The organism is Ligilactobacillus sp. ESL1201 (genome assembly GCF_058503265.1).
This window is the reverse complement of record NZ_CP196362.1, coordinates 460,150-517,820: the sequence shown is the minus strand read 5'-3', so window position 1 is coordinate 517,820 and position 57,671 is coordinate 460,150. Positions and strand designations below refer to the sequence as shown.

54 protein-coding genes, 3 tRNA genes, 3 rRNA genes, 3 pseudogenes, 1 riboswitch and 1 other annotated feature (1 of these 65 running past the window's edge) are annotated in these 57,671 nt (G+C 45.7%); of the genes and pseudogenes, 11 read left to right on the top strand and 52 right to left on the bottom strand.

From position 1 onward, the window contains the following. The first annotated feature begins 4 nt into the window (after window positions 1-4). The 3 genes and pseudogenes from ACSYSK_RS02545 to ACSYSK_RS02535 form a co-directional block, all read left to right on the top strand. Entirely contained in the window at window positions 5-271 is a 267-nt protein-coding gene (locus ACSYSK_RS02545; RefSeq protein WP_491715389.1) for a type II toxin-antitoxin system HicB family antitoxin, read from the top strand. A 353-nt stretch (window positions 272-624) separates the two neighbouring features. Then, window positions 625-981 (top strand): annotated as a pseudogene (locus ACSYSK_RS02540) (flagellin N-terminal helical domain-containing protein); the annotation flags it as partial. A gap of 1,353 nt (window positions 982-2,334) precedes the next feature. Further along, window positions 2,335-2,589 (top strand): annotated as a pseudogene (locus ACSYSK_RS02535) (flagellin); the annotation flags it as partial. Window positions 2,590-2,846: 257 nt separating this feature from the next. On the opposite strand, the gene ACSYSK_RS02530 reads toward ACSYSK_RS02535, so the two are convergent. After that, entirely contained in the window at window positions 2,847-2,915 is a 69-nt protein-coding gene (locus tag ACSYSK_RS02530; RefSeq protein ID WP_491715844.1) for a putative holin-like toxin, read from the bottom strand. 470 nt (window positions 2,916-3,385) lie between these two features. Between ACSYSK_RS02530 and ACSYSK_RS02525 the strand changes: the two are divergent. From ACSYSK_RS02525 to ACSYSK_RS02510, 4 genes and pseudogenes are all read left to right on the top strand, one after another. Further along, window positions 3,386-3,823: pseudogene (locus ACSYSK_RS02525) on the top strand (flagellin N-terminal helical domain-containing protein); the annotation flags it as partial. Continuing rightward, entirely contained in the window at window positions 3,819-5,147 is a 1,329-nt protein-coding gene (locus ACSYSK_RS02520) for a flagellin (RefSeq protein ID WP_491715388.1), read from the top strand. The pseudogene ACSYSK_RS02525 and the gene ACSYSK_RS02520, both read left to right, overlap by 5 nt. 149 nt (window positions 5,148-5,296) lie before the next feature. Then, window positions 5,297-5,536, top strand: coding sequence for a hypothetical protein (locus ACSYSK_RS02515; RefSeq protein WP_491715387.1), 240 nt, complete (start codon window positions 5,297-5,299; stop codon window positions 5,534-5,536). Window positions 5,537-5,557: 21 nt separating this feature from the next. After that, entirely contained in the window at window positions 5,558-5,803 is a 246-nt protein-coding gene (locus tag ACSYSK_RS02510) for a hypothetical protein (RefSeq protein ID WP_491715386.1), read from the top strand. 384 nt (window positions 5,804-6,187) lie between these two features. Here ACSYSK_RS02510 and ACSYSK_RS02505 read toward each other — a convergent pair whose 3' ends face one another. Then, window positions 6,188-6,454: a type II toxin-antitoxin system RelB/DinJ family antitoxin gene (locus tag ACSYSK_RS02505; protein ID WP_491715385.1), complete on the bottom strand. Its 267-nt coding sequence runs from the start codon at window positions 6,452-6,454 to the stop codon at window positions 6,188-6,190. A gap of 55 nt (window positions 6,455-6,509) precedes the next feature. Further along, window positions 6,510-6,983: an HNH endonuclease gene (locus tag ACSYSK_RS02500; protein WP_491715384.1), complete on the bottom strand. Its 474-nt coding sequence runs from the start codon at window positions 6,981-6,983 to the stop codon at window positions 6,510-6,512. Window positions 6,984-7,134: 151 nt separating this feature from the next. Here ACSYSK_RS02500 and ACSYSK_RS02495 point away from each other — a divergent pair, with 151 nt between their 5' ends. Further along, entirely contained in the window at window positions 7,135-7,869 is a 735-nt protein-coding gene (locus tag ACSYSK_RS02495; protein ID WP_491715383.1) for an XRE family transcriptional regulator, read from the top strand. 78 nt (window positions 7,870-7,947) lie between these two features. On the opposite strand, the gene ACSYSK_RS02490 is transcribed toward ACSYSK_RS02495, so the two are convergent. From ACSYSK_RS02490 to ACSYSK_RS02375, 24 genes are all read right to left on the bottom strand, one after another. Then, a tRNA-Thr gene (locus ACSYSK_RS02490) sits at window positions 7,948-8,020 on the bottom strand. Between the two features lie 35 nt (window positions 8,021-8,055). Next, window positions 8,056-8,128 (bottom strand) — tRNA-Asn (locus tag ACSYSK_RS02485). Window positions 8,129-8,134: 6 nt separating this feature from the next. Beyond that, a 5S ribosomal RNA gene (gene rrf / locus ACSYSK_RS02480) occupies window positions 8,135-8,251 on the bottom strand. Window positions 8,252-8,323: 72 nt separating this feature from the next. Further along, window positions 8,324-11,232: ribosomal RNA gene (locus ACSYSK_RS02475) — 23S ribosomal RNA — on the bottom strand. 139 nt (window positions 11,233-11,371) lie between these two features. Further along, a tRNA-Ala gene (locus ACSYSK_RS02470) sits at window positions 11,372-11,444 on the bottom strand. Between the two features lie 61 nt (window positions 11,445-11,505). Continuing rightward, window positions 11,506-13,069, bottom strand: a 16S ribosomal RNA gene (locus tag ACSYSK_RS02465). The 16S, 23S and 5S rRNA genes sit together here with 3 tRNA genes alongside, the layout of an rRNA operon. Before the next feature lie 276 nt (window positions 13,070-13,345). Further along, window positions 13,346-13,915, bottom strand: coding sequence for a metal-dependent hydrolase (locus ACSYSK_RS02460; protein WP_491715382.1), 570 nt, complete (start codon window positions 13,913-13,915; stop codon window positions 13,346-13,348). Between the two features lie 101 nt (window positions 13,916-14,016). Then, the gene (locus ACSYSK_RS02455; RefSeq protein WP_491715381.1) at window positions 14,017-14,205 is read right to left on the bottom strand and encodes a hypothetical protein; all 189 of its coding nucleotides are present in this window, start codon (window positions 14,203-14,205) and stop codon (window positions 14,017-14,019) included. A 408-nt stretch (window positions 14,206-14,613) separates the two neighbouring features. Further along, complete coding sequence (gene apf / locus ACSYSK_RS02450) at window positions 14,614-15,165, bottom strand: aggregation-promoting factor (protein WP_491715380.1); 552 nt, start codon at window positions 15,163-15,165, stop codon at window positions 14,614-14,616. A 527-nt stretch (window positions 15,166-15,692) separates the two neighbouring features. Further along, the gene (rplL, locus tag ACSYSK_RS02445; RefSeq protein WP_491715379.1) at window positions 15,693-16,061 is read right to left on the bottom strand and encodes a 50S ribosomal protein L7/L12; all 369 of its coding nucleotides are present in this window, start codon (window positions 16,059-16,061) and stop codon (window positions 15,693-15,695) included. Window positions 16,062-16,098: 37 nt separating this feature from the next. Continuing rightward, complete coding sequence (gene rplJ / locus ACSYSK_RS02440) at window positions 16,099-16,602, bottom strand: 50S ribosomal protein L10 (protein WP_491715378.1); 504 nt, start codon at window positions 16,600-16,602, stop codon at window positions 16,099-16,101. Window positions 16,603-16,631: 29 nt separating this feature from the next. Continuing rightward, window positions 16,632-16,750 (bottom strand) — a sequence feature (ribosomal protein L10 leader region). 53 nt (window positions 16,751-16,803) lie between these two features. After that, entirely contained in the window at window positions 16,804-17,496 is a 693-nt protein-coding gene (gene rplA, locus ACSYSK_RS02435; RefSeq protein WP_491715377.1) for a 50S ribosomal protein L1, read from the bottom strand. Between the two features lie 91 nt (window positions 17,497-17,587). Continuing rightward, window positions 17,588-18,013: a 50S ribosomal protein L11 gene (gene rplK, locus ACSYSK_RS02430; RefSeq protein ID WP_491715376.1), complete on the bottom strand. Its 426-nt coding sequence runs from the start codon at window positions 18,011-18,013 to the stop codon at window positions 17,588-17,590. A 144-nt stretch (window positions 18,014-18,157) separates the two neighbouring features. After that, complete coding sequence (gene nusG, locus ACSYSK_RS02425) at window positions 18,158-18,706, bottom strand: transcription termination/antitermination protein NusG (protein ID WP_491715375.1); 549 nt, start codon at window positions 18,704-18,706, stop codon at window positions 18,158-18,160. 103 nt (window positions 18,707-18,809) lie between these two features. Next, window positions 18,810-18,977 (bottom strand): preprotein translocase subunit SecE, encoded by a 168-nt coding sequence (secE, locus tag ACSYSK_RS02420; RefSeq protein WP_491715374.1) that lies wholly within the window; start codon window positions 18,975-18,977, stop codon window positions 18,810-18,812. An 8-nt stretch (window positions 18,978-18,985) separates the two neighbouring features. Continuing rightward, complete coding sequence (gene rpmG / locus ACSYSK_RS02415; RefSeq protein ID WP_491715373.1) at window positions 18,986-19,135, bottom strand: 50S ribosomal protein L33; 150 nt, start codon at window positions 19,133-19,135, stop codon at window positions 18,986-18,988. A gap of 50 nt (window positions 19,136-19,185) precedes the next feature. Further along, window positions 19,186-19,698 carry an NYN domain-containing protein gene (locus ACSYSK_RS02410; protein ID WP_491715372.1) on the bottom strand — a complete coding sequence of 171 codons (513 nt, stop codon included), beginning with the start codon at window positions 19,696-19,698 and terminating at the stop codon, window positions 19,186-19,188. A 1-nt stretch (window position 19,699) separates the two neighbouring features. Further along, window positions 19,700-20,452: a 23S rRNA (guanosine(2251)-2'-O)-methyltransferase RlmB gene (rlmB, locus tag ACSYSK_RS02405; RefSeq protein WP_491715371.1), complete on the bottom strand. Its 753-nt coding sequence runs from the start codon at window positions 20,450-20,452 to the stop codon at window positions 19,700-19,702. Continuing rightward, window positions 20,436-20,852 (bottom strand): Mini-ribonuclease 3, encoded by a 417-nt coding sequence (locus ACSYSK_RS02400; protein ID WP_491715370.1) that lies wholly within the window; start codon window positions 20,850-20,852, stop codon window positions 20,436-20,438. Before ACSYSK_RS02400 ends, rlmB begins: the two co-directional genes overlap by 17 nt. 1 nt (window position 20,853) lies before the next feature. Further along, window positions 20,854-22,263, bottom strand: coding sequence for a cysteine--tRNA ligase (cysS, locus tag ACSYSK_RS02395; RefSeq protein ID WP_491715369.1), 1,410 nt, complete (start codon window positions 22,261-22,263; stop codon window positions 20,854-20,856). A 157-nt stretch (window positions 22,264-22,420) separates the two neighbouring features. Beyond that, on the bottom strand, window positions 22,421-23,908 hold the full coding sequence (gene gltX / locus ACSYSK_RS02390) for a glutamate--tRNA ligase (RefSeq protein ID WP_491715368.1): 1,488 nt from the start codon (window positions 23,906-23,908) through the stop codon (window positions 22,421-22,423). Window positions 23,909-24,050: 142 nt separating this feature from the next. After that, complete coding sequence (locus ACSYSK_RS02385; protein ID WP_491715367.1) at window positions 24,051-25,181, bottom strand: PIN/TRAM domain-containing protein; 1,131 nt, start codon at window positions 25,179-25,181, stop codon at window positions 24,051-24,053. Window positions 25,182-25,199: 18 nt separating this feature from the next. Continuing rightward, complete coding sequence (radA, locus tag ACSYSK_RS02380; protein ID WP_491715366.1) at window positions 25,200-26,555, bottom strand: DNA repair protein RadA; 1,356 nt, start codon at window positions 26,553-26,555, stop codon at window positions 25,200-25,202. A 14-nt stretch (window positions 26,556-26,569) separates the two neighbouring features. Continuing rightward, window positions 26,570-27,109 (bottom strand): dCTP deaminase/dUTPase family protein, encoded by a 540-nt coding sequence (locus tag ACSYSK_RS02375; protein WP_491715365.1) that lies wholly within the window; start codon window positions 27,107-27,109, stop codon window positions 26,570-26,572. 630 nt (window positions 27,110-27,739) lie between these two features. Here ACSYSK_RS02375 and rpiA point away from each other — a divergent pair. Continuing rightward, the gene (gene rpiA / locus ACSYSK_RS02370; protein WP_491715364.1) at window positions 27,740-28,429 is read left to right on the top strand and encodes a ribose-5-phosphate isomerase RpiA; all 690 of its coding nucleotides are present in this window, start codon (window positions 27,740-27,742) and stop codon (window positions 28,427-28,429) included. Between the two features lie 658 nt (window positions 28,430-29,087). Here rpiA and ACSYSK_RS02365 read toward each other — a convergent pair. The 7 genes from ACSYSK_RS02365 to ACSYSK_RS02335 form a co-directional block, all read right to left on the bottom strand. Next, window positions 29,088-30,410: a C1 family peptidase gene (locus ACSYSK_RS02365; RefSeq protein ID WP_491715843.1), complete on the bottom strand. Its 1,323-nt coding sequence runs from the start codon at window positions 30,408-30,410 to the stop codon at window positions 29,088-29,090. A gap of 68 nt (window positions 30,411-30,478) precedes the next feature. Next, the gene (gene serS / locus ACSYSK_RS02360; RefSeq protein WP_491715363.1) at window positions 30,479-31,750 is read right to left on the bottom strand and encodes a serine--tRNA ligase; all 1,272 of its coding nucleotides are present in this window, start codon (window positions 31,748-31,750) and stop codon (window positions 30,479-30,481) included. A 274-nt stretch (window positions 31,751-32,024) separates the two neighbouring features. Then, complete coding sequence (locus ACSYSK_RS02355; RefSeq protein WP_491715362.1) at window positions 32,025-33,482, bottom strand: amino acid permease; 1,458 nt, start codon at window positions 33,480-33,482, stop codon at window positions 32,025-32,027. Window positions 33,483-33,623: 141 nt separating this feature from the next. Further along, a riboswitch (Lysine riboswitch) is annotated at window positions 33,624-33,802 on the bottom strand. A 56-nt stretch (window positions 33,803-33,858) separates the two neighbouring features. Beyond that, complete coding sequence (gene budA / locus ACSYSK_RS02350; protein WP_491715361.1) at window positions 33,859-34,584, bottom strand: acetolactate decarboxylase; 726 nt, start codon at window positions 34,582-34,584, stop codon at window positions 33,859-33,861. Window positions 34,585-34,600: 16 nt separating this feature from the next. Beyond that, window positions 34,601-36,280, bottom strand: a complete 1,680-nt coding sequence (gene alsS, locus ACSYSK_RS02345) for an acetolactate synthase AlsS (RefSeq protein ID WP_491715360.1) — start codon at window positions 36,278-36,280, stop codon at window positions 34,601-34,603. 38 nt (window positions 36,281-36,318) lie between these two features. Beyond that, a complete protein-coding gene (locus tag ACSYSK_RS02340; protein WP_491715359.1) occupies window positions 36,319-36,795 on the bottom strand; it encodes an Rrf2 family transcriptional regulator in 477 nt (158 codons plus the stop codon). 34 nt (window positions 36,796-36,829) lie between these two features. After that, on the bottom strand, window positions 36,830-37,576 hold the full coding sequence (locus tag ACSYSK_RS02335) for a DUF805 domain-containing protein (protein WP_491715358.1): 747 nt from the start codon (window positions 37,574-37,576) through the stop codon (window positions 36,830-36,832). Window positions 37,577-37,732: 156 nt separating this feature from the next. Here ACSYSK_RS02335 and ACSYSK_RS02330 point away from each other — a divergent pair, with 156 nt between their 5' ends. Further along, the gene (locus ACSYSK_RS02330; RefSeq protein WP_491715357.1) at window positions 37,733-38,749 is read left to right on the top strand and encodes an LCP family protein; all 1,017 of its coding nucleotides are present in this window, start codon (window positions 37,733-37,735) and stop codon (window positions 38,747-38,749) included. 145 nt (window positions 38,750-38,894) lie between these two features. On the opposite strand, the gene ACSYSK_RS02325 is transcribed toward ACSYSK_RS02330, so the two are convergent. The 15 genes from ACSYSK_RS02325 to ACSYSK_RS02255 form a co-directional block, all read right to left on the bottom strand. Continuing rightward, the gene (locus ACSYSK_RS02325; protein ID WP_491715356.1) at window positions 38,895-39,095 is read right to left on the bottom strand and encodes a cold-shock protein; all 201 of its coding nucleotides are present in this window, start codon (window positions 39,093-39,095) and stop codon (window positions 38,895-38,897) included. Between the two features lie 378 nt (window positions 39,096-39,473). Then, entirely contained in the window at window positions 39,474-40,118 is a 645-nt protein-coding gene (locus tag ACSYSK_RS02320) for a metal-dependent transcriptional regulator (protein WP_491715355.1), read from the bottom strand. Between the two features lie 53 nt (window positions 40,119-40,171). Then, window positions 40,172-41,068 (bottom strand): RluA family pseudouridine synthase, encoded by an 897-nt coding sequence (locus ACSYSK_RS02315; RefSeq protein WP_491715354.1) that lies wholly within the window; start codon window positions 41,066-41,068, stop codon window positions 40,172-40,174. Between the two features lie 24 nt (window positions 41,069-41,092). Next, complete coding sequence (locus tag ACSYSK_RS02310) at window positions 41,093-41,674, bottom strand: hypothetical protein (RefSeq protein ID WP_491715353.1); 582 nt, start codon at window positions 41,672-41,674, stop codon at window positions 41,093-41,095. A gap of 124 nt (window positions 41,675-41,798) precedes the next feature. Continuing rightward, a complete protein-coding gene (gene rihA / locus ACSYSK_RS02305) occupies window positions 41,799-42,731 on the bottom strand; it encodes a pyrimidine-specific ribonucleoside hydrolase RihA (RefSeq protein WP_491715352.1) in 933 nt (310 codons plus the stop codon). 100 nt (window positions 42,732-42,831) lie between these two features. Then, window positions 42,832-43,176: an AzlD domain-containing protein gene (locus tag ACSYSK_RS02300; protein ID WP_491715351.1), complete on the bottom strand. Its 345-nt coding sequence runs from the start codon at window positions 43,174-43,176 to the stop codon at window positions 42,832-42,834. 2 nt (window positions 43,177-43,178) lie between these two features. After that, window positions 43,179-43,943 carry an AzlC family ABC transporter permease gene (locus ACSYSK_RS02295; RefSeq protein WP_491715350.1) on the bottom strand — a complete coding sequence of 255 codons (765 nt, stop codon included), beginning with the start codon at window positions 43,941-43,943 and terminating at the stop codon, window positions 43,179-43,181. A 182-nt stretch (window positions 43,944-44,125) separates the two neighbouring features. Further along, window positions 44,126-45,415: a D-alanyl-D-alanine carboxypeptidase family protein gene (locus tag ACSYSK_RS02290; RefSeq protein WP_491715349.1), complete on the bottom strand. Its 1,290-nt coding sequence runs from the start codon at window positions 45,413-45,415 to the stop codon at window positions 44,126-44,128. A 27-nt stretch (window positions 45,416-45,442) separates the two neighbouring features. Next, window positions 45,443-46,603, bottom strand: coding sequence for a sensor histidine kinase (locus tag ACSYSK_RS02285; RefSeq protein WP_491715842.1), 1,161 nt, complete (start codon window positions 46,601-46,603; stop codon window positions 45,443-45,445). 20 nt (window positions 46,604-46,623) lie between these two features. Next, window positions 46,624-47,313 carry a response regulator transcription factor CroR gene (gene croR / locus ACSYSK_RS02280; RefSeq protein ID WP_491715348.1) on the bottom strand — a complete coding sequence of 230 codons (690 nt, stop codon included), beginning with the start codon at window positions 47,311-47,313 and terminating at the stop codon, window positions 46,624-46,626. Window positions 47,314-47,342: 29 nt separating this feature from the next. Continuing rightward, window positions 47,343-48,056 (bottom strand): SAM-dependent methyltransferase, encoded by a 714-nt coding sequence (locus ACSYSK_RS02275; protein ID WP_491715347.1) that lies wholly within the window; start codon window positions 48,054-48,056, stop codon window positions 47,343-47,345. Window positions 48,057-48,061: 5 nt separating this feature from the next. Then, on the bottom strand, window positions 48,062-48,886 hold the full coding sequence (locus ACSYSK_RS02270) for a glycosyltransferase family 8 protein (protein WP_491715346.1): 825 nt from the start codon (window positions 48,884-48,886) through the stop codon (window positions 48,062-48,064). Between the two features lie 261 nt (window positions 48,887-49,147). Next, the gene (locus ACSYSK_RS02265) at window positions 49,148-50,329 is read right to left on the bottom strand and encodes an aminotransferase-like domain-containing protein (protein ID WP_491715345.1); all 1,182 of its coding nucleotides are present in this window, start codon (window positions 50,327-50,329) and stop codon (window positions 49,148-49,150) included. A 272-nt stretch (window positions 50,330-50,601) separates the two neighbouring features. After that, window positions 50,602-51,813 (bottom strand): NAD(P)/FAD-dependent oxidoreductase, encoded by a 1,212-nt coding sequence (locus tag ACSYSK_RS02260; protein ID WP_491715344.1) that lies wholly within the window; start codon window positions 51,811-51,813, stop codon window positions 50,602-50,604. Window positions 51,814-51,825: 12 nt separating this feature from the next. Continuing rightward, window positions 51,826-52,734: a prenyltransferase gene (locus ACSYSK_RS02255; RefSeq protein ID WP_491715343.1), complete on the bottom strand. Its 909-nt coding sequence runs from the start codon at window positions 52,732-52,734 to the stop codon at window positions 51,826-51,828. A gap of 97 nt (window positions 52,735-52,831) precedes the next feature. Between ACSYSK_RS02255 and ACSYSK_RS02250 the strand changes: the two genes are divergently transcribed. Further along, window positions 52,832-53,812: a polyprenyl synthetase family protein gene (locus ACSYSK_RS02250; protein WP_491715342.1), complete on the top strand. Its 981-nt coding sequence runs from the start codon at window positions 52,832-52,834 to the stop codon at window positions 53,810-53,812. 152 nt (window positions 53,813-53,964) lie between these two features. On the opposite strand, the gene cydC is transcribed toward ACSYSK_RS02250, so the two are convergent. From cydC to ACSYSK_RS02235, 3 genes are all read right to left on the bottom strand, one after another. Then, window positions 53,965-55,719, bottom strand: a complete 1,755-nt coding sequence (gene cydC, locus ACSYSK_RS02245) for a thiol reductant ABC exporter subunit CydC (protein ID WP_491715341.1) — start codon at window positions 55,717-55,719, stop codon at window positions 53,965-53,967. Window position 55,720: 1 nt separating this feature from the next. Then, complete coding sequence (gene cydD / locus ACSYSK_RS02240; protein ID WP_491715340.1) at window positions 55,721-57,433, bottom strand: thiol reductant ABC exporter subunit CydD; 1,713 nt, start codon at window positions 57,431-57,433, stop codon at window positions 55,721-55,723. 127 nt (window positions 57,434-57,560) lie between these two features. Beyond that, window positions 57,561-57,671, bottom strand: the 3' end of a protein-coding gene (locus ACSYSK_RS02235; RefSeq protein WP_491715339.1) for a DUF1440 domain-containing protein. Its footprint extends 381 nt past the window's final position; 111 of the gene's 492 nt are visible here — the last part of the coding sequence; its start codon lies off the right edge, out of view; it ends in the stop codon at window positions 57,561-57,563.

Sequence of the window (57,671 nt, the reverse complement as noted above, 5' to 3'; positions counted from 1 at the left end):
TGAGATGGAAAAATTAATTTATCCGGTAATTATTGAAGAACGTAACGACGATGGTCATTATTATTTGGTCACTTCCCCTGATATCCCAGGAATGGTAACTCAAGGCGATTCTTTTTCGGACGCGGCTTATTGGGTCGAAGATGCAATCGCAACTATGTTAGAAGGCGACGTTGTTTACCCGCAGGCACAGGATCCAAGCAAGTGGCACTTAAAGGATAACGAAAAGGTTGTCTATATTGCTGTAGATATGAAAAAATCGGATGTTAGCTAATAATTAACTATTAATTTATAAAATAAAAAGTCATCTTATAGCTCAACAATAGTTGAAATGGGATGACTTTTTGTGTGCTTTAGTTCGGCTGAATTTTAATTTTTTAATGTCATATTTAATCTAAAATCGATACATAAATGATGGATAAAAACATTTTTTCTCATAATATTTTGGTGCCTGAATTCCATTTTTGCTTCCATTCTGTTATTTTTCAATTTATATAAATTCTAAAACACCCTTAGAAAAATTGATTAATTAACATTTCGTTCAAAATATATTCCTCAAAAATGCCAACGCGTGTTCCAAGTTTTCCCGCGTTCAGTACTTAAAAAATATATTTGGAGGTTATCACAATGAGAATTAATACTAATATTCCCGCAATGAACACGTTGTCGAGTTTAAATTCGGCCAACGACGCCAAGTCTGATTCACTTGCAAAATTATCATCTGGTTCCCGAATCAATAAAGCCGGCGACGATGCCGCAGGTTTAGCAATTTCCGAAAAGATGAAGGCTCAGATCGGTGGTTTGACTCAAGCCAAGACGAACGCCCAAGACGGGATTTCCTTGATTCAAACCGCTGAAGGTGCGCTGAATGAAACTCACAGTATCCTTGGCCGGATGCGTGACTTATCAGTGCAATCAGCTAACGATACGTTGACTTCAGAAGATCGTTCTGAAATCAGCAAGGAATACACGGCTCTTTCATCCGAAATTACCCGAATCGCCACGACAACTCAGTTCAACACTAAAAACTTGTTGAGTAAAGATGATACTCAGTTTACTTTCCAGATTGGTGCTAACTCAGGCCAGACCATGAGCGTTAATGTCAACGCTATGGACGCCTCATCATTAAAAGTTTTAGTCGGTGATGATACAGCTAACGGGCAAATCACTGTTAATGCTACTGCTGAACAACAAGTTAAGGCTTATAATACACTTAGAAATTCTTTAGGAATTGGATCTGTTGCTCAAACTTCTGCGACTAGCGCTGCTCTCCCTAAAACTACTCCTTTAGCTACAGCTGACAAAGCAGCCCTTATAGGTGCTATTACCGGTTTAGCAAACACTGGCACTGATTATGGCGATTTAGCTGACGACGATGCAGATACGTATAAAACTGCTTATGATGCTTTAAATACAGCACCATCAGGTGGTGGTACTAGCTATTTTGCTGGTGCTGGCGCATCTGTTGAAACAGCCATTGATGCAGTATTTACTGATGATGGTGGTACATTAAATAATACTCCAACTGCAGCTATTGTTAAAACAGCTAAGGATACTCTTGATACAGCCGTTGCTTCAGCTACTGGCGATGACAAAACTAACCTGCAAAAACTGCAAACGATCATGAATAAGGTCAACGACGCTTATCAAAGTGGTAAGTATACTGACTTATCTTCTACATTTAATACTAAATTAGACGCAGTTTTTGCTAAGGTTGACAACAGCGGTAACACTCCTACTCTTACTGGTACACATGGTACCGATATTACCGACATGTTAAACGTTGATACTACTAATGGTGGCTTAACCGATACTGGTAAAACTGCCATGAAAACTTTACAAGATTCCATTAAGTCTGCTTTGACAGACAATGCTAATCAGGGTAGTGATATTCAATCCAGGTTGAAAGCACTGCAAAGTGCCGTTAATGGTATCGCTACTACTTATGGCGCTGGTGATGGCTCTGGCTCTGGTAATAATGAAAGTGGTAATACTGGTGCTTTAGGTAATTTAGTCACAGAATTAAGTAACAACGATCAAAGTTTACAAACACTTTATGATAAAGTTAAAGGAGCTCCTAATTTAACTGCTGGAAGTGGGACTGGACTGAATGAAACAACATTAACCAATGATAATATCAATGATTTAGTATCATTTGCTAACCAGTTACAAGGTGACATTGGTAGTTACGGTTCTAAAGTTGCTCAATCTATTTTAGATGCTTATAGTGGAAACGATACGAACGCTGGTGGAAAAGTCAACAGCGCTATTGCAACTTATAATAGTGACCTTGACAAAGACGCTCGTTCCAACGCTTCATCGGCTTTAGTTGCTGTTGACAATGCCATCAACAAGGTTTCTGGTCAGCGTGCCGATCTTGGTGCTGCTCAAAACCGTTTGACACACACCATCAATAACCTGGGCACAACAACTACCAACTTGTCGGATGCTAATTCGCGGATTCGTGACGTTGACATGGCCCAAGAAATGATGAACTTCACGAAGTCTAACATCTTGTCACAAGCTGCTACATCAATGCTGGCACAAGCAAACGCAATGCCTAACAGCGTCTTGACTTTGCTACAAGGTTAATTAATTTGATTTAAATTTAACTTTTCATCAACTTGAATACTCAAACAGGAACACGTCTGGGGGATCGGCGCGTTCCTGTTTTTTGCGTTACTAATCCTAGTCAATAATTTATTCCAGTGTTATAATGAAGGTACAAAAAGAGAGCCAGCAAAAAGCGCTGACCCTCCGCAAGCCGCTTTAAAGGCGGTGACGTTACTACAATAGCAATTTAGCCATCCCAGAAACTCGCCAAAGTATAGAGGGACGGCTTTTTTGTGTTACTTCCGCTCGTTGTGATCTAGGATAGCGATAATCAGCATCCCGAACGCGATCAGCAACGACAGCACTTGAAATGTATCCAAGTGGACTGAAAATCCTTTCGTCAGATTTTTCACGTATTCTCATACGCAATCACCTCCTAGAGAATAAAACAGCCACCGCCCATAAAACTTCCTGCACATTCAGTATATCATATACCTTAATTTAAAAAAGTAATTTTATGACATTTTAAACGCAAAAATCCATCCATTTTTATTCACATCTAATTCATTTTTATTTTAATTTTTCGATAGCTAATTTAATCTAAAATAGATATCTAATTGATGGATAAAAACATTTTTTCTCATAATATTTCTTCGCAATAGGTTCAACTTTTAGTTCAATTCATCCTTTTTTTAATTTATATCGATTCTAAAAGAAGTGAATCAGCGATGCTTAATTAGCATTTATCTCCAACAACATTCCTCCAAAATGCCAACGCGTGTTCCAAGTTTTCCCGCGTTCAGTACTTAAAAAAATATATTTGGAGGTTATTACAATGAGAATTAATACTAATATTCCCGCAATGAACACGTTGTCCAGCTTAAATTCGGCCAACGACGCCAAGTCTGATTCACTTGCTAAATTGTCATCCGGCTCCCGGATCAACAAAGCCGGCGATGACGCCGCAGGTTTTGGCTTAACTCAAGCCAAGACGAATGCTCAAGACGGGATTTCTTTGATTCAAACCGCTGAAGGTGCTTTAAACGAAACTCACAGTATCCTTGGACGGATGCGTGACTTGTCAGTGCAATCAGCTAACGATACTTTGACTTCAGAAGATCGTTCCGAAATCCAAAAAGAGTACACAGCTCTTTCATCTGAAATCACTCGGATTGCGACAACAACTCAGTTCAACACTAAGAACTTGTTGAGTAAAGACAACACTCAATTTACGTTCCAAATCGGTGCTAACTCTGGTCAGACGATGAGTGTGTAGCCTTAAGACTTTATATGGAAATCTAGGAAAGGACGTTACTAAAATTGGTACACTTAGTGGTAGTGAGTTAACAATTAAAGATGACGCTAAAAGTGAAGATATTACAAAATTTACTAACGATTTAGTTTCATTTGCCAATCAATTACAAGGTGATATCGGCAGTTATGGTAATCAGTCTAATGTTAAAAAAGTTGTAGAGGCTTATCAAGGAACAACAACTGATGCTACTGATGGTACTGATAATACTGGTGAAATTACTAATACAGGTACACCAGCAAGTGTTAATCCAACCGCTCAAACTAATGCAGACGATGTAAAAAATGCAATGGATGCTGCAGGTATGTCAGATTATTTAGATTCAAATAGTGATTTAAGTGATAAACTTAATGCTGTATTTGACTCTGATGGTAACGTAAAAGGTGATGTTACTGCTGAACAATTTGAAGCACTGGAGTCGTCAATCTCTGATGCGGTTGATGCCACTTCTTCAGATCCTACCAATGGTCCATTGGTATCCTCTTTGCAAGATGCATTTAATACTACTAAAGGTGAAGTTTATACTGCTGCAGTAGCTCCCTCAAATTTATCAAGTATTACAAGAACTGCAGCTAGTGTTGATTCAACCGCTCAAACCAATGCAGACGATGTAAAAAATGCAATGGATGCTGCAGGTATGTCAGATTATTTAGATTCAAATAGTGATTTAAATGATAAACTTAATGCTGTATTTGACTCTGATGGTAACGTAAAAGATGATGTTACTGCTGAACAATTTGAAGCACTAGAGTCGTCAATCTCTGATGCGGTTGATGCCACTTCTTCAGATCCTACCAACGGTCCATTGGTATCCTCTTTGCAAGATGCATTTAATACTACTAAAGGTGAAGTTTATACTGCTGCAACCGAAACACCAGATGAAACAAACGGAACAAATGGGACAAACGGAACAAACGAAACATCATCCAAAACTACTGCTTCACAGAAAGTTAATACTGCTATCGCAGATTACAACTCTACCTTGGATAAAGATGCTCGTGCTAATGCTTCTGCTGCTTTAGTTTCCGTTGATGCTGCTATCAACAAGGTTTCCGGTCAACGTGCTGATTTAGGTGCCGCTCAAAACCGTTTGACCCACACGATCAACAACTTAGGTACGACAACTACTAATTTGTCGGATGCTAATTCGCGGATCCGTGACGTTGATATGGCTCAAGAGATGATGAACTTCACCAAGTCCAACATCTTGTCACAAGCTGCAACGTCAATGTTGGCACAAGCTAACGCAATGCCTAACAGTGTCTTGACTTTGCTACAAGGTTAATTTTGTTCTTAACCCAGATCTTAAACACAACTTGAATACTCGAACAGGAACACGTCTGGGGGATCGGCACGTTCCTGTTTTTTGTGCACAAATTATTGATTGCTAACCTAAATTTAGGTTATATAATTAGATCAAGGGAGGTATTTACCATGGCTAACTCACCGTTTAACGACAAAAATCAAAATATCGGCGTTCGTCCTTCTAAAATGTTAACAGTTCCTGCCCTTTCCCTTATTCATGAGGAAAATCAATTAACTAATGATGGTCAGTTTATTGATAACTCGGTACACCAAAACCCTTTCACAAGAGCAGAGTGGGTAAAAGAGCAGCAAGTGCATCTTGGAGAATTTGGTGATGATTTGGTAGAAGTACTAGACAGTGAATTTTAAATATTTATGGAGGTGTACTTAATGAATTTAGCTGTCGATACACAAAATTTAACTATCATGGGAGTCAAATTTGATAATAAAAAGGAGTTTAATGCAGTTTGGTATGCTCTAAGTTCGAATATAATCGCGGGTTGGAGCCCTACAGTTCACGATATTCAAAATTTGAAGACTGAAAGTGAACTAGCAGCTGGCTACGCGGATGTTTTAGCTAATAGAATTCGTCCGGCTGAAGATGTATTCTCCGATATTTTACAAGACGAACAGTAATAATTTTGTCATACGCAATGCTCTGTATTCCCTTTTAACGGAAACGTACTATAAAAGCCCCGTTTTTTTATTTTGATATTTAAGAAAGCGTTTTTATAGACAAGTTACCTGCTAAGTGTTACGATAAAAGTGTCCTATAACTTGCCAAAGTTATGTAGAGGATCTGGTAATTACACGAGAAGGTCTAATCAAGTCGGTTGATCATTAGATTTCTCTGCATGCCTCCTCCTACATTTGTTTCAAATTCGCAGTCAAGGTTTATTCCTTGGCTGTTTTTTGGTATAAAAATACTCCCTAATTAGCTTTGTACTAACTATTAGGAGTATCTTTTGCTTTATTTAATTATAGCAATAACTGCTAAAAATTTTTTTAAATCATTCCTCGCTAGTCCGCAAAAAATTCTTCCCATTCTGCGGACGTTTGCACCTTTTGGATAGGAGTTTTATGACTAGCAGCAATGATTTTATTCTTTAATAGCTCTTCTTCACTGATTGGCAGGGATCCCGTATCAGCAATTTGTGTCAGTAACATTGCTACTACATCGTTAGTCTTTAATCCTAGTTTATCAAGCACTAGCTCGGCCGCTTCTAGCTTGTTTTTATTAATATTAACGGAAATTCTTTTATTGATCGTATCATTTGCACTAGTCATCTTATTCACCATCCCTTGACAGTTATTATAGCACTAAAGTGAATCTCCATTAAACTCACAGCGCACCGATCTCACGCAGAAATTCCGTGGCAGTCCTGGTTCCCTTGCGCGTATCACACTGCGGGCAAGAAACAACGATATTGCTCTCATCGTTACTGCCGCCCCTGCTGATCGGGATCTTATGTTCCAGCCGAAAGCCGCCGACTGGCAGTGTTTTGCCGCAGTAATAACAGCGGTGCTGGTCGCGTTCATAGATCATCTGGCGCTTAGCCTGAGAAATTGGCTTACGCTTTGTTTTGATCCCATTTAAGTTAACGCTATCAAAAAAGCCCGACTTCTTTAAGTAGACCATCTCGTTATATGCGGTCACGTCGAGCGACATGCTCACCTTTTTGGTCTGCTGTAATAACGAGATCAGCCGGTCGATTTCGGCAACCGACAGTAAATAATTTTCTTCATCGTGCACGATCCCCTTTTGATAATCAAGCGTCAGCAAATAAAACGTGCGCCTTTTCTTCTTCGTAGTCAATCTGAACCCTCCTTAATCATTCACAATATTTAATTTATTTTCCACATAAGGAACAAAATAATCGTAACGCTATCATTTTACTTTGTCAACACCGTATTTATTTTTAAAAATCCATGTTATGATAAAACTAATCTTAGTTAGGAGGCACCTTATGTTTTCTACTCAATTAAAACAACTGCGCATCAGCAACCATTTGTCGCAAGAAAAGCTGGCAGCTGCACTAAACGAAAAATATCAGTTGCGGATCAGCAAGAGCATGCTTTCGCGCTGGGAAAACGGAACGGCTGAACCACAGATACGCTATATTCAAGCAATTGCAGCCTATTTTGCACTCGACATCAATGATTTGCTAGCACAAGACGCATTGCCTACTGAACCGCTGATTACCAAAACTATCGCACAGATGAAACAATTGGATCCTCAACGGCAAAATATTGTTTATGACTGTGCCAAAGAACAACTTGCGGAACAAACGCACGAGAAACTCCAAGAGAAAAATGCTAGTTATCAAGTAGAAAATAAGACAAAAAAGATAATCATTAAAGGAGAGATAACCGCAGCCACTAGCATTTTTTCCTTAACTAAAAGGCATTATAGTGTAGAAATCAACGTTCCTATCCCCCACGATTACCATTTAGTAGTTGTAGTTAAGGGAGATGAACTAGCGCCATTATTTGCGAATCAGCAGCTACTTTTTGTCAGCTATGATGTAGAAGAACTTTACAGTAATCAAATCGTGATCGTTAACTACCATAATAACTTCTATATCAAAAAGATATTCTTAACTGATAAGGACGTCCAGCTTGTTTCATTAAACTCATCAGACACGAAAAACGTCACTATTTCGTATAATGATTTAACGGTGATCGGCAAAATAATTTTATAACAAAAGGGTGCTAAAGAAGCATTTATATATACATACAAAAAAAGCCGAGACATAATTGTCTCGACTTCATATCAGATATGCCGGCTAGACGATTCGAACGCCCGACCCTCGGTTTACGATACCGATGCTCTACCAACTGAGCTAAGCCGGCAAAGCTTAAGTTAATAATTTAATATCAACTACTAACTCCGGCAGGCGGACTCGAACCGTCGACACCCTGATTAACAGTCAGATGCTCTACCAACTGAGCTATGCCGGAATAAATGCGTGGCGACGACCTACCCTCGCAGGGGGCGATCCCCCAACTACTCTCGGCGTGACGAAGCTTAACTGCTGTGTTCGGCATGGGAACAGGTGTAGCCTTCGTGCCATCATCACCACACGTGAGCTTTGCTCACTCAAAACTAAATCATCTTTATTTCTTCTGTCTTCCGACTTCCACTGCGCTTGCTACTTGGTTAAGTCCTCGACCGATTAGTAATGGTCCGCTCCATGCCTCACGGCACTTCCACTTCCATCCTATCTACCTGTTATTCTCTCAGGGGTCTTACTTCATTTCTGAATGGGAAATCTCATCTGGAGGCGAGTTTCGCACTTAGATGCTTTCAGCGTTTATCTCATCCATACTTAGCTACCCAGCGCTGCCTTGGGCAAGACAACTGGTACACCAGCGGTATGTCCATCCCGGTCCTCTCGTACTAAGGACAGATCCTCGCAAATTTCCTACGCCCGCGACGGATAGGGACCGAACTGTCTCACGACGTTCTGAACCCAGCTCGCGTACCGCTTTAATGGGCGAACAGCCCAACCCTTGGGACCGACTACAGCCCCAGGATGCGATGAGCCGACATCGAGGTGCCAAACCTCCCCGTCGATGTGAACTCTTGGGGGAGATAAGCCTGTTATCCCCAGGGTAGCTTTTATCCGTTGAGCGATGGCCCTTCCATACGGAACCACCGGATCACTAAGCCCGACTTTCGTCCCTGCTCGACTTGTAGGTCTCGCAGTCAAGCTCCCTTGTGCCTTTACACTCTGCAAATGATTTCCAACCATTTTGAGGGAACCTTTGGGCGCCTCCGTTACCTTTTAGGAGGCGACCGCCCCAGTCAAACTGCCTACCAGACACTGTCTCCCACCGGGTTAACCGGTGTGGGTTAGAGTGTTCATACAACGAGGGTAGTATCCCACCAACGCCTCGGGCGAAACTGACGTTCCGCCTTCTATGGCTCCTACCTATCCTGTACAAGTTATACGAACACCCAATATCAAGCTACAGTAAAGCTCCATGGGGTCTTTCCGTCCTGTCGCGGGTAACCCGCATCTTCACGGGTATTATAATTTCACCGAGTCTCTCGTTGAGACAGTGCCCAGATCGTTACGCCTTTCGTGCGGGTCGGAACTTACCCGACAAGGAATTTCGCTACCTTAGGACCGTTATAGTTACGGCCGCCGTTTACTGGGGCTTCACTTTTGAGCTTCGCTTGCGCTAACTCATCCGCTTAACCTTCCAGCACCGGGCAGGCGTCAGCCCCTATACTTCATCTTACGATTTTGCAGAAACCTGTGTTTTTGATAAACAGTCGCCTGGGCCTATTCACTGCGGCTGATTGTTAGATCAGCACCCCTTCTCCCGAAGTTACGGGGTCATTTTGCCGAGTTCCTTAACGAGAGTTCTCTCGCTCACCTGAGGATACTCTCCTCGACTACCTGTGTCGGTTTGCGGTACGGGTGACCAGATCCTTACTAGAAGCTTTTCTCGGCAGTGTGACTCGCTTCCCTTCGCTACTTAGATTTCGCTCCCCATCACAGCTCGTGTTGCTTGAATGCAAACATTTAACTCACACTCGCACTCGCTGCTTGGACGTGCATTTCCATTCGCACGCTTCGCTTGCCTCCTGCGTCCCTCCATTGTTCAATCAGATCTGATCAGTACAGGAATCTCCACCTGTTATCCATCGCCTACGCCTTGCGGCCTCAGCTTAGGTCCCGACTTACCCTGGGCGGACGAGCCTTCCCCAGGAAACCTTAGTCTTTCGGTGGGTCAGATTCTCACTGACCTTGCGCTACTCATACCGGCATTCTCACTTCTAAGCGCTCCACTAGTCCTTACGGTCTAGCTTCGCCGCCCTTAGAACGCTCTCCTACCATCCAACCTGCGGTTGGATCCACGATTTCGGTAATGTGTTTAGCCCCGTTACATTTTCGGCGCAGAACCACTCGACTAGTGAGCTATTACGCACTCTTTAAATGGTGGCTGCTTCTGAGCCAACATCCTAGTTGTCTGTGCAATTCCACATCCTTTTCCACTTAACACATATTTTGGGACCTTAATCGGTGATCTGGGCTGTTTCCCTTTCGACTACGGATCTTATCACTCGCAGTCTGACTCCCGGTCATTGATCTGTGGCATTCGGAGTTTATCTGAATTCAGTAACCCAAGACGGACCCCTAGTTCAAACAGTGCTCTACCTCCACGATCATTCATACCGAGGCTAGCCCTAAAGCTATTTCGGAGAGAACCAGCTATCTCCAAGTTCGTTTGGAATTTCACCGCTACCCACACCTCATCCCAGCATTTTTCAACATACACGGGTGCGGTCCTCCGGTGCGTTTTACCGCACTTTCAACCTGGACATGGGTAGGTCACTTGGTTTCGGGTCTACGTCAAACTACTTTGTCGCCCTCTTCAGACTTGCTTTCGCTACGGCTCCAGTCTTTCCACTTTAACCTTGCAGCTTAACGTAACTCGCCGGTTCATTCTACAAAAGGCACGCCATTACCCTTAAATGGGCTTTGACTACTTGTAGGCACATGGTTTCAGGAACTATTTCACTCCCCTTCCGGGGTGCTTTTCACCTTTCCCTCACGGTACTGGTTCACTATCGGTCACTAGGTAGTATTTAGCCTTGGGAGATGGTCCTCCCAGCTTCCGACGGGATTTCACGTGTCCCGCCGTACTCAGGATCCCGATTCTCGGTTCGTCGTGTTTCACTTACAGGGCTCTCACCTTCTATGGCTGACCTTCCCAGATCATTCAGCTACATTCCTCACCGTCTATGTTCGGTCCTACAACCCCGAAAGACAAGTCTTTCGGTTTGGGCTGTTCCCCGTTCGCTCGCCGCTACTCAGGGAATCACTGTTGTTTTCTTTTCCTGCAGGTACTGAGATGTTTCAGTTCCCCACGTCTGTCTTCAACTGACCTTAACGGTCAGCGATAATAACCTCACGGTTATTGGGTTTTCCCATTCGGAGATCTGCGGGTCATTGCTTACTTACAGCTGACCGCAGCATTTCGCTGTTAGTTGCGTCCTTCTTCGACTCCTAGTGCCAAGGCATCCACCATGCGCCCTTCCTAACTTAACCTTTAATTTATCTGACGATAAATTGGTTATGAGTTGACGTTGTTCTCGTCAATTTTTACGCAGTGTTTTTCTCGGTTGATTATTAAGAAATAAAAATGATTCAGTTTTCAATGAACAATGCTTTGACAGTTGCCTGTCAATGGAGCTTAACGGGATCGAACCGTTGACCTCCTGCTTGCAAAGCAGGTGCTCTCCCAGCTGAGCTAAAGCCCCCAAGTAGAGCTTTCAAAACCAAACAAAGTTTCGTTGTGTGAGTTTCCGTTATTTTCCTTAGAAAGGAGGTGATCCAGCCGCAGGTTCTCCTACGGCTACCTTGTTACGACTTCACCCCAATCATCTGTCCCACCTTAGACGGCTGGTTCCTTGCGGTTACCCCACCGGCTTTGGGTGTTACAAACTCTCATGGTGTGACGGGCGGTGTGTACAAGGCCCGGGAACGTATTCACCGCGGCATGCTGATCCGCGATTACTAGCGATTCCGACTTCATGCAGGCGGGTTGCAGCCTGCAATCCGAACTGAGAACGGCTTTTAGAGATTAGCTTGACCTCGCGGTCTCGCAACTCGTTGTACCGTCCATTGTAGCACGTGTGTAGCCCAGGTCATAAGGGGCATGATGACTTGACGTCATCCCCACCTTCCTCCGGTTTGTCACCGGCAGTCTCGCCAGAGTGCCCAACTGAATGCTGGCAACTGGCAACAAGGGTTGCGCTCGTTGCGGGACTTAACCCAACATCTCACGACACGAGCTGACGACAGCCATGCACCACCTGTCTTAGTGTTCCCGAAGGAAACACCTAATCTCTTAGGTTAGCACTAGATGTCAAGACCTGGTAAGGTTCTTCGCGTTGCTTCGAATTAAACCACATGCTCCACCGCTTGTGCGGGCCCCCGTCAATTCCTTTGAGTTTCAACCTTGCGGTCGTACTCCCCAGGCGGAATGCTTAATGCGTTTGCTGCGGCACTGAAGGGCGGAAACCCTCCAACACCTAGCATTCATCGTTTACAGCGTGGACTACCAGGGTATCTAATCCTGTTCGCTCCCCACGCTTTCGAACCTCAGCGTCAGTTACAGACCAGAGAGCCGCTTTCGCCACTGGTGTTCTTCCATATATCTACGCATTTCACCGCTACACATGGAGTTCCACTCTCCTCTTCTGCACTCAAGTTCTCCAGTTTCCAATGCACGACTCCGGTTAAGCCGAAGGCTTTCACATCAGACTTAAAAAACCGCCTGCGTTCCCTTTACGCCCAATAAATCCGGACAACGCTTGCCACCTACGTATTACCGCGGCTGCTGGCACGTAGTTAGCCGTGACTTCCTCGTCAGATACCGTCATGGCTCTAGCAGTTACTCTAGAACTCGTTCTTCTCTGACAACAGTGTTTTACGATCCGAAGACCTTCTTCACACACGCGGCGTTGCTCCATCAGACTTGCGTCCATTGTGGAAGATTCCCTACTGCTGCCTCCCGTAGGAGTTTGGGCCGTGTCTCAGTCCCAATGTGGCCGATCAACCTCTCAGTTCGGCTACGTATCATCACCTTGGTAGGCCGTTACCCTACCAACTAGTTAATACGCCGCGGGCCCATCCTCAAGCAATAGCTGACGCCATCTTTTCCCCATAAAGCATGTGCTTTATGGGCTCATTCGGTATTAGCACCTGTTTCCAAGTGTTATCCCCAACTTAAGGGCAGGTTGCCCACGTGTTACTCACCCGTTCGCCACTTTCCTGTCTTGTTCGTGATACAAGTACCACTCCCAACACATTCTCGTTCGACTTGCATGTATTAGGCACGCCGCCAGCGTTCGTCCTGAGCCAGGATCAAACTCTCAGTTTGTTTAGCTCATTTTTGATTACTAGCGAAATTGACTTCGCAAATGTTTGCACCCGGATTGCTCCGAGCGACCTCACACATTTTTACGAAACTTTGTTCAGTTTTCAAAGTTCTACTCTGTTGCTTATCAAGCAACAACTTTATTACTATAACATCTCATCGCTAACAAGTCAACTGTTAATTTCAATTAACTTTTTGTACCGCAGCACCTCGTAGCGGTGAGCATTTAATAATATACACGCTTCTGTCCTTGCCGTCAATACCTTTGACTAAAAAATTTTAACCGCCGAATAAACGCCGTACACTCAGCACTTTTTGTTGCAGAGTTAATACTTCAGCTGGCACTCCTGCTCCTAGTTTTCCCAGCCACAACAAGTACAATTCAAATGCCAACACACACAACACTACGGCTAAAATCAAATATTCCGTGATCCCACCCGTTTGGTAATAAAAAAATTTATGCCGCCGTTTGGGGGGGAAAGGCCACAGCCAGTTAACTCCTTCTTTAGAAAAGCTATCTTCTAACAAATGACACAAGTAGCCAAACGTCAACCAAAATGCGACGTACGTTCCATTTGTCAAGTACTTATTTTGTAGCCATGATAATCCAATAAAGACAATCACCGCGGCTAACAAGGAATGTGTGCCCTTGCGGTGTCCTAGTGCTTTATTAGTCACGCTGCTTAATACCCGGCTGCGCTGTCCTAAAAAAGAACGCGGGTGATCGATGTCCGGTAAAAGTGCACCGAAGCCCACGCACGTTAAATTAAACAAGTTGAGCTGCTGGCCCGCAGACATCAGCGGCAGTGCCAGTGTTACGGTTGTTGCTAAATGACTTTGATATCTCATAATGATTTCCCTAACTGATTAGATTCAAAATAGCCGGTCGCAATCGCAATGGCCGGCATTAATTTGTATATTATAGCATGGTGCCAATTTTTCTAGCAACGTTACCTGATCTGCCCGGGAATGTAGTGTCCCAACACATAAATGGCAACGACCACGCACATGGCTCCGAGCAGTAATAAAATGAGCCGCGTTACCAGTGCGTCTTTTTCCTTCATCCCAATCGCGCTAATTACCATCACAACCCCGATCAAGCACAGTAACAAAATAATTAAAATGATCGATAAGCGCATAATTTCACCCGCCAGTCCAGTTTATATGTACAATAATATACCCCATTTTTATTATATTTAAAAAGCAAAACTTTTTTAACGGTTGCGAAATAATTTAAGAATTTATTAAACAAGCTGCGAGGCAAGCCGGTTAGCAGTCGTGGACTAAGGGCACGGCGGAATAAATACTGTACTCGGATTTGTTTTGTCGTGTGCTTAGGGCCCTAGACTGCTGGCTTGCCGAGCGCAATTAAAACAAGCTGCGCAAGCTGACGGTTAGCCGTTGAAGACCAGCTTGGCTAAACGTGCTAACATAACTTACGCCCCCAATTTTGATATATGCAAAAAGAACCGAGACAAATTTTTCCTTGCCCCGGTTCCTTTTTTGCTATTCACATCTAATCAATTAACTTCTATTAGCTGACTAAATTAGTACCAACCGTGTTGGCGCCAGAAATTAGCCGCGTTGCTCCACGAACCGTAGCGACTGGCAACATACTGATCAGCTACACGCTCCTGGTTAGCCGGTGAGTAATCACCGTTCAGATAAGAAGCATCTAACTGGTAGCGACCAACGTAACGGCCATTTTGTGCGCTATAAGAGCCTGTTGACTCCCGTGCAGCAATGTATTCCTTCGCAGCATTTTCACCGCTTTGAGGTGCTACAGCAGTTGTTTTCGTCACGACCGGTGAGGCCGGTGCGACTGGTGTACTGACATTAGCGGGAGCACTAACGCTGGCAATGTTAGCAGTTGTCTTAGCCGCATTTACGGTTAACTTTTGTCCCGGAAAGATCAAGTTGACGTCGGGTAACATGTTATCCTGTTGAATTTTGTCGACAGTCGTCTGTTTTTGCAACGCAATTTGGGAGAGAGTATCGCCCGCTTTAACGGTCACAGTATCTGCGTGAGCAGCTAGCGTAGTAATGCCTAACACGCCGGCAGCAGTTGCAACGGTTAAAAGTGTTTGCTTGATATTCACTAAAAAATTCACTCCTATATGATTGACTCGCTTGCATCCATCACGTCATATCAAATGACAAAACGTAGTATACAAGTCCTATGTGTCATTTAAGTTGCAAAATTATTAACGATCACGCACTTTTCGTAAATTAATTACCAGCCCGTAATTTTTTGTCACAAAATAGGTTGTGCAAAACATAATTACCCGGCCTCAGCCCACTAGTGACTAGCACAGAAGCGTTTAGACTTAATATGACAAAAACACATGCTAGTTGGCTTCTTTTTCTAAATAAAATTCAATTTTCAGGCACTGACCAGCAATTGAGAAGCAATAAAGCGGCTTCTTTAAGCCGAAACAAAAGTTTGTAAAATAAATGAATTAATGTAAAACAAGCTGTGAGCCACTCCGGTTTCGGTAGCTTTAGGGACTCTGCTGACTTGACGACTACAATTAAGATCATTATCTTACGGCAATAGAAAAAGACCTGAGACAAAATATTTTTTCGTCTCAGGTCTTTCTTAGCAAGCACACTAACAGTTAAATGATTATTTAACGTTAACGCCTGCGCCAACTTCTTCAAGTTTAGCCTTGATGTCTTCTGCTTCGTCTTTAGAAACGCCTTCCTTGATTACTGAAGGAACGCCGTCAACTAAGCCCTTAGCATCTTTCAAGCCTAGGCCAGTGATGTCTTTAACAACTTTGATCGTCTTCACCTTAGCTGCACCAGCGTCGGTCAATTCAACGTCAAATTCTGTTTGTTCTGCAGCGGCACCGCCGGCTGCACCTGCTGCTGCGGCTACAGGAGCTGCGGCAGAAACACCAAATTCGTCTTCGATTGCTTTTACCAAGTCATTTAATTCTAAGATGCTGGCTTCTTTTAAGTCAGCAATGATTTTTTCTGTATCTAAAGCCATTTTAAGTCCTCCATTTTAATTGATTAACGCTAAACACTTAGGCTGCGTCGTCTTCTTTGCTATCAGCAACTGCTTTAAGCGCATAAGCCACATTGCGCACTGGTGCTTGCAAGACGGAAAGAAGCATCGATAGCATTCCTTCGCGGTCTGGCAGTTTGGAAAGTTCGGTGATCTGTTCGATCGAAACGACTTCGCCTTCGATCATGCCACCTTTGATCTGCAATGCTTCGTGTTTCTCGGCAAAAGCTGCGAGTACCCGTGCTGGGGCAGTCACATCTTCGCTACCAAAAGCAATAGCAGTCGGGCCGGTAAAGACTTCGTCCAAACCTTCGTAACCACTCTTATCAGCGGCTCGACGTAAATACGAGTTTTTAACCACGCGCAATTCAACACCAGCTTCACGTAATTGTTTACGTAAGTCAGTAGCTTCTGCAACGGTCAAGCCCCGGTAGTTCACTACGACCAAAGAAGAAGCAGCAGCGAATTTTTCAACTAAACCATCAACTACTGCAGCTTTTTGGGCAATAATTTCCTTACTCATGATTTCACCTCCTGAATTAGTTTACGGATTTTTGCAATAAAAAATCCTGTATCCACCAAGACACAGGAAAAAAGAGTATTCTCTGATCTCCTCGGCAGGATATTAAGGCTCACGCCACCTGAGTCTACGGCAGTATAATAAAATTGACCTTCACTAACTTAACATAATCGTCAGTGAAAGTCAATTGATCAACTAATTATCTTAAAGAGCTGCGGTGTCTAAAGTAACACTGGGGCCAAAGGTTGAAGATAATGAAGCGTGCTGTAAGTAAATTCCTTTAACAGCGGAAGGACGTGCCTTAGCGATCACGTCGTAAATCGTTTGGAAGTTGCCTACCAAAGCGTCTTCACTAAATGAAACCTTACCGAGCGGCACGTGCACGTTGCCGTCACGGTCTGTCCGGTAAGTGACCTTGCCGGCTTTAGATTCGGAAACGGCTTTAGTAACGTCCATCGTCACCGTGCCAGTCTTCGGGTTAGGCATTAAGCCCTTCGGTCCTAAGATCCGACCTAAACGACCAACTTGAGCCATCATGTCAGGGGTAGCAATGGCGACGTCAAAGTCCAACCAGCCATCTTGGATCTTAGCAACTAAGTCTTCAGCACCGACTACATCAGCACCGGCATCCTTAGCTTCTTGTTCCTTAGCGCCCTTAGCAAAGACGACCACTTTTTGATCTTTACCAGTTCCGTTCGGTAGCACCACGGCACCACGTAACTGTTGGTCTGCTTGCTTAGTATCCAAGTTCAACTTGAATGCTACTTCTACACTAGCATCAAAGCTTGCGAAATCAATTTTTTTCACCAAAGCGACTGCTTCGTTAATGGTGTAGTTTTTGTTTGCTTCCACCTGTTTAGCAGCTGCTAAATATTTTTTGCCTTTTTTCTTAGCCATTCGTTAATATCCTCCTTGCAATCTGTGGTCTAACGGATAAACCTCCCACTTGATAGCTTCATTTTCATAAAGTATCCGCCTGCCGGTCAACTTAGTCCTTAACGGTAAAGCCCATACTCCGAGCAGTTCCTTCAATCATGCGCATCGCAGCTTCAACGTCTGCGGCGTTTAGATCTTGCATTTTGGTTTCAGCAATTTCTTTCACTTGGGCACTAGTTACACTAGCTACCTTATTAGTGTTCGGTTCGCCGGAACCCTTATCAACACCTGCAGCTTTTTTCAATAATACAGCTGCCGGTGGGGTTTTAGTAACGAAATCAAATGAACGGTCATCGTACACGTTGATCACAACTGGGATGATCATGCCAGCTTGATCTGCCGTCCGGGCATTGAATTCCTTAGTAAAGCCCATGATATTGATCCCAGCCTGGCCTAAAGCCGGTCCAACTGGGGGAGCAGGAGTTGCTTTGCCAGCAGGAATCTGTAATTTAACAACGTTTGTAATCTCTTTTGCCACGGTGTATTCCTCCTTAAAGATCCGTGTGTGGTTCGGATGGTCAGTGATTTGACCTCCCACGTGTATGCCTAGACATACTTCATTAACATACCATCTGTACTATTAAATTGCAAGCTTGACTTACTCACAGCGGTATTTTTTAAATTAGTTCTTATCGACTTGTTCGAAATTCAGTTCGGCTTCCGTTTCCCGGTCAAACATCGTGATGGCTACCCGCAACTTCATCTTTTCGTTATCGATCGCGGTGATCTTACCACTCATTCCAGCAAAAGCCCCGTCGATGATCGTCACGCTGTCGCCCACTTCTGCCTCGAATTTCTCCTGGCGCGCCGACATCCCCAAGTGGTGCAAAATGTTGCTGATCTCTTCGTCCAATAGCGGAGCAGGCTTACTGCCGGCACCGTGGGAACCAACAAAGCCGGTCACGCCTGGCGTGTTACGCACGACGTACCATGATTGGTCGGACATCACCATCTCGACTAACACGTAGCCGGGAAAAGTCTTGGTTTTTTCGATCTTATCCTTGCCCGTCTTAGTACGTTCGTGTTTTTCTTCTTCGGGGACGACCACACGGAAAATATTATTTTCCATGCCCATCGACTGCGCCCTAGAAGTCAGGTTTTCTTTAACTTTATTTTCGTAGCCGGAATAAGTATGCAACACATACCATTTTTTCGCCAAATTCTCTGCCATCAAACTGCGCTCCTTTATGATTTTTGCCAAATAAAAAAACCTCGACTGCGCGAAGTTTTCTTCACCAAATTATAACAAAATTTTACCTTGATTACTAGCGTCCCTAGGAAAAAAAGCTCAAACCCAACTGGACCGCGTAATCGACAATCGCAAAAAACGCCGCAAAGGCTAGTGACATCACGACCACGATCCCCGTATCATGTCGGTTTTCCTTAGCGGTCGGCCACGTCGTGTCTCTCATCGCCTGAAATACGTTTTTAATAAACCTCATAGCTACGTTTACCTCGTTTCTTGGTGCAGTGTATGTTTGCCGCAGTACTTACAATATTTTTTGATCTCTAAGCGTTTAGTGCGCGCCGGATTTTCCGTTAAAGTGTAATTACGCGAACCACACTGACTGCACGCCAACGCAATTTTTCTGTTTGCCATTTTTTCTCCTCATCGCTTTAACCTTAGCACATGCTCCAGCCGAACTCAACTCACCGCGATAATTCATCGCGCAAGTGCGCCAGTTTTTCCAACTGATCCGGTTTCCACGGATTCAAGCGTTGCTGGTCTTGGTAAGCACGTGCCGTTTTAGTAACTTCTTTTTGCGCCCGTTTTAAATCCTGGTACAATTCCCACGCCGGTTTGCGCAGCGCTCCTTGCGAAAAGACCGTCCACTGCTCGGCCTGATCGCTAGTCGCCACGGTCACTTGAGTCAATGGGTCCATCAACTGCCCCGCTAAACTTTCGATGTAGCTGTCGGCAGTTTGCCCCTCGTCGGTCCACACCACATCTAAAGTGTACTGGCGATAGCTTTGGGAGATACCGGGCACGTACATCGCGTCAAAAACCACGATGATCTGATAATTACTCTGTTTGTGGTAATTTGAAAGCAACTGTAACAGCAAGTCACGGGCATCTTCCAAGCGTTCTTTTTTTAACTTAGCTAAGACTGGCCAGTTGCCGATCATATTATAAGCATCCACAATCAGAATATTTTTCTTCATTTTAATTGCCCCGGCTGGTAAAAACGTGATACAACAACAGACTGGTAGCGACGCTGGCGTTTAAACTCTGGACGTGTCCGCTCATCGGGATCGTTAAAATCTCGTCGCAATTTTTTTTGAGCAGCGGTGAAATTCCCCGCCCTTCGTTACCGATCACTAAGGCTAATGGCACTTGAGCGTCCCATTTCCTGAAATCGCCACCGGCCATGTCCGTACCAAAGACCCAGACTCCGCGTTTCTTGAGCTCTTGAACGACCGTCACCAAATTAGTAGCCCGCATCACCGGCACGAATTCTAACGCACCCGTGGCCGCCTTAGCCACCGTGGACGTCAGCTGGACCGCGTGCCGTTTAGGAATGATCACCCCGTGCACGCCCAGCGCGTCTGCCGTCCGGATGATCGAACCCAAGTTATGCGGGTCTTCGATCTTATCTAAGATCAAAAAGAAGGGCTCTTGCTTGCTGGCAGCGGCGTTAGCGAATAAATCATCTAACGTAGTGTAGTGATAAGCAGCCAGCGTGAGCACCACACCCTGATGATTTTGCCCGTCACTTAGTAAGTCCAGTTTTGCCTTAGGGACCCGCGAGACGACGACCTTCTTTTTGCGCGCCAAGGTCGCTAACTGTGCTAGGGCGTCTGCTTTAGCTCCCTCTTGCAAATACACCTTATTGATCTCATGTTCACTTTTAAGTGCTGCTAAGGCGGCGTGCCTGCCGATCACTAATGACTGTTGCTGCTTAGTTTTCTTTTCCATTTTGCCCACTTTCCTCAACCCGTGCGATGCACCACTTTGCGATCTCTTGGAGCCGTTCTTTTTGCTTGCTCAAATACAAGTAGCCAAACAACGCCTCAAAGCCCGTCGAGATCCGGTAGGTCACGACCGAGGTATTCTTAGCCGTCGTGTGACTCTTAGCGTTGCGCCCGCGTTTGTAATATTCCGCCTCCGCGGCAGTCATAAACTCGCTAGCTTCCAACTGGTCTATTAAAAACGCCTGCGCTTTAGCCGAAACGTAGTGAGTCGCTTGGTGGTGTAATTTATTAGGGCGAGTGAGCCCCAGCGCCAACAAATGTTCGCGCACAAAAACTTCCCAGACGGCATCGCCGATATAAGCTAGCGCAATGCCGTTTAACTGGTGATAATCTACTTGTGTCATGTTATTTCCTTTTCCATTTTGTTCCCTGCGGGGTATCTTCTAAAATAATACCCTGCTGTTTTAATTGGTCCCTGATCTGGTCGCTACGAGTAAAGTCCCGGTTTTTCCTAGCCGTGTCTCTTTGCACGATCAGGTCTGCAACTTGTTGTTCCAACGGCGCGCCGCTGTGAAATTCGATGCCAAATAACGCTAAGAGCTGTGTCAACTGCTCTTGCAAATAAGTCAGCGTGCCCGTGACCACCTGTGGGCGTTGGGCGTACACGTTGAGTAACTTAGCTATTTCATAGCACACGGCGATCCCGTTTTGGACGTTAAAATCGTCGTCCATCGCCGCGATAAATTTCGCTTGCAGCTGTGCGAACTGCTCTTTCACGTCCTGTTCGATTTCGCCTGACTGCGCGTCGTCCGTTCGGTTAGCAACGTTATCCAGCGCACTTTTTAGTTTAGTTAGGTTAGCCTGCGCGTCTTTGATACTAGCCGTAGTGTAATGCAACGGCCGCCGGTACTGGGTCGTCGCCATCCAAAAACGTAACACCTGCGGGTCGACTGTCTTCATCAGCTCCCTGACCGTGACGAAATTGCCCAGCGACTTACTCATCTTTTCGCCAGCACTGCCGACCGTGACAAAACCGTTATGCATCCAGTAATTAGCAAATTTTTGCCCCGTTTGTGCCTCGCTTTGCGCGATCTCGTTTTCGTGATGGGGAAATTCTAGGTCCTGACCGCCACCGTGAATGTCGAGCGTTTTGCCCAAATACTTGGTCGCCATTACCGAACATTCGATATGCCAGCCCGGGCGCCCCCAACCAAACGGAGAATCCCACCCGAGCTCAGCCGGCGCCGCTTGTTTCCACAACGCAAAATCGAGCGGGTCTTCTTTTTTCGCCTGGTCGCTGGCCACCACCCGCTGACTAGCCCCTAACTCTAATTCATCTAGGGACTGCCCGGAAAGTTGACCGTAAGCGGCAAACTTACGCGTACGGTAATAAACGTCACCCGCGCTTTGATAAGCAAATCCTTGGTCTATTAAGTCTTGGATAAACGAAATGATCTCCGGGATATTTTCCGTCACCCGCGGGTTGAGCGTCGCTTTTTTGACGTTTAACGCCGCGATATCCTCGTAAAAGGCCGCGATAAATTTGGCGGTCAACCGTGAAGTCGGCAATTGTTGTTCTTGACTGGCCCGGATGATCTTATCGTCCACGTCGGTAAAATTAGAAACGTAATTGACCCGGTAGCCGCGAAATTCCAAGTAACGCCGGATCGTGTCAAACGCCACTACACTGCGGGCATTACCAATATGAATATAATTATAAACCGTCGGCCCACAAACATAAAACAATACCTGTCCCGGCGTTTGCGGGACGAATTTTTCTTTGCGCTTAGTCAAAGTGTTATAGAGCTGGATCATCGCCGTCCCTCCTTTAAGGGTTTATGGTTGTCATTTTACTGGCCACGTGTATTAAATTCAACTAATCTGGTCAGTTCGACTTAGTTAGTTCACGCCGTCCAAAACAAAAGGACCGAGACAAAATATGTTAGTCCCAGTCCCTTATTATACTCGACTATTACGCCATTTCTGCTAAAGTCTGTTCCAAGTGTGCTAGCACTTTTTTCCTCCCGATCAGTTCGATCGAAGGTGCCAAGTCGGGACCGTGCATCTCGCGAGTCGTTGCGATCCGGATCGGCATGTACAACTTGCGTCCCCGTACCCCGGTCTCTTGTTGAATACTCATGATCACTTGTTGGATATCGTGGGCGGTAAAGAGCCGTAATTCCTTGATCTTAGCCGCAAAGGAACGTAAAACGACCGGTGCACTCTCGTCTGCCAGTTCCTTTTTAGCGGCATCGTCTAAAGCCGGTGGCTCTTCGAAAAAGATCTCCGCTAGGTCTAATAACTGCGCTGCGTAAGAGATCTGTTGTTTGTACAAATTAGTTAACTGCCGTGCCCATTCGATCGTTTTGGTATCCGGATCTGCCGGCAACCGTTTGGCTTTGATCAACTGTCTTAAGGCTAACGCTGCGATCTGGTCGGTGTTGCCCGCCTTCACGTACTGGTTATTGACCCACTCTAATTTCTTACCGTCAAAAGCAGCCGGTGATTTGCTCAAACGCTTAGGGTCAAACATCTTAATGAACTGCTTTTTGGTGAAGATCTCGGATTCTCCGACCGGTGACCAGCCCAATAACGTGATGAAGTTAAACATCGCGTTGGGCAAGTAACCTAGGTCGCGGTACTGTTCGATAAATTGCAAAACGCTTTCGTCACGCTTGCTGAGCTTTTTACCAGTGGCCGTGTTGATGATCAGTGACATGTGACCAAATTTGGGCGGTTGCCAACCAAAGGCTTCGTAAACTGCAAGTTGTTTAGGTGTATTAGCGACATGGTCATCGCCACGCAAAACGTGGGTGATCTTCATCAAATGATCGTCTACGACCACCGCAAAATTATAAGTCGGCATCCCGTCACGTTTAGCGATCACAAAGTCCCCGCCGATCGTGTCGGATTTAAAATCGATCTTGCCCTTAACGATATCATTCCATTCGTAAGTGTGGTGCGTTGGGATCCGTAAGCGAATCACCGGCTTTAATCCCTGCGCTTTAGCCTCTTGTTTTTTAGCGGCGATCTGTTCCGGCGTCATCCCCGCATATTCATCGACGTAACGCGGAGCTTCGCCGTTAGCCCGCTGCAAATCGCGTTGGGCCGAGAGCTCTTCTTCTGTCATGTAAGACTCGTAAGCCAAGTCTTTGTCCAGTAATTCTTGGATCAGCGGCCGGTAAATATCGCGCCGTTCCGACTGCCGGTAAGGACCGTATTCACCCGGTTTGTCCGGGCCTTCATCCCAGTCGATGCCCAGCCAGTGTAAGTTTTCCATCTGGCTTTTTTCGCCGTCTTTGACGTTTCTTTTAGTATCAGTGTCTTCGATGCGCAACACAAACGTTCCGTTATTATGCCGTGCAAATAAATAATTAAATAAAGCAGTGCGTGCGTTACCAATATGCAAGTGTCCGGTTGGACTAGGAGCGTAACGTACCCGAATCTTATCATCTGCCACTATAATTGCCTCTCTTCTATTGACTGTAATAATTTTATTTTACTATGAGTATGCCTAAAAGTGAATAGGCGCTACTAAGCGTTTTTCATTTAGGCAAGCAACACTTGAAGCTAAACACGCTAAAATCCGTGCCGGTATCAGCCTACTTTTCCTTTAACTCCCGCTTGGAGTGCAGCGGTTTCGCGAAGATCATTCTCCCCGCATCGGTTTGCAGCGCGCTGGTCACTTCTACTTCCAGTTGCTTGTTAATGTAATAACGCCCATCTTCAACCACGATCATCGTGCCGTCGTCCAGGTAAGCCACGCCTTGTTGGCGTTCCGTTCCCTTTTTAATAATCGTGACCCGTAACTTCTCACCGGGAATCACCCGCGGCCTGAGTGCCTTCGCTAGGGCGTTGATGTTTAAGACCCGTACGTTTTGAAATTCCGCGACCTTATTTAAATTGTAGTCATTGGTCACCACGATCGCATCTAACAGCTTCGCTAGTTTCAATAGCTTGCTATCGACTTCTTGGATATCGGGAAAATCGCCTTCGTACATTTCGACGGGCATGATCTTTTCTTCGCGCAGTTTATTTAAAATATCTAACCCGCGCCGGCCCCGAACTCGTTTGACGCTGTCGGCCGAATCCGCGATGTATTGCAATTCATACAGTACAAAATTAGGAACGATCAGCGTCCCCTCCAAAAAACCGGCCTTGACTAGGTCGTAAATACGTCCGTCGATCAAGATATTGGTATCTAACAACTTGTATTTATGAAAATTATCGCCGACCTTGCGCTCCAAGATTGGATTTTGTTCGGTGATCTGTTCTTGAAGCTCGGCGTTTAACGCCGCTTTTTTGCGCCGCGAAAAAATCCCCTTGATCTCACTAAAACGCGCACGCCCGACGTTAAATCCTAAATAAGCAAATAAAATCAACAAAATGATCGGCAAGATCGTATTGAAAAAGAATAATTGCGAATTCGAGAATAGTAATGAAAGTAACACCGCGATCAGTAAGCCGCAAATCGTCGACACCACTTCACTGACGATCACTTCAGGTTTAGCTTTGACCAAAAAACGTTCGACGCGTTTGATCATTTTGTCTAACGGGCCGACCAAAAAGAACGACAGGATCACAAAAACGACCAGTCCAATTAACATGTCGGTAAAAATGTTATTTAACCAGCGATTACGCACACCGCAGGCCAACCATACTACCGGCATGATCGAATAGCCTAAGCCGATCCCCAATAAACCAAAAATCACTTCAATCATTTTTTTGCGCATTCAACCACTCCTTATCACTTATTCAAATGCAAAATGCAGTGCTTGTTTTAACGTTTTGACACCAATAACTTGAATTTTCTCGGGTTGATAATCTCGTAAATTATTTTGCGGCACGATAATTCGTTTAAAACCTAACTTCTGGGCTTCGCGGATCCGCGTCGCTAAATTGTTGACCCTTCTCACCTCGCCCGTCAACCCCAGTTCGCCGATAAAACAATCGGTCGGTGCCGTTTGCTGGTCGCGGTAACTAGAAGCGATGCTGACCGCCACGGCTAAATCAACGGCGGGTTCGTCTAATTTAACTCCCCCGGCGGCTTTCAAATAGGCGTCTTGATTTTGTAATAGCAAGCCCGCCCTTTTTTCCAAGACCGCCATGATCAGGGCCACGTGATTTTGATTGAGCCCCGAAGTCGTGCGTTTCGCGTTGCCAAAAGCCGTCGGCGTCACCAATGCCTGCACCTCCACCAAAATCGGCCGGGTGCCTTCCAGTGAAACGACTACTGCCGAGCCGGTCGCTCCTTGCAACCGTTCTTCCAAAAAGATCTCCGAAGGATTAGCAACTTCGGCCAACCCGCGGTCGACCATTTCAAAAACGCCGATCTCATTAGTCGAACCAAAGCGATTCTTAACGGCCCGCAAGATGCGGTAGGAATGATGTAAATCGCCTTCAAAATACAGCACGGTATCGACCATGTGTTCCAAAATCTTCGGGCCCGCGATCGCGCCACCCTTGGTAACGTGACCGACGATAAAGATCGTGATCCCTTGGCGCTTGGCGATCCGCATTAACTCAGCGGTCACTTCACGCACCTGCGCCACGCTCCCGACCGCCGAAGTGACGTCAGGAGCTTGCATCGTTTGGATCGAATCGATGATCACGTATTCTGGTTTGAGCTCCGCGATATTTTCCTTAATGGCTTCCATGTCGGTTTCGGGATAAAGATAAAAATCGCTGCTGGAAACGTGCAGGCGCGAGGCCCGTAATTTGATCTGCTGGGCACTTTCTTCTCCCGAAACGTACAAAACGTTGCCGCCTAACTGGGCTAATTGGCCCGAAACTTGCAGCAACAGCGTCGACTTACCGATCCCTGGGTCCCCGCCGATCAACACCAGCGAACCGGGTACGATCCCACCGCCTAACACCCGGTTTAACTCGGCAATTTTAGTCTTGACTCGCGGCGTTTGGGTCAGCGAGATCTCTTTTAGCCGCTGCGGCCGGTTAGTAGTCGCCTGCGCCCGCGTCTTAGCGGAAGTTTTAGTTACGACTTGTTCACTGATGGTGTTCCATTCACCACAGTTAGGACAACGCCCTAGGTAATTGGCGGACATGTAGCCGCAATTTTGGCACACGTATTTCACACTTGATTTAGCCATCTTGACCTCCGTTGCTAGTAGATTCCCGACGAACCAAAGCCGCCAGTCCGTTGTTTTTGTGGTGCCTTTTCGTTGTCGGCTCGCAGATAAGGCATAAAGATTCCCTGTCCGATACGCTCGCCTTTTTTGATACGGTAATCGCGCACCCCTAAATTGATCAACTGAAAGAATATTTCTCCTTCGTTCTTATCGTTGTTATAGTAATCAGCGTCGACGATCCCGACACCATTAGGGAGGATCAAGCTCCGTTTTAACGACCCACTTGACCGGTTAGCTAGCAGTAAAAATTCCGTCTCCGGCAAGCGCACTTTGATGCCAGTCGGGACCAAATAAGGACGTAAAGCTTGTTTAGCAGTCGCTAATTGCTTGTCAGTAAGCGACTTTTTCCGGCGCAAAAACGCTATGATGCGCACAAAATCATGTTTCCAAATGCTGGGTAACACAAAATCACAGGCCGCACAAAAATCGTAGCCCGCCGCCAACCGGGTTTCCCGTTGGGGTAAATGCAACTCCTGATCAGCGTACTTGCTGACAATTTCAAATCCTCTTTTCACGTTACTCTCCTTGTTGTTAACAAATTTTCACTGGCGTTCTAAGTACGCTTGTCAAACTAGCAGTTGCTTACGTTTAACTACGCAATTCAACCAAGTTCAGTTCAACTTGGTCGTCTTGCTAAGCAGCTGACCTCACAGCTTGGTTCTGTTATCAGTTTAGCACTTAGATTCTTTGCTCTCTATCATATTTAATTGATTTTAAACTTTCTGAAATATTTGCAACACAATGTTATAATAATAAAGTTAGGAAGTTGGGACAAAAAGCGGTAGCAGTCAAGCACTAGCCTAGCTTCAAAGTAAAACCCACACTTTAGTTTTATTTTGAAACGTAGCTAGGCGCAAACTGTTGCTTTTGGAGCACGATTAGACAAGCTGTGAGTCAAGCCGGTCAGCGATCGCGGACTAAGTGGCACCGAAATCCTGTACTTGGATTTGTTTGTTGGTGTCCTTAGGACCTAGACTACTGGCTTGAAAAACGCGATTAAGTCTATTACTTACGAAAACCAAAAAGGCAACTGGAATAAAACAAAATTTTGTCCCAACATCATCCAACAGCTTTAATTTAATAACTACGCCCAACGTGAAACAAACAATGATTTTAAAACGACAATTTATCAGGGAGGTTTAGCAATGAAACAAGATGAATTAAAAAAAATCGTCGGTGCTAAAGCCAGCGAATACGTAGAAGACGGCATGATCGTCGGTCTGGGTACCGGTTCGACCGCTAAATACATGGTGTCAGCTTTGGGGCAACGGGTCCGTAACGAAGACTTACATATCACGGGAGTTACCACTTCGAGAAAAACTGCTAACCAAGCTAGTAATTTAGGGATCCCACTTAAATCGGTCGACGCCGTTGATCATATCGACCTCACGATCGACGGGGCCGACGAGATCAGCGCCGACTTGCAGGGAACTAAGGGCGGCGGCGCTTCGTTACTGTACGAAAAGATCGTAGCCACCAATTCGCATAAGAATATCTGGATCGTCGATCAAAGTAAAATGGTCAAGCATCTCGGTGCTTTCCCGTTACCGATCGAAGTCATTCCTTATGGCAGTCAAAAAGTCTTCGAACGCTTAGACCAAGAGGGCTTTGCACCGACTTTTCGTAAGACCGACGACAAAAACAGCTTGTTGTTAACTGATTCGGATAATTACATTATCGATTTACACATTCACGAGATCACCGACCCGTACAAATTGGCTTTTTCGCTGATCAACCGGGTAGGAGTGGTAGAACACGGCCTATTTTTAGACATCGTCGACACGGTGATCGTCGGCCACCCGGACGGAATAGAAACGATCAATAGACAAAATTAAATCAAACTGTGAGTCAAGCCGCTTAGCAGTCGTGAACTAAGTGGCACTGAACGGCAAATCCTGTACTTGGATTTGTCGTGAGGTGTCCTTAGGGCCCTAGACTGCTGGCTTGACGAGCGCAATTAAATCAAACTGTGAGTCAAGCCGCTTAGCAGTCGTGAACTAAGTGGCACTGAACGGCAAATCCTGTACTTGGATTTGTCGTGAGGTGTCCTTAGGGCCCTAGACTGCTGGCTTGACGAGCGCAATTAAATCAAGCTGTGAGTCAAGCCGCTTAGCAGTCGTGGACTAAGTGGCACTGAAGTACAAGCAATCAGTTATCACAACATAAAGTGGGACCGAGACAAAAAATTTGCCTCGGCCCCACTTTTATTTTACGTAACTTAATCGCGTTTTTTAAGCCAGCAGTCTAACTTACAACTTGATTAATCGTGCTCCGTAAGGCAGCTATTCTAATCTAACTACGTCCGGCAAAAGTCTTAAAACGACTTATTGCTGGCCTAGGCTAGCTAAACGCCTTACTTCACAACTTATTTGATCGTGCTCCAAAAAGCAGCAGTTTGCGCCTAGCTACGTTTCAAAATAAAACCAAAGTACACGTTTTACTTTGAAACTAGGCTAGTGCTCGACTGCTAAGCGCTTTTTGTCCCAACTCCTTTTATGCCAACGAACCCATCGGATCCCACGGTGCTAGCACTTTTGGTTCCTGTTTTAAAACGTCGCGTAATTTAGCGGGCAGGAATTTTTTATTGACCACGATTTGGTAGCAATATTCGTTCATCCACGCATCGCTCATGACGAAAAAGCCCTTAGTTCCGACCTTGTCGCCCCACGAGTTTTCGACCTTCCATTTGGTAGGAACGCCGTTAACCACGTCAACACCCGTTAGGACCATCGCGTGCGTCATCATGCTTTCGCCGTAATCCAAACGTTCTGCTTTCGACATGGAAAGGTCAACGTCAAATAACTCCGAACGGTGATACAAATTCGTATCCATGATCCCCGCTTTACGGTCGGAAGACTGACCAACATCGCAACCAAACCAAACGCTCGTCTTATTTTGTAATTGTTTCAAAGCAACTTGTTTAAAGGTATCCATGTCGACGTTTAAGTGCCGGATCTGGCGGCCCCCAACAACGTTACCCAACATTTCGACCGTGTACATTTGGTTGTACGGCTTGTCTGCCGTCGGTCCGTTGATCACCGAAACGTAGTCGTCTAAATCCCAGCCCACGTATTTTTCAAAGAATTTTTGCGGGGTCAGGTCTTTATCCAAATGATAGTGATCGTCTTGGTCGCGGTATGCAAAATCGAATTTAGCCGGTGGCTCACCAAAACTATACGCACAAATACGGTAAACTTCGTTCAACATCTCTTCTTTGCGCGCGTCGATCTTTTCTTGTGGCGTGTTATTAGCTACCAATTCACGTAATTCGACCGCGTCTTTACGTAACTTCAGGTTCAACGTACTGTCAAACTGAGCAGAAGCAGAAGAGTTTTTGGTCTCAGGCATCACGCTTTGTGGCACTACGCCGTATTTTTGGATCAAAGCCACGATCATATCCCACTGACCACCGTCTCCTTGCGGTTCTTTGAGCAGCCACGCCACTTTGCGGTCGCTGGTCGGCAACTCGGCGGTATTTAATACATTTTGGTAAAAATAGTTGGCTTTTTCCAATTTATCCCAAAAGAAAGTATAGCTTTGTGATAACTCAAAGTCTGCTTCCACCTTATATTTACTGTAAATATCGTGGCGCATCGTGTTTAACGCGGCAAACATCCAGCAGCGGCCGGATTGCTTTTGGTTAGCCACTTTACCGGTGTCCAAATCGATCGAAAAGACCGGTGTCATGTCGACGTTTGCTTGGTAGTCGGCACTGGTGGCTAAAATGCCCTGGTGGCTGACAGCCCGCGTAACAACAGCCGCACCCGGATGCTTAGCCAAACTGGCGTGAAAATTTTGTAATTGTTCTGTAGTAATTTCTTGTTGCACTCAGATCACTCCTTTTCGTATACGCCTATTTTACGTCACAACTTACTAGCAGTAAATTATTTCTTGATCTGCGTTACTCCGTGCATGTACGGACGCAAAACTGCGGGAATCGTGACCGAGCCGTCTTCGTTTTGGTAATTTTCCAAAATAGCGGCGACTGTCCGACCGACTGCTAATCCCGAACCGTTCAGTGTGTGCACGTAATCTAGTTGTCCGTTTTCTTTGCGGTACTGAATGTGCGCTCTTCTGGCCTGGAAATCCTCGCAGTTCGAGCAACTGGAAATTTCGCGGTAGGTATTTTGTGCGGGCATCCAAACTTCCAAGTCATGGGTCATCGCGGAACTAAATCCGGTATCGCCGGTCGACAAGGTGATCACGTGATAAGGTAGCCCCAATTTTTCCAAAATGTTACCGGCGTTAGTGGTCATTTTTTCTAATTCGGCGTAAGAATCTTCCGGCTTAGTATATTTGACCATCTCGACTTTATTAAACTGGTGCATCCGGATCAAGCCGCGGGTATCACGGCCCGCACTACCGGCCTCCGAACGAAACGACGGACTCAGCGCGGTCACATAAACCGGTAATTGATCAGCAGGGATCACTTCGTCGCGGTAATAGTTCGTCAGTGGCACTTCGGCCGTCGGGATCAGCGTCATTTTCTGACCCTTCAGTTGATAAACGTCTTCCGTGAATTTAGGAAATTGACCCGTGCCAAACATCGAATCGTCGTTGACGATATATGGCGGGATCATTTCGGTATAGCCTTCCTTTTCGTGCTCGTCTAACATAAAGTTATACAAGGCACGTTCCAGTTTAGCCCCTAATCCACGGTAGTAAACAAAACGTGCGCCGGAAACCTTGGCTGCCCGTTTAAAATCCAAAATACCGAGGTTTTCGCCAATGTCCCAGTGTGCCTGTGGCGTGAAGTCAAACTGCCGCGGAACACCCACTTTGCGCAATTCTACGTTAGCACTCTCGTCTTTACCGATCGGGATCGTCGGGTTAGGCATGTTAGGTAGCCGCGAAGCCATGTCGTGGACCCGCGCTTTTACCTGCTCTACTTTTTCGTCTAATTCTTTGATCTCTTCTCCGACCGCGCGCATCTGTGCAATCTGTTGGCTGACATCTTGTTTTTGCTTTTTGACCTGGGCGATCTGAGCGGAAACGTCATTACGCTTGCGTTTTAACTGCTCGGCTTGTTGCAATAACTCCCGGCGCTTTTTATCTTCAGCTAACAAGTCATCGATCTGCTGTGGCTTAACTGCCCTTGTCGCTAACCTTTTCTTATAAGTATCTGGATCTTGTCTGATCAATTTGATGTCTAACACAACTACCACTCCTTTTAAATTTAAATACACAAAAAAGCAAGGCTCCCTCCTTGGGACGAAAGCCTTGCTCTTCGCGGTACCACCCACGTTCGACTAAAATAGCCGCACCTTAATTGTGATAACGGTCTCCCGTGCAGCATTGCCTGCCCGCTTTGGTATCCCGGAATTTCTGCGTCGTACTTCACACCGCCCAGTACGTCTCTGCCTTGCATACTTATAGCATACCCTTGCGTTTGATTATCTAAGAACAATATAAATTAAATCGCGCTCAAATTCAAGCCTCGGACTCTTTTTCCCGGTTAATATCATGGGGGGTCAGGTCGACTTGGTCTAACGGGATCACCTTAGTGCGGTACCTAACTTTATAATAAACGTACAAAATCACAAAAAGGATCACCGACATGTAAGAAACCAAGATCGCCTGCCAATTCCACGTCGCAAATGAATGCGGGTCTTGCCCGGCAATCACCAGCAAACACAAAACTAAGGCTAGTAACGGCCCGACTGGGAAAAACTTAGCCTGGTATTTTAACTCGCCTAAATCATGGCCTTGCGCCTTGAACGCACGCCGGAAACGGTAATGCGAAACGGCGATCCCGACCCAGGCTAAAAAGCCACTCAGTCCGCTGGCACTGACTAAGAAATTGTAGATCTGATCACCAAAAATACTGGTAGCATAAATCAGTAAGGCGATCACGGCAGTGGTGATCAATGAAGTCACCGGAATACCTCGTTTATTAGTCGTCCCAAATTTCTGATGGGCTTCACCGGTTTGGCCTAGTGAATACAACATCCTGGTCGAAGCGTACATCCCCGAATTAGCCGCGGACAAGACCGAAGTCAAGATCACAGCGTTCATTACGGCAGCTGCTCCCGCTAAACCTGCGCGCCGAAAAACTAAGGTGAACGGACTGATCGTAATATCGGTTGCATCTGCCCCTAACAAGTTCGGGCTGGTATACGGGATCAACGCTGCGATCACAAAAATCGCGAGGATGTAAAATAAAATGATCCGCCAAAAGACCTGCTTGATCGCCTTAGGAATACTCTTTTCCGGCGTAGCGGATTCACCAGCCGTAATCCCGATCAGCTCCGTGCCCTGAAACGAAAAACCGGCGACAACGAAGACCGAGAGAATGGTCGGGATCCCGCCGACAAACGGTGCTTTTTTATAGAAGAAGTTTTCCAAACCAACTGCTTTTCCCGAAATGATCCCCAAAATCGTCAAAAAACCGACGATCAAAAAGATGATGACTGTAACTACTTTGATCAGCGCCATCCAGTATTCGGTCTCACCAAAAGAACTGACCGTTAAGGCATTGATCACAAAAATAATTGCCAAAGCCGCTAAACTAAAGATCCAGCTGGAAACGTGGGGAAACCAGAATTTCATCACGATCCCGACCGTCGAAATGTCCACGGTCAACGTGATCACCCAGTTAAACCAGTAATTCCACCCCATCGCAAAGCCAAACGCCGGATCAACAAAACGCCCGGCATAAGTCGCAAAAGAACCGGTCACGGGCAGGTAAGTTGCCATTTCCCCTAAAGAAGTCATCAAAAAATAAACCATGATCCCGATCCCAGCATAAGCGACCAAAGCACCGCCAGGGCCCGCCGTTGAAATCGCCGAACCACTAGCGACAAATAACCCAGTCCCGATACTACCGCCTAACGAGATCATCGATAGGTGCCTAGTCTTGAGCTTACGCTTCACTCCGTTTTGTGCCATCAAAATTCCTCCTAAAATAAATTAAATTTATCCAAAAGAGGAGCCTCATTTCAAGCCACTAAAAAAGCGCAGTTTCAATTTAACATCGAACTGCGCTAGCTTATTCTATCAAAATTATTCCGTCAAAAACACCAAAACATCTCAATAGCGAGCGCTCCGCGAGTACTACCCGCGACAGTCCCTGACTTATTTAGCCAAGTCCCAGCCAACGTTTTGACAAACAAACGTTCACTTCGGCGAAAAATCCTTTGACAACAACGCACTGCCGTTTGTCCGGCTTGTTGTTGCTACTCTTATTTTTCGCGACCTCTCTTCGATGTTTTTATTATAAAACCGAGTCGTACTAATAGCAATACCCGATATTAAAAAATATTACTTAGTGTCCGGACTCGGAATGTTTGATCTGCTCGTCTAAACCCGTCAAATCAAAATCGTGGTGCATAAATTCCTGATCGGTCAGCGGAAAATGCTGTTCGACCGTCGCAAATGGTTGGACAAATACCCGCCCGCTTTGCAAACTAAAATCTAACACGTGGCCGCCTAAGTCGTGAGCCGCGTTTAAATAGTGTAAGTGAAAACCGGCAACTGCCATTCCCTGAAACAGTTCCGGCGCGTAATAGCCAACGATCGTTCCCTGACTATTTTTGCCCGTAAAGACCGCCTGCTGATCGGCAACCGCAGCCAGCGGTGGGTACGGCCGTTCTTGTTGCGCCACGGCCCGTGTTTTGATCTGCGCGAACTGCCCCGTGATCTTCACGGCAAAGAAAATATTTTTCAGCGCTTGGCGTTCAAAGACCCATTTTCCTAACTGCTCTTGCGTTAACTCATTGACTGGAGTCCCAGACAATGTGGGGTCGTCGTAATGCAGCGTGGCAAACGGCACCTTAGTTTCAGCAGGGAGCAATTTGACCTCTCCGGTACTCAATACTAGGTATGCCTTACCAGCTAGCACGACCATTTCTCCGCCTAAGCCGGTCGCCGTACCGATGCCGGTATCACCCTTTTGTAAAATTTCTCCTACCGTCATCGTCCCCGCCAACAAGCCGGGAACTAACAGCGCGAGCGTGCCGTGCTGATACATTTTAGTATAATCTGGCTGCATTAATTCTCCTCGCTTTCTAGTGCAACTGGTCGTCTAAGATCTGCTTGCCTAATTCTTGGTTAAAACTATAATCGACGGGAATATCGACTACGACCGGTCCTTTAGTCGCAAATGCTTGGTCTAACACGGCCCCTAGTTCGCTTGCCTGATTGACCCGCAAACCCGTAGCGCCAAAACTCTGGGCGTATTTTACGAAGTCAACGGGGCCGAATTTGATCGCCGCATTTTGCCCGTACTTGATTTCTTCTTGGAATTTGACCATGTCGTAATTACCATCATCCCAGATCAACTGGACGATGTTTAACTTTAAGCGCACGGCCGTTTCTAGATCTTGTGCCGAAAACAAAAAACCACCGTCGCCAGAAACCGAAACGATCTGTGTGTTAGGCCGGACTAACGCGGCTGCGATCGCCCACGGTAACGCCACCCCGAGGGTTTGCATCCCGTTACTAAACAGCAAGTGCCGGGGCTCGTAACTGCGAAAATGGCGGGCCATCCAAATGTAAAAACTACCGACATCGACCGTCACGGTCATCTCATCGGTCACCCGTTTTTGCAAGTTGCGGATCACGCTGAGAGGATGCGAAACTAACTGACCGTCTTTGAGCGCCGGCGGCTCATCGCGCAAGTTCAACTGCTCGCGTAGTTGAGCCAAGATCGTTTTAGAACGTGTAGTCAGTTTAAAACCCTTCATGTACGGTAACAGAAATTCCAGGGTCTGTGAAATGTCACCTACCAACTGTCTGGTAGGCTGAAAGTTTTTATCGAGTTGGGCTTTCATCGTGTCGATCACTACGACGCTTCTGCCTTCTTTTTGGTTCCAGTTACGCGGCTCGTATTCGACCGGATCGTAGCCGATCGCGATCACCAAGTCACTTTCTTTGAGCAACTTATCGCCTGGCTGGTTTCTAAACAACCCTACGCGCCCAAAGAAATCACTTTCTAGTTCACGGGAAATGATCCCCGCCCCCTGGAAGGTCTCAACGACCGGTAAGTGTGTTTCCTTGACCAAATTACGGATCGCAGTGGTCGTTTGGGGATCAGAGGCACGCATGCCGACCAGTAAAACAGGCAGCTCGGCCTTTTTGATCCGGGAAGCTAACATGGTCGCTTCTACCGGGCTAGCCGGCCCTAAAATTGGATCCGGCACGGGGTTTAATACCTTGGTTGCGACCTGTGAATCCGTGACATCTTGGGGAATCGAAATAAAACTAGCCCCCTGTTTAGCGGCCGTCGCTTCTTGATAGGCGTTAGCGATCACTTCCGAAATGTTTTCTGGGTCCTGCACTTCGGCGTCGTACTTGGTAATTCCCGCAAAAACCGAAGTATTATTCATGCTCTGATGAGTCAAACGTAAGACATCGGTCCGCTGGACCTGACCGGCGATCGCTACCACGGGGTCGCCTTCGGTAGTAGCCGTGGCTAAGCCCGTCGCCAAATTAGCGGCCCCGGGGCCAGACGTAGCCACCACTACCCCGGGCTTACCGGTGATCCGTCCGATGCCCGCAGCCATAAACGCCGCATTTTGTTCGTGACGCGTTAGGATAAAGCGGGGCGCATTCGGGTTGGTCGGATGGTCTAATTTTTCGAATAAACGGTCGATCTTAGCACCCGGGATTCCAAAGACGAAGGGGACTTCGTGGTTGATCAGACTGTCGACGACCGCATCTGCTCCGTAATAATTCTCGTTTTTCATTTAGTACCTCTCCTTATGGTTGGCATGCAAAGGATAAACTAATCTTCTACTTCGTTCCAATCGATCAACGGGATCTCGTCGACTTGAAATGTTTCCCACAAAACGTCTTGCACGGTGATGCCGTCTAGGTAATTAGCCCAGCGCCGGTCGGCTTCGTGAAAGATATTATCGATCTTTTGGTCGACTTGCTGGGCCAAGGGCTTATACACGCCGCCAAATGTCCGCTGGAAAATGCCCGTATTGGGAAAAGTATCGACCGTTCCTTCGATCGCCCCGTAAATGTCTAAAAAGCTGATATTTTCCGGTTCCTTAGCCAACGAAAAGCCACCACGATTGCCGGATACCGACGTCACTAATTCACCCACGACTAATTTACGCATGATCTTATGTAAATAGGTAGGCGAACCGTCTAAGCGCCGGTTGATCACACTCGACGATAACGGGATCGACCTTTTTTGTGTAGCTAATAACGCCACGATGCATGATGCTTGTTCAAATGCTTTAGTTAATTGCATAACTTAATTTCCCCTTTCGCTTTCCTGCTAATTATTACCTGTGATTTTTACGTTCTTCAAACGTATAATTTAACTTGGTCAAACGTTGCGGTAATAATGCCAACGCCAGCGCCACCATGTCCAACGGCGGCAAAAATAACAGCCAAGCCACGTACACGGAAATTTCCGCATCGTGCATCCTGCGCATCAACGCCGTTAGTAACGACACTACAAAAAATGCAAACCAAAGCGCTAAGCCTAACTTCACACAGGGTTGAACTAAATTAGGAGCGCTACTTGTCAGTAGTGAAGCCACCATGCCGATCACGATCCCCACCAGAAACGACAACATCCAGATTCCTAAAAAGCCGTACCAAAAATCGGCCCTGCCTACCCTTTTGTTGACGTGCAGCCAGTCTTTAAACCATAATTTAGTGGAAGCCACTAACCCCGGGACCCGCGATTCGTTCCTGCGCAGGGGCCGCTTTTTTTCTTCATCTTTGATCCGTTGCAATAATTCCGTTAATTTAGCGGGATCTTGCAGTTGCTCGACAGTCAATTTGACCGGCTTTGGTTGTTTAGGGGCTTCTTTTTTGGCCGCTGGTTTAAGTTCATCTAGCAAAATTTTAGCCTGATCCATCCCGCAATAACTGCAAAAATTAGCGGTAACTGCGATTTGCCGCTGACATTTTTTACATTTTTTAGTTTCGGTCGCAGTGGCAGTTGTTTGTAATGTCTGACAAAAATAACAATGGTCGCCATCCTGCTCGTTTTTTTTGCCACATTTTTGACAATAATACATCTAGTCTCTAACCTCCTTGCCTACTATTTAACCTAACGAAAAAAATTCTTGTCTTAATACTAATAAAAAAGTTACCATAGAGAAAAGCAAGTCAATTATTGCCGCCAAACTGTGGCACTTGCTTTGAACAAGTAACTCGATCTGAGGAGGAACATCATGGGACAACCGCATTTTTCCCCGCAAAATACCAGACACCGTTCCCAAAAACGTCATACCGGACTGCTGGTCACTTTTTTAGTGCTACTCTTCGCTTGTTTAGGCGTCGCCTGTTCTTTTTTGTATTACAAGTACCAAAAGGCAAGCTCAACGGCAGACGAGATCTACCAAGCAACTACTAATGAGCAACAGCGTGACGTCCACCAATTGCTCCGACACAAAAAACCACTCAGTTTACTGTTACTAGGAACCGATACCGGAGCGTTAGGGCGGACTTTTAAGGGCCGGACCGACACCTTGATACTAGCCGTTTTAAACCCTCAAAAAAAGGAAATGACCCTAGTCAGTTTACCACGCGATACGGAAGTAGCAGTTTACAATCACGAAGAAGATTTCCCCAGTAAATTAAATACTGCTTACATGTACGACGGCTCTAGCTCCGCGGTGCAAACGGTGCAACAGTACCTCAACGTCCCAGTTGATTTTTACGTTACTATCAATATGGGGGGACTAGAAAAGTTGATCAACGCAGTCGGTGGACTAGATGTTACTCCGCCGTTGAGCTTTTCGTACGGCGGTGCCAGCTTTATTCAGGGACAAAAAAAACACGTCGACGGGCAAGCAGCACTTTCTTACGTGCGGATGCGTTACGCCGATCCCGACGGCGATTACGGTCGTCAAAAACGCCAACAAGAAGTCCTAATGCAATTAGCTTTTAAGGGAACTAAACTTAACAGCCTGCTGAACGAACAATTTTTACAAACTGTTTCCCATCAGCTAACTACCAACCTCACCTTAAAAGAAATGGTCCAACTAGAATCCGGTTATCATACTGCCACTCACCACTTACAGGCAACTCACCTGCAAGGTAATCTTGCGACTAAAGACGGGCAAGACTTCGAAGTCCCTCGTCAAGCCGAAAAGCAACGAGTGACTAACCTGTTACGCAAAACATTAGAACTTCCGGCCGCCAAAACGGGAAATACTTTACCGTCAGACGTCATTGACATTCAATAAACGTGGATATTTAGTATCAATTAAAGTGTAACATAAAAATCGCCAATAAAAAAGAGTGGTTTGCACTAGCAAAATAGCAAGCCACTCTTTTAATACCAAATAAAAAAGGGACTAGACATTAACTGCCTTCGTCCCCCTAAAATTATTAGTCTTTAACTACGTTAGCTGCTTGTGGGCCACGGTCGCTATCTTCTACATCGAAAGTAACGTGTTGACCTTCGTCCAAAGTCTTGAAGCCGTCGCTTTGAATAGCTGAGAAATGAACGAACACGTCGCTACCGTCTTCACGAGTAATAAAGCCATAACCTTTATCTGCATTAAACCACTTAACTGTACCTTGTTCCATTAAATGAATCCTCCTTATTGCGCCTGTTAGGCACATTGATATGTTGTAATTCTAATCGGCGCTTTATGGAGGAAATTATTTGAAACATCCTTACCAAAAAAACCTCTTCAAACTACGTAAGTAATTATAGCACACTAATGGTCAAAAAACAGTATTATTTTTAAATTATTTCACGAAAATACAGGTGCTGGGGCAAAACTCTGTTTTGTTCCAGCACCTGTTTTTGTTTTCCGTAAGTAATAGACTGATCGTGCTCCAAAAAGCAGCAGTTTGTGCCTAGCTACGTTTCAAAATAAAACCCAAGTGCAGGTTTTACTTTGAAACTAGGCTAGTGCTCGACTGCTAAACGCTTTTTGTCCCAACTCCATTATTTTTAAATTATTTCACGAAAATATAATGCGCAGCCTTATAGCTGACATTGAGTTGCTGGCCGTCTTGCAGCCGTACTCGTACCGGCCCTTCAAAGGGCGCGTGTTCTTCAATTGTTAATTGTTGCCCTAATTTCAACTGCACTTCATCTAAGTAGGTTAATAATTCGTGATTATCAACAAAACGCTCGACCACTTTTTGCTCCCCGTTAGGAACGTCCGCTAGTAATTCTTGGTTAGCTTCATTGCAGTCGGTCACGTTACCGGGAATCAACCCGCCATGAGGACATTTTTTAGGAAACTCTAAGAACTGATTTAGATGTTCCATTAAATTATTACTAGTCGCGTGCTCTAAAACTTCCGCATCGTTATGCACGTCAACTAAGTTATAGCCTAATTTAGTCACCAAAAACTCTTCCCATAAACGGTGTCGTTTGATCAGGTCTTCCGCTACTTTTACCCCTGATTTGGTCAACGAGATTCCTGCATAGGGAGTATGCTTGACCAACTTTTCCTTGCTTAACTTGGTGACCATTTCGGTAACTGAGCCTGCAGCAACACTTAGGCTAGCAGAAATTTTTTTATTACTAACCTTTTTGTGCGCACCACCCAATTCAAAAATGATTTTCAAATAGTCCTCTTTTTTAGGAGTCATATTTCCACCTCTTCCCTTCCTCTTCTACTTTAACATATTAATTTTTTCACTATCTAGTGCTGACCCATTCTTTTTTGTAATAATGTTACTTGTTGGGCCATATCAGCCGGTAATGAACTGCTAAATTGCAGTTTTTGGCTCGTAAACGGGTCCGCTAATTGCAAATCAGCGGCGTGCAAAGCCTGGCGACTTAACTGTGTAGTTGGTCCGCCGTAAAGTTCATCGCCAATCAAAGGGTGCCCGAGTGCCGCAAAATGCGCCCGGATCTGGTGCGTTCTTCCCGTATGCAATTTGACGCGCACTAAAGTAGCTGAACCTAAACCGGCCAGCTGCCAGTATTCAGTTTTAGCGGGTTTGCCCTGATCGTTGACTTCTTGGGCAAAGCTTGCCGGCTTGCGGGCCAACGGCAATTCGATCAGCCCGTGTTGGTGTGTTAGTTGCCCGGCAACTAACGCCACGTAGCCCTTGGTCACCGCTCCCGGAGTTTTCTCCAGCAGTCCCTGGGCAAAACGATGCCTAGCTACTAACACCAGCCCACTGGTAAAACGGTCTAAGCGGGTAATGATATGGGGGACGAGGTCGGAAGAACCCTGTGCCTGCAAGTATCCTTTGACCCGGTTGACTAAAGTGTCCGTACGGTTACTGGGCCCTGGCACACAGGTCAGCCCCGCTGGTTTGTCGACGACCAGCCAGTTTTGGTCCTCGTACACGACGGTAATTTCGTTTTGACTAACGGCTACCCGCGGATCGGGCTTTTCCGCCGGCAAGATCAACGTAATCGTCGCCGCTGCGCTCAATTCACGGGAGAGTGGCCGCACTCGCCGGTCAACTACGACTTTTCCTTGACCGTGTTTGATGTGACTAAACATCCGGTGACTAACACCTTTTGCCTGTAAAAATTGCTTAACGGTTTCTTTATGCTCGTCAGTTTTATGCCAAGTAAATTTCATCTGCCACGTTTCCTTTAACTATGCTCATTCATTCAACTGGTAGCCCAAACGCTGTAAGTGGGAGTCGTTGTTTTTCTTTAACTGGCGCGCCTGGTGTCTCACATCGCGGTAAGGACGCCCGGAAGCGGTTAAGACTCGCCGCAATTTTTGGTTAGCAGCCAAATATTCGCCCTTTAGCGCTAACTTACGGGCAACTTGATACTCACTATGCAACGATTGGCGTTTTTTGTTGATCTTGGTAAACTTAACCTTTTGACTGGCGGCGCGCTGCCGTAACGTCCGAGAACCTCCGCTAATTTGCGTCACCGACGTCAAGACCTGCGCGGCTTGCCGATAAGAATAGCGGTCGGCAAAGTTTAACGCCTGTTGGTATAATTCAACTTGTTTTAAACTAGCCACGGTGCGCCGGTCGTTAGTTCTTTTACTCTGTGCCGCCGTCAGTAATTTACGCGCCCGCAGATAGTTGCCTCGTTTGATAGCAGTTTGTCCCTGGTTAAATGTACGCCAAAAATAGCGGTCATTTTCCAACTTCTTAGTGTGTCCAAAGCCAATAAAAGTCACTGCCACCAGTGCGATCACTAATATCCATCCTAACCAGCGTTTCATCAGTCAACCTTCCTTACTTGAGCCAATTACTTACCTACACAGTTTTAAATTAAAGCATACCATAATAAAGGGAGCTAGGATAGAAAATTGTCCCGCCCCCTTGTTGGGTCACTATGTTGTTAATTTAAGAAAAGGTCTTTAAACAGTCACAAATCAAAGCCACGAATTTTTCCCTATCAATGGCTAATAAGACTTCCGTATTCGGTTTTTTACCGGTTAAGTTCCACTGATCTACCACCGTTTCGCCCCGTGTCAAAGTCCCAGCTAATTCAACGTCAACATTGGCGGTCAGGCTCTTGAAATATTCGGGATGTACCAGCCAGGTGATGGTTACCGGATCATGAACCGGGATACCCGCAAAGCCCCACTTGTCTTGCCCGTAATAAATTCCATAAAAATCAAGTAACTCAGCCATCGCAACGGCTACGGGGTTACCGATATTTCTAATTTCTTCAATGTCTGCTTTTAAAATTTGCGCTTGGTGCGTCACGTTTAAACCGGCCATCACCAACGGGATCCCCGCATTAAATACCAAACTAGCGGCTTCCGGATCGACCGCAATGTTAAATTCGGCTGCAGGTGACCAGTTGCCAAAGCCCTTGCCGCCACCCATCAAAACGATCTGCGCAATTTTAGCTTTCAGTTCCGGATAAACACTCAAAAATAACGCAATATTAGTCATCGGGCCGGTCACCACTAAAGTCACCGGTTCGCTTTGTTCACGCAAGGTCCGCGCGATCAATTCAATAGCCGGCATTTTTTCAGGAGCAAAACCCGGAGCGGGCAATTTAGTGCCGTCCAAACCCGTTTCCCCGTGAACGTCATCGGCAATCATCAAGTCTTGTAACAGGGGCTTTTGATTACCACCAGCAACCGGGACAGAACTAGCGCCTAAAAGCGTCAACATTCGTAACGCATTGTTCAGTGTTTTATCAGGAGTCTGATTGCCAGCAGAAGTCGTTACTGCCAGTAATTCAATTTCAGGTGCAGCAACAGCCATCATGATGGCAAACGCGTCATCATGACCAGGATCGCAATCTAAAATAATCTTTTTCATCAAAATCTCCACCTTTCACACTTGCTCCACAACTACTCTAAGTATAACAAGCCAAAGGCACAGAAAAAAGCGATATCACTAGTAAATAATATTTTTATTACTATGCCGGTAAAAATAGTGCTAACAGCGCCACTACTACCAACCCCACGACGACCGCTAAGCCCATCGAACGGGAATAATAGGCGATCAAGACCACCACGATCGAAGCCAAGATCTTAGAAACGTTGGTGACCCCCACGAAAGTATAATTTTGCGTATTCATAAAAATATCCTTGACTACCAGTGCGGTAAACAACGATACCGGCACGTATTTCATCCACTCGTTAAACCATGCGGGGATCTTTCTAGTCGAGAAAATGCGCATAGGCAAATAGCGCGGAACAAAGGCGACACACATTGATAATAAGATCAAGATGAAATGATCCGTAGTATTTGTGATCTGCATAATTAATCTCCTGATTTGATTTCGTTACGGCCCGGCGTCGGCTTGATCTTTTTCAGCCAAAAACCACGCGTCTTGCCTTTTTTAACTAAATGATCCTCAATCATAAATCCTAACAAAGATGCCAACAAAGTAGCTACCACTAATCCCATTGTACTTTTAAGTATCATTAACGCCAATACCGCAAACACGCCAGCCACCACGCTGATCAAGATCGTCAGTTTATTTTTAATTTGCATTACTACCATGTAAATAAATAGCGCGGTTAACGCGTAATCTACGATCGTCAGGTTAATGGTGATAAAGCCGCCTAAAAAGCTGCCCACTAAGTTAGACAACGACCAAAAAGCCAGCGAAAAATGTTCCACCAGCAAGGCCTGTTCGGGCGTCCACGTTTTATCAGTGACAAATTTTAAGTAGTTCACGGCGTAATTTTCGTCATTCATCGACGCCGCAAAAACTAGTAAGAATTTTTTGCTAGTTCCCCTGACATACTGGGACAAACTAGAACCCAGCAAGGCATACCGCATTTCCAAAAACAGCAGCATCAACAAGATCGTTTGCAATGAAGCATGGACCGTCAGCATTGAAGCGATCATAAACTGCGCACCACCAGAAAAAACTAGAAGAGAGACCAACAGTGTCATCAAAAAGTTAAATCCCGCCGCGTGCAACAACACACCACAAGCTAAACCGATCGGGATGTAACTCAAACATAACGGCAACACGATTGGAAAGACTTCTTTTAACAGTGAAATCGACTTTTTCACGGCTACGCCTCCAACAAGGATTTTTCACCTTGATTATAACATACGAATGTTTGCTTGCTCCAATTATTTTGATCCCACTTGAGCATAAAAAAGGAGTTGGGACAAAAAGCGTGAAGTGCTCCATAATAGTTAGACATAGAAACTAACTATTATGGAGCACTTCAAAGTTTTATCTCAGCCCCTCAACTTCCAGTTAAAAACGTCGTGATTTTACGGTGAACGATGGTAAACCAGCTTGCTTTAGCCACACCGTGGCGCGCGACGAGTTCATTTTGATCCGGCACTGATAAATAAAATGGCCGGTGTCGATTGATCCTGACTTGATAACGACCGAGACGACTACCAGCCGCTAACGGTGCGGACTTTTTGGCGGGTGTTGTTTGAACGCTAACGACCGCCGTTGCCACGTCTTCTTTAGGTACCCAGACATGTGCGGAATTTAGCGGCCGCACCTTTGCTGTCTTTTTGCTACCATCAACTACGGGCAAGCTAGCAGGTAATTTATGATCTAGTGACAGCCAATCGTAGTTTTGGTACACGAAATTCATTAATTTAGCTGTCTCCACAAAACGTCCCGGGTCCTGTTCATCCTGGTGACTAGCACCTAAAACAACGGTAATGATCCGGTGACCGTTTTTATTAGTGGTGCCAACAAAATTAGCACCGGCCGCATTAGAAGTCCCCGTTTTTAAACCGTCGACTGGCAACTGTGGGTCGGCATTCGCACTGCCCGGCAACATCAAATTCCAGTTGATCAGCGGCGTCGTCGTCCGGTCCCTGTTATCAAAAACCGAGTGCGCCACACTGGTAGTCTGCAAGACTTCCGGGTAATCGTGGACTAAATGCAGCGCGATCACCGCCATATCACTGGCAGAAAATTCGTTAGTTGCGTTGTCTGGAGCGTTAGGATAACGATCTGAACGCACTTCACCGTTGTCCAGCCCGTTAGCCGTGTAGAGCTTAGCGTCATTTATGTGCCAGCGGTGCAGTTGCTTTTTCATCAGATCAATAAATTTGATCTGACTACCTCCCACTTTTTGCGCCAAAACCATCGCCGTCGCATTAGCCGAATAGATCAAAGTTGCTTGGTAAAGCTGGGCTACTGTATAAGACTTATCTGCTCGTAACGTAACGTTAGCTAGTCCCGGCTGGTGGCTGACACTGACCGCAGCCGCGTCGGGAGTTAATTTTTGCTGCCAGCTTAACCGCCGTTGGTGCACGGCTTGCAATACCAAATAAACCGTCAATAATTTCGTCAAAGAAGCCGCGGGTAATTTAGCCGCAGCGTTTTTAGCGTACAAGACCTGCCCGTTAGTCGCGTCGACTGCTATTGCCGCGTTAGCAGCCACCTGCAATTTATCCGTTTGTTGGTCCAAAAGCGTGGCCGCGTTAACGGGAAACGCCGCACAGTCGAGCCCCCAAACGACCATTAGCATCAGCAGTACCGTTTTTTTTAACTTACTGGCCTCCATCTACTCAATTCCTTTACTAATATCTGATCATTGCTTAACTAGCGGCGGTTTGATCGTTAGATTATGCTTGAGTGGCAAATGAACGATAAACTCCGTCAACTCAGCCGTCGACTTGGCGTAAATATAACCGTGGTGTAACTCGACTATTCCCCGGGCGATTGCCAGCCCTAAACCGGTCCCGCCCGTTTCTTGTGAACGTGAACCCTCGACTCTATAGAAGCGTTCAAAGATTTGGGCTAATGACGCCGCGGGGATCTGTGCGCCGTCGTTTGCCACCACAATTTGCACTTCACGGTTAGAAATTTTTTGGGCACTCAGGTAGATGTTATGCCCGTCTTTGCCATATTTGAGTGCGTTAGTGATCAAATTGTTAAACAAACGCGCTAATTTTTCCGCGTCGGCTTGCAACATCAGCACATCCTCAGTTTCTTTTACGTGAATTTCCATTTGCTTTTTACTAGCTTCTAACTCAAAACTGGCTCCTAATTGTTCCAGTAACGCGTTCAAGTCGATCTGCGTTAATTTCAGTTGCTCGTGAGTTTGCACCTTAGTATATTCAAACAGATTTTCTACCAACGATTTCATTTGCTTGGATTTCAAATAAGCGGTGTGCGTGTATTTAAGTAAGTCTGCTTGGCTCTGATATTGTTTATCTTCTATCAGTCCTAGATAACCGATGATCGACGTCAACGGCGTCCGAATATCATGGCTAACATTAGTGATCAGTTCGTCTTTGGATTTCTCACTTTGGCGCTGTTCTTCCAGTGAATTGATCGTGCTGTCGACCAGCGAATTGACGCTTTCTACCACCCGTTGCATTTGGCCCGTCAATACGAACGGAATCTTATGGTCAAAATGACCCGCAGCGATGTAGTGCAACTCACCGATCACGTGACGCAGTTGCATCTGGCGGTACCGGCGTAACAACCGCCAATAAACGATAAACGCATCGGCCACTAGCATCAGGACCGTAAATAACCAGCCCCAACTCCACAACTGCAGGTGCTGGGGACCAAAAGTCAGCGACATTTTGATCTGAAAAATGCCGTTTTCTACGCCCGGATTAGCCGCGATCAGTTGATTAGCAATCAAAAAGATCGACATGTTTAACGACAGTAAGATAATGACGGTAACGATCCCTTCTCCGAAAAGTTCGCTTTTTTCACGTCCCGTTAACTGCAATTTCATCACAGTCACACTCCCGTTTACTAGTGAAGTTCGACTTTATAGCCGACTCCCCAAACCGTTTGTACCACTTTTTCGCCGCCCGTCGCTTCTTCGATCTTATCGCGTAAATGGCTGACGTGGACCATCACCGTTTTAGCGGACACGACAGATTCTTGCTGCCACACGCGTTCGAAGATCTCATCGGCCGAAAATACCCGGTTAGGATGGCTAGCCAACAGGTATAAAATGCCAAATTCTAGGGCCGTCAGCTGAATATTTTTTCCGTCGCCGGTCACGACTTCGTGCGAATCTTTTTTGATGATCAAAGGACCGACTTCTAATTGATCCGGCTCTTTTTGAGTTACCTGTTGACGCGAACGGCGTAACAACGATTTGACCCGGGCCATCACTTCTAAGGGATTAAATGGTTTAGTGACGTAATCGTCAGCTCCTTGGATCAGTCCTTGGATCTTGTCTAGATCGTCGGTTTTAGCCGACAACAATAAAATCGGGATCTGCGAATCTTTTCTGACTTCTTTAACTACCTCTAGGCCATCGACTTGGGGCATCATAATGTCTAGGATCATCAAATCAATGTCAGGAGTGGTATTCAACCTCGTCAAAGCTTCTTTGCCATTATAGGCTTTTTCTACTTCATAGCCTTCATTACTAATATAAATGCTCAGTAATTCTACGATATCCTTATCATCATCGACTACTAAAATTTTCATTGTCTGCTCCTCACTACTTTATTATTAAATCAACTGACACGGTAAACCCGATCGGAAATAAAGTCAAAGGGTTGATGGTGCACGTTTAATTCGGGAACCAACTGCAGCCGGGCTTGTCGCCAAAATCGCGCCGAGTTCGTCGCGCCGTTTAGTTCTCCGATCACTAATAATTCGCAGTTAGTCGTTTTGACCTGCTCTAAGATCTGAGAATCGACCAGCGTATTATCCGGTGCCCACTCCATGATCACCACGTCTACTTGAGAAGAGTACCGCTCAACTGCCGCCACCCCATCCAAACAAACGACGTCGGTCCACGGATCCGGACGCGTGATCGACTGGTCTTGCCACGCAAAATTATCCGTCGCGATCACGTGAGGCAATTGGCTAGCCAACACCCCGTTTCCCGCTAAGACCACCAAGACGCGCCGCCCGTGTAAGTAACGGATCAGGTCCTGACACCACTGCTGTGAAAAAACGTGCCAGATACCAAAATTAGTGATCAAAACTTGGCGCAAGTTATTGAGTTGACTAGCTACACTAAATAAGTCGTTTCCCCGTAATAACTGCTCTTTGAGTTGCTTGGTGCTAAACTCCAACAGCGGTAGCGGCGTTACCGGTAACCGTTTGGCAGCAAACGCTAAGACCGCCTGTTTGACCGCTGTGATCTTACCCGCAATAACCGGATACTTCTGGTAATATTGGTTTAAGTGCGTCAGTTCAGTTACGTAATCTTGCCAGTTCACTGTTCTTATTCTCCTTGGGTTTGTCCGACCAAACTAGCTCGGTGCGCGTAATGTTTGTATAAAGCCGAATACCTACCAAAATAGCCAGTTTTCCACGGCTTTTCCCGGCCACAAAAATGCAAGATCTTGGTGTGTGCTACCACCCAATTTAAATCCCACTGTCCCTTACTTAGCATCTCGTAGGTGCGGTTTTTGCGCGCATCAAAATTCCAGTACTCGTCGGGTAGTGCTAAAATCTGTTGCCCGTAAAGACCATTTAAAATATCCTGATCGGGTAACAATAAGTTAAAGCGGTTCTTTTCAATAAAATCATAGATCTCAACTTCATTAGCCACTTGGCGTAATAACGACAGGTTCATCAGTAATACCCCGGAATTAAAATAGGCATTTTCGTTGCCCAACCTAACCTTATTAACGACCTCGGTCACGTTAGTCAACTTACTGTGGCTACAAGCCGCGTACAAATAACCGCTGATGTCGGTTTGATATAACGGCAAAACGTCGTTGATACACAACACGTCAGCGTCTAAGTACAAGACCCTGTCGATATTTGCCGGTAAGTACTTGTAGGCTAACAGCCGGTAATAGATCGTTTCGGGATAGCGTTCGGTAGTTTTGGCACCACTAAAATCGCGTTTTTGCATGATGATCGGACGGTAGGCGATTTTTAACTGCCGACAAAACGCAGCGATCCGTGCGCTAGCTCGCAACTGTCGTTCTTGCATCACAAAAACCGTTAAGTTTGTGGCATCTGAATTACTGTAAAGTGAATAAATAACGGTTAACATCTGTTCTACAAAATCATCGTTGACCGCGAATAGCAAATTCATTGATCATCCCACCATCATTAGTTACAACCAATTACTGGTATTAGTAAGTGATTTAATTAATTATACCATGTTAAAAATAACACGCAGGTACCAAGCACCTCGCTGTAATCATTCTTAGGATTAATTTAAAGGAGTTGGGGCAACACGATTAAAACCATGATTAAAAATATACCAAAAGAGACCGGAACAAAATTTTGTTCCAGTCCCATTTTTCCGTAAGTTAGACTGATCGTGCTCCCTTTTTTCTTCGCGATTGCACTGCTATTGTTGAATGTTGCGCGCAATCGCCTGACCTAAAAGCTGACAACCGCGCTCAATTTGTTCTTCCGACACATCCGTAAAGTTCAAACGGATCTGGTCGGCGCGGTGTGAAACGGCGTACAGTTGCGAACTTTCAATAAACGTTACCCCACATTTTTGTTCCAGTAAGGTGCGTCCTTGCAGTCCCTGAGGCAACGTTACCCACACAAAAAAGCCACCATCTGGATCAGAATACGAGCATTCCTGCGGTAAATAACGCTTTAAGCTATCGTGCATTTTTTGACATTTACGCGCATAGATTTGTTTTAACTGCGCGATGTGTTCTTGAATATCATTATCAGTCAAGTACTGGTCGATCAAACGTAAGACCACGTTAGACGGTTGAAAGTCGCTGGCCGAACGCAGATCACTGATCAGGCGTAATAGTTCAGTCGAAGCTAGCAACCACCCCGTTCGTAATGCGGGCGAAAGGATCTTGGAAAAACTTCCCAGTGTGACCACGTTTCCGGTTTGATCAAAAGACTGGATGCTAGGCAAAGCCGTGCCCCGGTAACGCAATTCACCGTAAGGATCGTCTTCAATAACCAAGAAGTTATACTTAACAGCCAACTCTACTATTTTTTGGCGTTTCGCTAACGACATGCAATATCCCGTTGGATTCTGAAAATTAGGTACCGTGTACACCAACTTAACTTGATGTTGTTGCACGATCTGCTCTAATTGCTCCAAGTCCGGTCCGTCCGGTTGCATTTGCATCTCGTAAAATTGCGGCTTGCGACTTTCAAAAGCTTGCAGGGCACCGATATAAGTTGGGGCCTCTACGACGATGCCGTCATCAACATCCAAAAATAAATCGGCTATTAGACTAATCCCCTGTTGTGCTCCTTGGGTTAACATCACGTTAGCTGCACTCAGATCCTTTTTGCCCTTACGACTGGCAGCTACCGCAATTTTTTGACGTAACGGTAAGTAGCCGTCAACCGACGCGTACTGGTAAAGTTCTTCTGCCGAACAGTTCGCTGAAAGGTGATCAAAAGCTGCAGCTAACTGTTGTTGCGGGAAAAGGTCACCTTCAGGATAACCCGCCGCAAACGAGATTGCATCGCTTTGGTTACTTAACGCCAGCAACTCATCCATGGCAGAGCCTTCCTGTGAAATTCTTTGCGAAATTTTTGGTAACATATAACTTCCTCCCCAACACTTATTACCACTTAGTTTACTATAATCACTTATGTTAGTAAAATTCAACTTTTTCAGTTTAAAATGAATTATTATCATTTTAACAACAAAAAAGAAGAAGCTAGAAGCAAATACCATTTTGCCTCAACTTCTTCTTAGTTTGATCGTGTTCCAAAAAACAACAATTTACGCCCAGCTACGTTTCAAATAAAACCAAGTAGTTTTATTGCAACTAGGCTAGTACTCAACTGCTAATCTTTTTTACGTAACTCATTTTAATGATACAAATCAAAACGACCCTTAGCGAGCATTTCTTTAGCCCCGCCGGTTTCCATCAATGATTTATCCATGATGATCTTCTTCAACACGGATGCCGGGTAACCCTTAACGATTTTTCCGTTACCGATCACACCAAACGCATGAGTATTGCCGATTGAAGCCACCGTTCCTAGTGATTTATAGGAAAATTCAGTTGTTTCGCGCCCAGCCAATTGCGCCATGATATTTTTAGCGGCTAATTCGCCCATTACCAAAGAGATCTGTGCGGTCGTCGGGTACGGACGATTGCTTTGCGGGTCCATCACGGCCGAATCATCACCTACAAGATAAACGTTTTGGTATTCTGGGTCCCGTAAGTCGTTATTAACCATCACACGACCACGGCGGGCACTAAATCCAGAAGCATCCATGACTTCACTGCCAGAAACACCCGTCGTCCAAATGATGGTATTAGCTTTCAGTTCAGCAGTTGCGCCGGTTTCAGCATCGTCTTGGTAAACTACCGTTTGCGGCTTGATCTCTTTGATCGGTTTGCCCGTCAAAAATTTAATGCCCCAGCTTTGTAACTGCGAAACACCGTAGTTAGCCAGTTCTTCAGGGAACATCGGCAACAAGCGAGTTACAGCTTCGACAACGTAAATTTCAATCCTTTCTGGAACCACGCCAGCAATTGCTGCTAAGTCTTTACGGGCATCATTTAGCGCACCTAATAATTCGATTCCCGTGAAACCTGCACCGCAGACGACGATTTTCAAGTCATCCGGATCTTGGGTCTTTTTGTAATCTTGCATGCGACTAACAATGTGTTCGTGAACTGCAACGGCGGTCTTAACATTGACCATTTCTAATGAATTTTCGCTAACACCCTTGATACCAAATGATTCTGAACGAAAGCCTAAGCCGACGATCAAATAATCGTAAGAGATGGTAATATCATTGTCCAACGTTACCTGTTGGTTTTGGCGGTCGATTTTTTCGACTCTTGCCTGCACAAATGTCGTCACCCCTTCATCCACGATGTCTGCGATCGGGTATAAGATCTTTTCCGGCGGCTGCGTTCCGGCAGCGACTTCATGGAGGTCAGTTGCTTCGTAATGATAATCGTTTTGGTCGACTAAGGTAATGTGAAAACCACCCTGATTTGCTTGCAGGAAATGAAGGGCCCTTAACCCCGCATAACCGGCACCTAAAATAACGACTTCTTTCATTTAAATCTCTCCTTATAGTGTAAATATGATATAAGCCAAGTACGTTACGGCCTGTGCGGTAGAACCTAGTGCTAAGATCTTGACGGCACAAGAAAAAGTTGCGCGTTTTTCCTGTTTGTGGACATACAGCCTAATATTGTTAATGATCACCGGTAAAATAACTACCGTAAGCAAAACACTCCACGGAGCGATCCCCATAAAAACACCCGCGAGCAATGCGATAATTGCAGCGACGTTAGCAATGACAAACAAATCAACTGCCCCTTGTCGTCCCAAGTAATGAGCCAACGTATAACGATGATTACTTTCGTCTTCAGCTAAGTCACAAGTATTATTGGCAAGCATCAGATTGGAGATCCACAAAACGTTAGGTAAAGTAATCACAAAGATTTTACCCAGAGTTGGCCAATCCCACACGAATTGCTCATAGGTATTAAGGTAAACGCAGATCAAAGTGATCAAAAAACCCATCGTCGGGCCGGAAACTAATTCCCCGACCGGTAAACTCGATAAGGGCCGCGGGCCAGACGAATAAAAAAAGCCCACCAAAAAACAAATCACTCCTAAAACTAAGACCTGCCACCCGGCAACAGCAACTAACGCTAACCCGATCACGGTCGCAACGACTACCAGCGCCATCATAATATTAAATACTAACCTTAATGATAAATGTTCTCGGCCAATAATGTTAGTATTTTGCTTATAATTTTTTTGATCGACGGCATGGTGGTAATCATTATAGTTATCCAAAATGTCGACAGCCATGTTAAATAAAAACATCGCCACAAAAAAAGCGACCATTAATACCGGATGCAGTTCGTGAAAGTTATACCAACTGTAACAAGCACCCAAAATAAAAGGCAAAACACTCGCGGTCTTAGCCTTGATCTCCACTAATTCTAAAAAAACTCGCAGTGACAAAACGCCACACCCTTTCAATATTTTTTACATCTTAGTAAATTATGGTTTAATATACCTATATAGATTTAATTTTCCACATACAGGAAGGAATTCAGAAATGTCCACATTATGGAGCAATTATCCGCACATCGCCCGGCAATTACAACAAGTTGATTCGCTGATCACCCAGCGGATCCAAACCGATAATCCAAACGTCCAAGAACTAATGGCCACCATCGCAGATGACCAAGGTAAACAATTACGCCCGGGACTTTTTTTACTTTTTACCCGCTTGGGACAAACAGCAACAAAACACCCCGAGCAATTACTCAAAATCGCCGCTTCCCTAGAGGTATTGCACAAAGCCACTTTGATTCACGACGACATCGTTGACGATTCCCCGTTGCGCCGCGGCAAGGTCACCGTCCAGTCCCGTTACGGCAAAGACATTGCTGTTTACGCCGGGGACTTTTTACTGACCATTTTCTTTAAATTACTGACCGAAGCCATCAACGGCTCACCTTACATGGAAGTCAACGCCCGGATCATGCACCAGTTGTTGCTAGGTGAACTCAGTCAGATGCATCTGCGCTACTCCTTAGACCAAACGATCGCAGATTACTTAGAAAACATCAAGGGCAAAACCGCCGCGCTCTTCAAACTCGCTTGCATGGAGGGGATCCACTTTGGCGGTGGGACTGGCGCACAAGAAGAACTGGCCGGCAAGATCGGCGAAAACATCGGGATCGCTTTTCAAATTTACGACGACATCCTCGACTATTCCAGCAATCCCGAAGAACTTAAAAAGCCGGTCTTTGAAGACGTTGCCCAGGGCGTTTATTCTTCTCCACTACTCTTTGCCTATCATCAAGCACCGGATAAATTAGCTCCTTTACTAGCACTCAAAAAAGATATCAGTGCCGCACAAATTCAAGAAGTCGCTAATTTAGTCCAACAGACTGGAGGCATCACCGCGGCTAAACAGTTGGCTTTAGATTACACCAACCAAGCATTGGCACAGATCAACCAGCTCCCCAATCAAAAGGAAGCTCAAAAAATTTACCGTCTAGCGCGCAAATTATTACAACGTAAAAGTTAAAACCGGGAAATGGGACTGGGACAAAATTATCTTTTGTTCCGGTCCCATTTTTAGTTTCCGTAAGTAATGGACTTAATCACGTTTTTCAAGCCAGCATTTAACTTACAACTTGATTAATCGCGCTCCCAAAAGCAGCAGTTTGCGCAACTTATTTATAATTCTCCGTGGTCGATCGCTAGCAGTTGCTGGTAATAGTGGTTATGGGCGGCCAAGTCACTAGGTGCTCCGCTCATTTTTAGTTTGCCATCTTCGATAAAAATCACCTGGTCCATCAACGACAAGCCCTGCAAGTGGTGGGTGACCCAGATCAGCGTTTTTCCCTTTAATTGTTCCACGAAAGTTTCGATCAGTTCTTGTTCCGTCAACGGATCCAAGCTAACCGTCGGTTCGTCTAAAATTACCAGTGGCACGTTTTGCAGTAAGATCCGTGCTAACGCCAGCCGGTGACTTTCGCCGCCAGAAAAGCGATTCCCCGCTTCATCGACTTGGGTATCCAAGCCTGCAGGTAGCTCCTTGACCATTTCAGCTAAACCGACTCGCTGTAAAACGTCCCACAACTCCTGATCACTAGCGTTCTCATTACCGATCTTCAGGTTATTTCTGACCGTGGTATTAAACAAATACGGCGTCTGGTGGATCACACCGACAAACTCACTGATGCGCTCTTGCAGCTGAGCTACCGGTACACCATTTAACAAGATTTGCCCACTAGTCGGTTGCAAGTCCCCACGCAACAAGTGGATCAAAGTTGTCTTGCCCGCACCACTCCGGCCTAAAATTGCCACCTTTTGTCCCTGTTCAAAACGCAGGTCAAGTCCCTGCAAGACTTCGTGTTGGTGGTCATAACTAAAATGAAGGTCGTTGATTTGGTAACTAAACGGCGCCTGCAAGGACACCGTTGCTGCTGCTGGGTTCGCGGTTACCGGCTCCTGGTCTTGTTGAGCCAAATCATTCAAACGTACCAGTGAATCCGAATACGAATTACTTTCCTGGGCAGCACCAGCCAGATCCTTAAACGCGTCACTTAACGGAAAAATCACCAGCACAAAAGCCGCGATCCAATTGGCCGCACCACCGTGATTGCCCGGAAACTGGAAGGCCGCCCAGCACACGACCGCTACCGTCACGACCGCGATCACCAACTGGACTAAAAAGTTACGCAGGTGCTCGGCGTGGTTTAGCTGACTCTTGACCGCCCGCACCTGTTTTTCTTTAGCCGCATGTTGCTTAACGTACTGCGCGCCGCGCTGACTGAAGATCCAGTCAGAAACTCCCAGCACGTTATCGGTCAGTCCGCTGTATAAATTATTAGTCAAAGCCTTTTGACGCTCCTGCTTAGCGGCGTTAGCGAGCAGCGAAACTAGCGGCATTAAAATCGTCAAGATGCTGAGTAACAGCAGCATCACTAAGGCAAAGAAAAGAGAAAAATAACCCAGCGCGATCACGATCACGACGTACAAGGCCCAACCTACGATCGTCGGGAATACCGTTTTTAGGTAGAGATTTTGCAAGTGATCGATATCATCTGATAACAATCCCAAGATATCTCCGGTCTGATGACGTTCCTTAAAAAAGACCGCGTTTTTTTCCAAAATATTATATAAACGCAACCGCAACTCACTAGTTAACTTCAAAACCCAGTTATGGCTAGTCAGTCGTTCTAAGTAACGAAAGACCGGCCGGCCGATCCCAAATGCTCTGGTCAAAACGATCGGCACGTAGACGATCAAAATATTTTCCGGCAAGGCAGCCGACCTGCTGATCAAATAACCCGAATTAAACATCAAGGCCGCACCACAAAAGAAGGTCATAAACCCTAAAAAGAGAGCCAAGATCATCGACTTTGCATACTTACCTAAAAAGGGCTTGATCCAAGTGTCGTTTTTAAGTAACTTAATTATTTTCATCCTAGATCCTCCCCATCGCACTTTGCAATTGCACTAAAGCACCATTTTTTTGCTTCAATTCAGCTAAGGTTCCCGCCTCGACTACCCGACCGTTTTGCAAGACCAAGATCCGGTCCATTTGCTTTAACCAGTGCAAACGGTGAGTCGCAAAAATTACCAACCGGTCTTTCATCAACGGCAACATCCGTTGTTTCAGCTCTACTTCAGTTTCAATGTCTAAGTGCGCCGTGGGTTCATCGAATAAAATGATCTTGCGACTCGGATCCAAAAATGCCCGCGCTAAGGCGATCCGTTGCGCCTGTCCCCCACTCAAAGTCCGTGCCCCTTCGCCGATCACCGTCTCTAATCCTGCCGGTAAGGTGGCCACTAACTCAGTCAAGCCGACAACCTCAACGGCCTGTGCGATTTGTGCGGACGTTGCTTCGGGCTGATAAAAAGTAATATTTTCTCGCAGAGTCGCGTGAAAGATGTACGGGTTTTGCGGAATGTAAATCACTTGTTTTTGCCAGTCCGCCTGTTTAAACGAGGTCAACTCGGTTTTTCCGTAGGTAATTTGTGCCCGGTCGGGCTGGATAAAACCGCTTAGTAACCCGATCAAAGTCGATTTGCCCGCACCGCTTAAACCAACGACGCCGACTTTTTGAAAACCGTGTAACTCGAATTCGAAGTGGTTTTCGTGACCGGCATGTGGGTAACTGTAGGATAACTGCTGCACTTTTAAGCTGCTAGCAGCCGACCACGCCGGAAGTGTTACTTGTTGTGGCGTTTCTTCCTTGACGGCTAAAATATCGTTGATCGCCTGAAAGGCATTTTTCCCGTCCAGTGTGGCGTGATAATCGTTAGAAAAATCACGGATCGGTAAGAAATACTCCGGACTTAAAGTCAAAACTACGAGCGCGGGGTACAGTAATATTTTACCCGCGATCAAGTGCAAGCCTAAAAAGACCGCGACGACCGCGATCGAAAGCGTCGTAAAGAAATCGAGTGCAAATGTCGACAAGATCGCAATTTTTAACGTCGCGATCGTTGCTTTACGAAATTTCTCACTCGTTTTAAAAATACTATTACCGTATTTTTTACTGAGACCAAAGAATTTCAGGGTGTCGATCCCGCGCAACGAGTCCACAAAATGATTCGTCAGCAGTTGGTATGACTTGTACTGCTTATCCGCCTTATCCTGAGCGGCGTAACCCAAAACGATCATAAAAATGATGTCGACCGGCAAGATCAACAGTAAAAATAACGCGGCCTTGAGGTCATAACAACCGATCGCAATTAAAATCACGAAAGGAATGATCATCATGTTGATCATCTTAGACAAACTCAAGCTCAAATAATCTTCGACCTGGTCGATCCCCTCTAGTGCCATTGTCGTCACGTTACCAGTTCCCTGTTTTTGCGTGATCTGAGGACCGACACGAAAAATTTTAGCCAACAACTGGTTTCTGATCGCCTGCGATTGAGTCGCGGCAAACCGATCCAACCGTTGTTCTTTAACGTAAACGGCCAGGTGCCGCAACAAATAACAGCCAACAAATAAGCCCAACCATCCAAACTGCGCGTTTAAGTGGCCCCCGTTCCACAAGTTAACGATCGCCCGAGAAACGGCTAGGGTCTGGCCGACTATGGCCAGCGATTGCGCCAGGGTAAAAGCCAGTAAAAACAAAATTAAATTTTTAGCACCCGGTAAGTGCATGATCCTTTTATCAAACATTAGTTATTCCCACCATTTTCATCCTCTTTAACACTGATCATCATTACTATACACTGATACGAACATACAAAAAAGGGGGACTGAGGAAAAATCAATTTCATCTCGGTCCCTTTGTGTAGTAGTAATTTTATTTATGGTCCAGCTGATCATAAACAGCCGCACCGACAACATCGTTGGTCCACATCCACACCATGTGCCCCAGTAATTCGGAAACGTGCTCATCTACGGGTTGGTCTTT

Excerpts from the sequence above, each read along its gene's own strand:
- cydC (WP_491715341.1), bottom strand. The coding sequence starts at position 55,719 with ATGAAAATAATTAAGTTACTTAAAAACGACACTTGGATCAAGCCCTTT.
- ACSYSK_RS02330 (WP_491715357.1), top strand. The coding sequence starts at position 37,733 with ATGGGACAACCGCATTTTTCCCCGCAAAATACCAGACACCGTTCCCAA.
- ACSYSK_RS02545 (WP_491715389.1), top strand. The coding sequence starts at position 5 with ATGGAAAAATTAATTTATCCGGTAATTATTGAAGAACGTAACGACGAT.
- radA (WP_491715366.1), bottom strand. The coding sequence starts at position 26,555 with ATGGCTAAATCAAGTGTGAAATACGTGTGCCAAAATTGCGGCTACATG.
- rpiA (WP_491715364.1), top strand. The coding sequence starts at position 27,740 with ATGAAACAAGATGAATTAAAAAAAATCGTCGGTGCTAAAGCCAGCGAA.
- rplA (WP_491715377.1), bottom strand. The coding sequence starts at position 17,496 with ATGGCTAAGAAAAAAGGCAAAAAATATTTAGCAGCTGCTAAACAGGTG.
- rplL (WP_491715379.1), bottom strand. The coding sequence starts at position 16,061 with ATGGCTTTAGATACAGAAAAAATCATTGCTGACTTAAAAGAAGCCAGC.
- ACSYSK_RS02325 (WP_491715356.1), bottom strand. The coding sequence starts at position 39,095 with ATGGAACAAGGTACAGTTAAGTGGTTTAATGCAGATAAAGGTTATGGC.
- ACSYSK_RS02515 (WP_491715387.1), top strand. The coding sequence starts at position 5,297 with ATGGCTAACTCACCGTTTAACGACAAAAATCAAAATATCGGCGTTCGT.
- secE (WP_491715374.1), bottom strand. The coding sequence starts at position 18,977 with ATGAGGTTTATTAAAAACGTATTTCAGGCGATGAGAGACACGACGTGG.
- ACSYSK_RS02315 (WP_491715354.1), bottom strand. The coding sequence starts at position 41,068 with ATGAAATTTACTTGGCATAAAACTGACGAGCATAAAGAAACCGTTAAG.
- ACSYSK_RS02510 (WP_491715386.1), top strand. The coding sequence starts at position 5,558 with ATGAATTTAGCTGTCGATACACAAAATTTAACTATCATGGGAGTCAAA.
- ACSYSK_RS02260 (WP_491715344.1), bottom strand. The coding sequence starts at position 51,813 with ATGAAAGAAGTCGTTATTTTAGGTGCCGGTTATGCGGGGTTAAGGGCC.
- ACSYSK_RS02310 (WP_491715353.1), bottom strand. The coding sequence starts at position 41,674 with ATGAAACGCTGGTTAGGATGGATATTAGTGATCGCACTGGTGGCAGTG.
- ACSYSK_RS02270 (WP_491715346.1), bottom strand. The coding sequence starts at position 48,886 with ATGAATTTGCTATTCGCGGTCAACGATGATTTTGTAGAACAGATGTTA.
- ACSYSK_RS02340 (WP_491715359.1), bottom strand. The coding sequence starts at position 36,795 with ATGCAATTAACTAAAGCATTTGAACAAGCATCATGCATCGTGGCGTTA.
- croR (WP_491715348.1), bottom strand. The coding sequence starts at position 47,313 with ATGAAAATTTTAGTAGTCGATGATGATAAGGATATCGTAGAATTACTG.
- ACSYSK_RS02265 (WP_491715345.1), bottom strand. The coding sequence starts at position 50,329 with ATGTTACCAAAAATTTCGCAAAGAATTTCACAGGAAGGCTCTGCCATG.
- ACSYSK_RS02505 (WP_491715385.1), bottom strand. The coding sequence starts at position 6,454 with ATGACTAGTGCAAATGATACGATCAATAAAAGAATTTCCGTTAATATT.
- rihA (WP_491715352.1), bottom strand. The coding sequence starts at position 42,731 with ATGAAAAAGATTATTTTAGATTGCGATCCTGGTCATGATGACGCGTTT.
- ACSYSK_RS02495 (WP_491715383.1), top strand. The coding sequence starts at position 7,135 with ATGTTTTCTACTCAATTAAAACAACTGCGCATCAGCAACCATTTGTCG.
- budA (WP_491715361.1), bottom strand. The coding sequence starts at position 34,584 with ATGCAGCCAGATTATACTAAAATGTATCAGCACGGCACGCTCGCGCTG.
- rlmB (WP_491715371.1), bottom strand. The coding sequence starts at position 20,452 with ATGGAAAAGAAAACTAAGCAGCAACAGTCATTAGTGATCGGCAGGCAC.
- ACSYSK_RS02460 (WP_491715382.1), bottom strand. The coding sequence starts at position 13,915 with ATGAGATATCAAAGTCATTTAGCAACAACCGTAACACTGGCACTGCCG.
- ACSYSK_RS02385 (WP_491715367.1), bottom strand. The coding sequence starts at position 25,181 with ATGCGCAAAAAAATGATTGAAGTGATTTTTGGTTTATTGGGGATCGGC.
- ACSYSK_RS02335 (WP_491715358.1), bottom strand. The coding sequence starts at position 37,576 with ATGTATTATTGTCAAAAATGTGGCAAAAAAAACGAGCAGGATGGCGAC.
- cysS (WP_491715369.1), bottom strand. The coding sequence starts at position 22,263 with ATGATCCAGCTCTATAACACTTTGACTAAGCGCAAAGAAAAATTCGTC.
- ACSYSK_RS02290 (WP_491715349.1), bottom strand. The coding sequence starts at position 45,415 with ATGGAGGCCAGTAAGTTAAAAAAAACGGTACTGCTGATGCTAATGGTC.
- ACSYSK_RS02355 (WP_491715362.1), bottom strand. The coding sequence starts at position 33,482 with ATGGCACAAAACGGAGTGAAGCGTAAGCTCAAGACTAGGCACCTATCG.
- ACSYSK_RS02400 (WP_491715370.1), bottom strand. The coding sequence starts at position 20,852 with ATGACACAAGTAGATTATCACCAGTTAAACGGCATTGCGCTAGCTTAT.
- ACSYSK_RS02250 (WP_491715342.1), top strand. The coding sequence starts at position 52,832 with ATGTCCACATTATGGAGCAATTATCCGCACATCGCCCGGCAATTACAA.
- nusG (WP_491715375.1), bottom strand. The coding sequence starts at position 18,706 with ATGGCAGAGAATTTGGCGAAAAAATGGTATGTGTTGCATACTTATTCC.
- ACSYSK_RS02300 (WP_491715351.1), bottom strand. The coding sequence starts at position 43,176 with ATGCAGATCACAAATACTACGGATCATTTCATCTTGATCTTATTATCA.
- ACSYSK_RS02410 (WP_491715372.1), bottom strand. The coding sequence starts at position 19,698 with ATGAAGAAAAATATTCTGATTGTGGATGCTTATAATATGATCGGCAAC.
- rpmG (WP_491715373.1), bottom strand. The coding sequence starts at position 19,135 with ATGGCAAACAGAAAAATTGCGTTGGCGTGCAGTCAGTGTGGTTCGCGT.
- ACSYSK_RS02320 (WP_491715355.1), bottom strand. The coding sequence starts at position 40,118 with ATGACTCCTAAAAAAGAGGACTATTTGAAAATCATTTTTGAATTGGGT.
- alsS (WP_491715360.1), bottom strand. The coding sequence starts at position 36,280 with ATGAAAAACGAGAATTATTACGGAGCAGATGCGGTCGTCGACAGTCTG.
- ACSYSK_RS02285 (WP_491715842.1), bottom strand. The coding sequence starts at position 46,603 with ATGAAATTGCAGTTAACGGGACGTGAAAAAAGCGAACTTTTCGGAGAA.
- cydD (WP_491715340.1), bottom strand. The coding sequence starts at position 57,433 with ATGTTTGATAAAAGGATCATGCACTTACCGGGTGCTAAAAATTTAATT.
- rplJ (WP_491715378.1), bottom strand. The coding sequence starts at position 16,602 with ATGAGTAAGGAAATTATTGCCCAAAAAGCTGCAGTAGTTGATGGTTTA.
- ACSYSK_RS02455 (WP_491715381.1), bottom strand. The coding sequence starts at position 14,205 with ATGCGCTTATCGATCATTTTAATTATTTTGTTACTGTGCTTGATCGGG.